Raw genomic sequence first — 57,671 nt, forward strand, 5'->3', positions numbered from 1 at the left:
ATCTTAAGGGGGGTTGTAGGGGGAGAATTATTTCAAAATACCCCACTATCCCCTTATAAAAAGAATTTGAAATATTTTTTAAAAGGAGTTTTAAAATGACAAAACAAAAAAGCCCGTTTTTAAAAATAAAAGTTTTAGTATCACAGAGCCTAAAATAGCGTAATAAAAAAGTTTAAAAATTCTAACGCTTTTTTAAAAGCAAGCCCTAAAACAGGCGATAGAGTGGTTTTTAATGGCTGTTTTTGCTAGGCGTTTTTAGCCAACCCCTTTAAATAAGGGTTGTTATTAAAGGGGCTTAAAGCTTCCACACGATTTCGGTAAAAATGTGGCTCCTGTCTTGATCGGTGGCGGGTTGGCTGTCTAATTTTGGCCCGTTCCACCCCATTTTATAGCCTTGATGCATCAACACATTATAGTATTCAAATTTAATGTCGGCTGAGAAATTTTTAGTGAATTTATAGCCCAAGTTAAGCGATAGGACTTGTTCGTTCGCCCTAGGTCCATAAGTCAAACGCCCCAATAAACCCCAAAGGAATTTCCTATGCACCCCACCGCCAAAGGCAAACACGGTAAAAGCGTTCGCGTCCATCATGTAAGACAAAGAGTTAAGGGTGTTTGCATAAACGGTGTTCGTCCAAAAGTCAAAGCCTAAGCGGTTACCATGGTAGCCTATCATCCAGTTAGCGTTCCCAAAGGATTTATAAATCCCAAAACCAAAATTGTATTCATTCCATTCAAACTTTTGTTTGATCATCAAGCTGTGCGCGTTCTTACCGGCTGGCATGCCAAATTGATAGGTGTCCCAAAATCTTTTAGCGTAAAAGGGATTAAGCACGGTAACATCGGTTTGAGAGCGAAACCCTAAGCCAATAAAAGTGGGGTTGCTATCATAAGTGATCGTAAAGTTAGGGTCGTATTCATTAAAGGGTGAAAAATAGACAAAAGGCTGAATGCTCCAACCCTTGTAGTTCCAAATGATGTAAAAGGCATGCACCCCAGGGTTTATGGTTTGCCCGTTTTTAAGGGTGTAGGTTTTGGGCGAATAGAAATTATAAAGCCACTCGTTATAGGCAAAACCACGACCAAAAGAGCTAAACCACCAGAATTTGAAATTCCCTAAGTTTAAGGTCATATCCAAGCCTTGGTTGTAACCACTCATATAATCCGCTGGGGACTCGTATCTCCCGCCCCTAATTTGAAAAATATCTTTGTAGTTGTAGCGCAAGTAAGCGTTATAAATCACATAGTTTCTGGTGTGAGCGGCATAACCTTTTGCGCAAGTGGAAGCCGCTAAAGCTTCTTGATTAGACAACTGCGTCATTTCAGCTTGAGTCATCTTATCGTATTGGCCTTGAGTCAAATTCCCTGTGGCTAACCCGCAACTAGCCCATGGTTTTTGCCCCACAAGACCGCCCCAATAGCCCACATAGTTCCAAGTCATAGCCCCATAGGTTTTCCCTGTAACTTCGTTAATAAAATCCTTAGTGGTATCATAAATTACAGCACCCCCCCAACCCCCAAGACTCCCGTCTAAATGGTGCCCGTTAGCCGTAGCGCTTTTGGGCAAGAGCTCCGTAAAATCCACTTGCATGTAAGCCATAATCGTCATAAAGGTTTCGGTAGGGTAAAGCCCTTTATTAGTGTTGATGGGTTTGTTATTGAAACCAACTTTAGAGAAACTTTCAGCACCCGCTTTAATTTTAGCGATTTTACCCAAATCAAATGCTTGGGCTTGAGAAGAGAATAAAAAAAGAAGCGTTGCGATATTTTTAGCAGATGCAACTTTATAGTTCATGTTTAACCCTTAGTATAAACAAAAAAATCTAAATAGAGTAGGCCAACACCATTTCAAAGAAAATTTTTTCTTACAGATCTTGAGAGTCTAATCAGTCTGTTCATCTTTCGTCCTTTTTGCTACGAAGTCCGACTTGCAAAGTTAATTCTTAACTAAGTCGTGCGTTAATACTAGCATAATATTATGGTTCTTTTTAATTTTGAGAATAAAATTTTTCTTTGTTAATCCAATACAGACACTCAAAGCCTTATTTCATCTCAATATGATTTAATTTTTTAATTTATTCATTCCTTAACACGCTTAAAGCGTCAATAGCAGAAGCTTTTTTAGACGGGTAATAAGAAGAAAGGGCTACGATAATCACAGAGCCTATTAGAGTGAGAATAAAATCCATTAAAGACAAATCTAAAGGCAAAGTGTTAATGCCATAGACATCCGCCGGGAGCGAGATGATAGGGAACACGCTTAAAAGATACATGCTTAAAAACGCTAAAACCACCCCAAGAATCACACCGCCCAAACCAATGATATTGCCCAAATAAAAAAAGGTTTTTTGGATTTCTTTTTGGCTGCTCCCCATGCTAAAGAGTAGGGCGATTTCTTTACGCCTGTTCATCACCACCATTAAAAGCGAACTGATAATATTCAAAGACGCCATTAAAATAATGAGCATGAGCACAATGAATAACGCTCTTTTTTCTAATTCCATCGCCGAGAAAAAATTCCCGTTTTGCTGCCACCACCCTTCAATGCCTATGCCATGATGGTTGATGGTTTTTAAAGCGTTGCGTAAAATTTCAATATCCTTCATGGGCGTTTTAGAATAGACATGCACCCCATCATAAAGCCCTAAAGGTAACCTCCTGATTGCGCTTATGGCTTGAAGGCTAGTATACATGTAGCTCATGTCGTAAGATTTTAGCCCTGAATCAAAATCGCCTTTGATAGTAAAGCGTTTCATGATAGGGGAGAGGGTTAGGCCTGTTGGCTCTAATTCAGTGAAAAACAAATCGGCTTTTTGATTGAGATCTAAATTCAAGCTATATCTCAAGCTTTTCCCCACGATCAAATTAAAAGGGTTTTTAAACAGATCGTTTGTATTGGTGTTTTTTAAAGCGTCGTTTAAAACTTCATTGATGCGCCTTTCTTTAGAAAAATCAACCCCAAACACCACGCCGCCATTCATGGAATGCGCGCTTTTGATTAGGCTTTGGGTTTGCAAATAGGGGCTAAAAAGCAAATTAGGGAACTTTTTTTCTAAAGCTTGAACCACTTCTTCGCTGATCCCATAAGGGCTTGTGGTATAGAGCGTTAAGGGGTAATTCATCACAAAAAGCTTTTTTTCAAATTCCTTACTCATGCCGTTCATGATCGCCATAGCCACAATTAAAACCATCACGCCAACCGCCACGCCAAAAAAAGCTAACAAAGCGGTGATGCTAATAAAAGGCTGGCTTTTATCAAAACGCAAATAACGCTTGATAAGGAAAAAAATCAACGATCTATTTGGCAAATAAGCCCTTTTTAGGCCCGCTTTTAGCGCAACAATCTTTATATTTTTTGCCGCTTTGACAAGGGCAAGGCTCGTTTCTTTTAGGGGTTTTAGAAAAAGCTTTCATGGCCACGTTCAAATCTTCATCTAAAGTTTCTTCATGGCGGTAAGTTACGCTCTCATGCTCTCTTTCTTCGCTAAAATTATCCAAATAACGCTCCGCATCGCTAGAATCTTGCTCATTTTCAAACTGGATCTTAGAAAAGGTTTTGATCGCTTCTATTTTAATGTCTTCAATGAATTCTAAGAAAAGGTTGTAACTCTCTTTTTTGTATTCTACAAGAGGGTCTTTTTGGTTATAGCCTCTTAAATTAATACCGGTTTTGAGATTATCCATCGTGTAAAGGTGCTCTCGCCATGCGTTGTCTAAAATCTGCAAATACACGATGCGCTCAATCCGGCTTCTTTGTTCGCTATCCAAAACTTTCATTTTGTTTTCATAATCGCTTTTTAATTTTTCTGCGACAAAATTTTCAATAGGAGCGGCTTTTTTTAAATCTTCTAATGCAACATGAGCGTTAAAATCTTCTTTTAAGACATTTTTAAGCCCTAAAAGTTCCTCTTCAGACAGGTTTTGATGGTCAAAGGCTTTGAGTTTAGAAAAGATTTGATTGAGTGCGTATTCTCTGTTTTCAGCGATTTTAGCGCCAATATCGTAATTAACATCTAATAATTCATCTCTAAATTTATACACGCTTTTTCGTTGCTCATTAGCCACATCATCGTATTCTAACAAATGCTTACGGCTTTCAAAATGCAAGTTTTCCACTTTTTTTTGCGCGTTTTCCACCGCTCTTGTAACAAGTTTTGATTCAATGTGTTCGCCGTCTTTAAGCCCTAATTTTTCCATCACCCCCTTAATCCTATCGCTCCCAAAAATGCGTAACAGATTGTCTTCTAAACTCAAATAAAATTGGCTTATTCCCGGATCGCCTTGGCGCCCGCTTCGCCCTCTTAATTGGTTGTCAATCCTGCGGCTCTCATGCCTTTCAGTGCCAATGATATACAGCCCTCCAAGCTCTTTAATCTCATCAGTGAGCTTAATATCAACGCCTCTGCCTGCCATGTTAGTCGCAATCGTAACCGCTCCTTTAAGCCCAGCGTCTTTAATGATTTCAGCTTCTTTGGTGTGCTGTTTGGCATTTAAAACGGTGTGAGGGATGCGTTCTTTTTTGAGTAAAGCGTGCAAGGTTTCACTCTTTTCAATGCTAGCCGTGCCAACTAGAACGGGCTGTCCCTTATCGTGTAATTCTTTAATTTTAAGGATCACGGCGTCAAATTTTTCTTTTTCACTCTTATAGATGAGATCGTTCAAATCTTTTCGTTTGATCGCTAGATTAGTAGGGATAGACACCACTTCTAAATTATAGATTTCTAAAAATTCTGTGGCTTCGGTTTGAGCTGTGCCTGTCATGCCTGAAAGTTTAGAAAACATCCTGAAATAATTTTGGAAGGTAATATCGGCTAAGGTTTGGCTCTCTTCTTTAATGCTCACGCCCTCTTTAGCCTCTAAAGCCTGGTGCAAGCCCTCACTAAAGCGCCTCCCCTCAGACAAGCGGCCGGTAAATTCATCTACAATCACCACTTCATTATTGGCTACAATATAATCTTTATCAATAAAAAAGAGGTAATTCGCTTTCAAAGCCTGGTCTAAATGGTGCGATAAGGCGGCGTTTTCAATCTTGTATAAATTATCCACACCAAAGAGGTTTTCGGCTTTTTTAATCCCCTCTTCAGTGATTAAAATCGCACGGTTTTTTTCATCTATGGTGAAATCGGTTTCCACTTGCATGCTTTTAGCGACTTCATCAGCCTTGTTGTAATTTTCCATGCGCCTATCCACAGGCCCTGAAATGATTAAAGGGGTTCTCGCTTCATCAATTAAAATGGAATCCACCTCATCAACAATAGCGAACGCATGCGATTTTTGCACTTTATGCTCTAAAGAATATTTCATGTTATCCCTTAGATAATCAAAACCAAATTCATTATTAGTGCCATAAACAATGTCTTTAGAATAAATTTCTAAGCGCTCATCATCATCTCGCACGCTTGCAGTGATCGTGCCTACGCTATAACCTAAGAAATGATACAACGGCTCCATTTCTTTAGAATCCCTATGGGCTAGGTAATCATTAACGGTTACCACATACACGCTCTCGCCCTTTAAAGCGTTCAAAGCCACCGCTAAAGTAGCGACTAAAGTTTTACCCTCCCCGGTTTTCATTTCAGCGATTTTGCCATCGTTTAAGACCATGCCCCCAATGAGCTGCACGTCAAAATGGCGCATCTTTAAGATCCTTTTACTCGCTTCTCTAGTGATAGCAAAACTTTCCGGTAAAACTTCTAAAAGGGTTTTTTCTTGCAAATCTTTTTCTGTGGATCGCACTCGTTTTTTTAACTCTTCAAAAGCGTTTTGCAGCTCATCATCGCTCATTTTTTCATAAGTAGGCTCTAAAGCATTGATAGTTAGGACTTGTTTTTTGTATTGTTTGATCCAGCGATCGTTTCTGGTGCCAATGATTTTTCCAATGATTGCTTTTATCATAGTAGTAATAACCTTATTAAGAGTGCTTCAATATTTTAATATAATAAAGCGTCAGTTTTTAATCCCATTTTAGCATGGATAAAATAAAAGTCTTGTAAAATAAAGGGTTTTATTAAAGATGAGAGATTGTTTTAAGGTTTGGATAATGAAAGCTTTTTTAAAGATTTTAATGGTTTTGATTTTTGTGAGCGTTGCTTACGCTAAAAACCCTTCAACGCTTTCTAAAGAAGAAGAGATTTTGCAGCATTTGCAAAGTTTTAGCGCGCATTTCAAGCAGGTTTTAAAAAATGAAAAGCCTTTAGTTTATTACGGGGTTTTAAAGGCTAAAGCCCCTAATTGGGCTTTATGGGTTTATGAAAAGCCTTTAAAAAAAGAAATTTACATGAACGATAAAGAAGTGGTAATTTATGAGCCTAATTTGTTTCAAGCGACCATCACGCCCTTAAAAGACAAGACGGATTTTTTCACCATTCTCAAGCGCTTGAAAAAGCAAGATGACGGCTCTTTTCAAACGACTATCAACAAAACCACTTATCGTTTGGTTTTTAAAGACGGCAAGCCTTTTTCGCTAGAATTTAAAGATGGAATGAACAATCTTGTAACGATCACTTTTTCTCAAGCAGAAATCAACCCCACCATTGCTGATGAAATCTTTGTTTTTAAGCCTAAAGATGAAAATATTGATATTGTACGCCAGTGATTTTTGATGATTCATTGCGTTTTGTTAGCAAAAGTTAGCTAAAATAGACAAGCTTTTGAAATCATGGGGCTGACTTGGATTTCGACAGATTTCTTGTCGCGCAGATAGCATGCCAAGTGCTGCTTGTAAAACAGCAACAAAAATAACTGTAAACAACACAGATTACGCTCCAGCTTACGCTAAAGCTGCGTGAGTTAATCTCCTTTTGGAGCTGGACTGATTAGAATTTCTAGCGTTTTAATCGCTCCATAACCTTAAGCTAGACGCTTTTAAAAGGTGGTTCGCCTTTTAAACTAAGAAACAAGAACTCTTGAAACTACCTCAAGGTTTTAGAAAGTTGGACCAGAGCTAGTTTTAAGGCTAAAAACTAACCAATTTTCTAAGCATTGTAGAAGTTTGTGTTTAGGACAAGATTTTTGGACTGGGGTTCGATTCCCCACAGCTCCACCATATTAAAAAGTATCATTTTTATAGCGTATTTAAGGAAAGTAAATGCAGAAGTTTTTCTCTCGTTTTAGAAGGTGGGCGTTGCCCTTTTATTTTGTGAGCGCTTTAGCAGCGATTGATATTGATGAAGTAACAGAAGCTCAAGCCAACAGCGTGAAATTAAGCGATCAGTTAGTGAGCCTGAGCGATAAGCTTTTAGAAAAAGCGGTGGATAGGGGGCACAATACCGATCACTTAAAAGATCTTAACGATTTGCATGAAAAAATCAAACATTTGCGCTTGATCTTAGAGCCTAAGCCTAAGGACAAAGAAAATAATCCTAACTTAAAAGATCATCAAGGCTCTGAAACGATTGAAATCGGCGAAACGATTAAAAAGGCTTTAGGCGAGCCGGTATTCCCCCAAGACGCTCTAGACGCCGCTTTGCAAATTGACAAACAGCTGGATTCTTTCAAGCAAGACAATTTGATTGATGTTAAGCCCTTAAAAGATGTTTTAGCCCAACTAGAAGCCGAATTGAGAAAAGCCATTAATTTCCAAAAACAATGGCTCAATTCCACTAAGCCCAATTGATAGGGGTTAAAAAAAGAATTTCAAACTCACGATGAGATTGCTCCTGTCTTGTGTGTTCGCTTTAAAGGCTTTATCAAAAGGACTAGTGAGATCATTAACCTTATAGCCGTTGTGCATGCTCACCGCATAGTATTGTAAATTCACATCAACGCTAGCAAAAGAACCCCATTTATAACCCAAGTGCAAGTCAATGGATCTTTCGCTCGCTCTGGTGGCGTAAGTGTATCGGCCTAAAATACCCCATAAAAATCCCCTATACACGCCCCCACCAAAGACATATCCGCTAACAGAGTCTGCGGTAACAGCGTTACTAAAAACCAAACCATAAACGCTGTTACTTCTTATGTCAAAAGGGATCGGGTTACCATACCAGCCAATCCTTGCGTTAGCGTTGCCAAAATTCTGGTAATAACCAAAGCCAAAGTTAAATTCGTTGCAGTCAAAGCGTTGGTGGATTAAAAGCGATGCACCCCATTCGCCAATCTTAGAGTTACGCCAAACCACATCGTATAAATCTTTAGCATAAACAGGGAAAATCGCATTGATAAGGGTTTGAGATCGTAACCCTAAACCTCTAAACTTCGGGTTGCTATCAATATGGATTTTAATCCCGGGCGCTTCGTAAGTTTTAGGTGAAAAATAAACAAAGGGCGTGGCTTGAACATGTTTGCTAGAAAAATAGAGTTGCGCGGCATGGATGCCATAATCAACTTCTTTTCTGCCGTCTTCAGTTACAATAGGGGCATACCAATCTCGTATCCATTGCCCCGCAGCTAAAGCCCTCCCAAAAGAGCTGAACCATTTTAACGCCACTTTAGAATGGATTTGATAATCCACTTCAAAGCCTTGCGTATAACCGCTCATAAAATCCATGTTAGAAAGGTAACGCCCTAGTTTGATGTGGAATTTATCGCCATAAGAATAGAACAAATAGGAATTATACAGCACATAATTACGAGTGTGAGCGTCAGATCCTATGCGGGAGTTTTTCCAAGGAGCGTTGCCTAAATACCCCCACCAACGCCCTATGAAGTAAAAAAGTTCTGAGCCATAGACTTGATGCGTAGCTTGATCGATGAGCGTTTTGGTAGAATCGTAAGCGAGCGCTCCTAAAATCCCGCCAACGCCTATTTTTAAGCTGTGTTTTTCTATGTTTTTAGGGAGCAGATTGGAATCCACTTGAAGCTTGATCGTGGCGGTTACAAAAGTGGCTGTAGGGAAAATCCCTTCTTTGGAATTGAGTTTGGAATGGTTAAACCCCACTTTAGAAAAGGATTCCGCTACCCCGCTGAACTTATAATCAAAAGCCAACAAAGGGCTTTGATTGTAAAGAATGGAAACAAACAATAAGGGTAATTTTTGAAATTTTAACACAGAATAACCTTTATTTAATTTTCGCTCGCATCATATTCCAATTTTATTAAAAAACCCATTAAAAATAAAAGTATTCAAATAATTATCTAAATATTATTCTTTTTTTGTTCCGCTTTCATTTTTTATCGGCTCAAAAGAATACCCTAAAGCCTGATAAATTTGATTGTGGTAACGGACTTGATTGTCTTCTAAACTTTCTTGAAAAGACTTTTTAAAATGCGGATCCAGTGTGTTTAAAAACACCTCTAGCCCGATCGCGCTGGAATAATTCACCCAATCATGCCTTAAATCGCTCTCTAATAAGGAAGCGTATTCTATAAGCGTTTCATCGCTATTTTGCAAGGCATTGACAATGAATAAATTCTTTCTGTCTTTAGGCTGGGTGAGTAAGAGTAGAGAGGGGTTGAAATTGATTTGTGTGGAAAGGATTTTAAAGGGCTTATATTCTAAAAGCCCTATTTGAGAAAGGATCAGGCCGCTTTTAGTGGTAGGGGTGTTTAAAATCAAGGTAGAATTTTTAAAAAACGCATCGTTTTTTCTAAAATTTTTAGAAAAACTCGTGGCTTGCTTGTAAGAAATATTTTCTTGGTGTTTGACTTCAATGCTTAAAGACTCCGTGATTTGCCTCAAGCGTTCGCCTATTAAGCCATCATCATCGTATTCAATCACGGGTGAATTAGGGCTAATAAAGGAAGTTAGCATGCTTAATTGCTCTTTATAGTCAATCCCCCCAAAATACAAGCGCTCGCTTAAAGAAGGCTCGGTATGATTTGCTAATTGCGCTTTATTCACCGTAGGCACATAAGTAGGGGTGCTGATGGTGGTGTTTTGGAGCAAATTTTCCACGCCCTCTTTAGTCAATAAGGCTATCACGAAAGGGAATTTTTCTTTTTCAATTTCTTTATAGGTTTGCTCTAATTTTTCAGGGCTTTCTTCATCGCTGTCAAAGACTTGGATATTGAAATCGTTGTTTCTGGTGTTCAAATACGCTAAAAGGGTGTTCATCACCGAAATCGCATAACGCCCCACCACCTTTTTAGGCAGTAAAATCGCTAATTCAATCTTAGGCTCATAGCTTTCTTTAGCTGGAGTTTGAGAAGCGATGGATACGGGGTTGAGTTTATTGAGTATGTCATGATAATAAGTTTTAAGGCTCTCATCTTGGTTGTTGTTATCGTATTGAGACACAAAAGAAAAGATTTGATTTTGCAACATCAAATCCTTCAAGCATTCCAAAGAGCAAGGCTCTGTCTTAATGATTTGTTGGTGCGCTGGGGGCAAAGGGGAAAACAGATAGCTTTTAGCGCTCAAACTTATCGTGCAAAAAGTGGAAACAATCAGCACAAGGCGTTTGAAAAATCTTTTTCTTAAGGCGTATGGCATTTTTTAATATCTTTTAAACTGAATTTCCTAAAATTTTATTATAGAATATTTAACAAGGGGACTGATTTTACCCCTACAACCCAACAAGAGAACTTTTTTCAAGGCGTGTGGGATCAAACGCGCTTTTGGACACTCAAACCCTGTAAAATCCCCATTACAAGGACACAGAGCGAAAACCAAACCCCCACCAACTTTAATTTTCAACCATTAAAGGATTGCATCATTGAATGGTGCATGCTTTCATGCTTTGATGATCCCCTAGCGCCAATTATAGATATAAGGCCTTAAGCTAATGCAATAATCTCTAGTGCTTAATATATCCTTACGCATGTCCCCTAATTGCCCAGACAACACTTCTTGCACTCTTCTTAAATTGTTGATCTCCGTGTTTTGCGCGCTGATTATTTTTTTCAAGTCCCTTATCTCTTTAATCAGATCCGCATTACTGATCGCCTTATTGGCTTGCGCTGGATCTGCGCTTAAAAAAGCCAACGCTACACACCAACTCACAACGATTTTTTTCATCACCACTCTCCTTTTTTATCCTCTTCCAACACTCAGCCATAGCTAAACAAAAGGGATCACCCCTTTTAATGGAAACAAAACTAGAGCCTGAAATTCTCCATTAAGTTAAAGTTCATGTAGCGATAGATCTTGTCTTTTTGGCTCTCTAGCTTTTCACTCACTAAATTCATGTATTCTTCTTTAGTGGGGATTCGCCCTAGTAAAGCGCACGCCGCCCCAAGCTCCGCGCTGCCTAAATACACTTTAGCCCCTCTACCCATACGATTATCAAAATTGCGCGTGGAAGTGGAAAAGACGACCGCATTATCCCTAACCCTCGCTTGATTGCCCATGCATAAGCTGCAACCTGGGACCTCAGTTCTTGCTCCGGCAGCTCCAAAAATCGCATAATAGCCCTCATTAATAAGCTCTTGTTCATCCATTTTACTGGGTGGCACTACCCAAAGGCGTGCTTGACTGGGAGGTGCGTTTTTAACGATTTCGCCAAAGGCTCTAAAATGCCCAATATTCGTCATGCAAGAGCCAATAAACACTTCATCAATAGAATGCGGTCTTTTGCCGGTCGTATCCGCTAAAACTTCGCTCAAAGTAGCGACATCATCAGGGTCATTAGGGCATGCCAAAATAGGCTCAGTGATTTCTGCCACATCAATTTCAATGACAGCGGCGTATTGAGCGTTACTATCTGGCTCTAACAATACCGGATTATCCACCCAAGCTTGCATCGCATCTCGGCGTTTTTTCAAATTCTCTTTATCTTCATAACCGCTTGCAATCATCTCATCAATAAGCTTGATATTGGATTTCAAGTATTCAATCATGGGCTCTTTATTCAAACGCACCACGCAAGCAGCCGCACTCCTTTCTGCGCTCGCATCGCTTAGTTCAAAAGCCTGCTCCATTTTAATATCAGGCAAGCCTTCAATCTCTAAAATACGCCCGTTAAAGACATTGATTTTACCCTTTTTCTCCACCGTGAGTAACCCTTTTTTAATGGCATAATAAGGGATCGCATTCACTAAATCCCTTAAGGTGATCCCAGGATTCATTTCCCCTTTAAAACGCACCAACACCGATTCTGGCATGTTCAAGGGCATCGTGCCTGTAACCGCTGCAAAAGCGACTAGCCCGCTCCCTGCCGGGAAACTAATGCCTAAGGGGAAACGGGTGTGGCTATCCCCCCCTGTGCCCAAAGTGTCAGGCAATCCCATGCGATTCAGCCATGTATGGATCACGCCATCGCCCGGATGCAACGCCACGCCGCCTCTTTGGGTGATAAAGCCAGGCAAGGTTGCATGCAAACTCACATCGCTAGGCTTTGGGTAAGCGGCGGTATGGCAAAAACTCTGCAACACAAAAGGCGCATCAAATTTCAAACTCGCTAATTCTTTAACCTCATCTCTAGTCATCGCCCCTGTGGTGTCTTGACTGCCCACGGTGGTAACCTTTGGCTCACAATAAGTCCCAGGTAAGATCCCTTTTACCCCACAAGCATGCCCTACAATTTTTTGGGCTAAAGTGTAGCCTTTAGCATCGCTTTTAGGAGCGGATGGCTTCTTAAACGCTTCAGATTCGCCTAGCCCTAAAAATTTACGCGCTTTATTCGTTAAACCTCTGCCAATGATTAAAGGGATACGCCCAGAAGCCCTAACTTCATCTAATAAAGTTTCAGGCTCTAGTTTAAAAGTGCTGACCACTTTATCGTTCAGCGTGATTTCGCCTTTATAAGGATAGATTTTAATCATATCGCCTTCTTTTAAATCCTTAACATCAGCCACAATAGGTAACGCCCCGCTATCTTCACAAGTCGCAAAGAAAATCGGAGCGATCACCCCCCCAATCACAATGCCCCCACTCCTTTTATTAGGCACAAAAGGAATGTCCTTACCAAAATGCCACATGATAGAGTTTGTCGCGCTTTTTCTGGAGCTTCCTGTGCCTACCACATCGCCCACATACGCTACAGGAACGCCTTTAGTTTTAATAGCTTCAATGCGTTGTTCGTAATTTTCAATCCGGTTTTTTAGCATGGCTTTGGCGTGTAAAGGAATATCGCTTCGTGTGAAAGCATCGCTCGCTGGGCTTAAATCATCGGTATTGGTTTCGCCATCAATCTTAAACACACACGCTTCAATGCATTCATTCAAAGGTTCTTTATTCAAAAACCATTCGGCATTCGCCCAAGACTCTAGCACTTCTTTAGCCAGAGCGTTAGTTTTGCTCATTGCAGCGATCTTATCAAACGATCCATAGACTAAAAGAGTGGTTTTTAAAGCTTTCGCGCTCTCTTTAGCGATGTTTTTGTCTTGACTCTCTAAGCCCATAATCAAAGGCTCTACATTATACCCTCCAAGCATCGTGCCTAAAAGAGTGGTCGCTTCTAAAGCGCTAATGCGTGTGCATTCTAGTTTTTTTTGAGACAATTGGGCTAAAAATTCCGCTTTCACTTTCGCCCCCTCATCAACCCCAGGACTCACTCTATGAATGAGTAATTCTTTAGCGAAAGCGGCGTTTGTAGGATCTTTTGTTAAAATCTCAACGACGGCTTGAACTTGTTTAGCGCTTAAGGGGAGCGGCGGGATACCCTCACTTTCTCTTTCTGAAACGCTTTTTTTGTAATCTTCTAAAAAATCTTTCATCATTTCTCCTTTTTAAATAGCATTATTGACTAATGCCCTAATCATTTGCCCCATGATAACAAAACTCTTTTTACTTTCAGTTAAGTTGTAAGAAACTTTAGCTACCATGCGATACAAAAAAGGATTTTAAGTGCGTTTTGGTAAAATTGATTATTTAAACATGCTTCCTTTTGATGTGTTTATCAAATCCTACCCCACCCCTTGTTCTTTCAAGCAATTTTTACGGCTTAAAAAAACCTACCCTTCCAAACTCAATGAGAGTTTTTTATTCAGGCGTATTGATGCAGGGTTTATTTCTTCTATCGCCGGCCATTCATTCGCTCTTCATTCTTATTCTTTAGGCATTGTGGCTTATAAAGAAGTTTTAAGCGTGCTGGTTGTGGATGCAAAAAACGCTTTTGATAAAGAGAGCGCTTCTTCAAACGCCCTCTCTCAAGTGTTAGGGTTAAAAGGCGAAGTGTTAATCGGCAATAAAGCGCTGCAGTTTTATTATTCCAACCCTAAAAAAGATTTTATAGATTTAGCCGCTCTTTGGTATGAAAAAAAACGCTTGCCGTTTGTTTTTGGGCGTTTGTGTTATTACCAAAACAAGGATTTTTACAAGCGCTTGTCTTTAGCTTTCAAACACCAAAAAACAAAAATCCCTTACTACATCCTTAAAGAAGCCACTTTAAAAACCAACTTAAAACGCCAAGACATTCTAAACTACTTGCAAAAAATTTACTACACTTTAGGCAAAAAAGAACAACTAGGCCTTAAAGCGTTCTATCGTGAATTGTTATTCAAACGCATTCAAAAACCCAAGCGTTTTTAGTGATTTGCTGAGAATGTAGGCTTAAAATTTAGAAAGGGTGTTTTTAAGCAAGATTAGGTTACAATCACAAGTTTTATTAAAATTTTATTAATTAATTAAGAAGGGATCATGCAAGCAAAGATAAAAAACAAACGGGTTTTGGTGAAATTTTCTGGGGAAGCGTTAGCTGGGGACAACCAGTTTGGGATTGACATTCATGTGTTAGATCACATCGCTAAAGAGATCAGAAGTTTAGTGGAAAACGATATTGAAGTGGGTATTGTGATTGGTGGAGGCAATATCATTAGGGGGGTTAGCGCGGCTCAAGGGGGGATTATCAGGCGCACCAGTGGGGATTATATGGGCATGTTAGCCACCGTGATTAATGCGGTAGCCATGCAAGAAGCTTTAGAGCATATCGGCTTAGACACAAGAGTGCAGAGCGCGATTGAAATCAAAGAGATTTGTGAAAGTTACATTTACAGAAAAGCGATCAGGCATTTAGAAAAGGGTAGGGTGGTGATTTTTGGCGCAGGCACGGGAAACCCGTTTTTCACTACGGATACGGCAGCCACTTTAAGAGCGATTGAAATCGGATCGGACTTAATCATTAAAGCGACTAAAGTGGATGGCATTTATGACAAAGACCCTAACAAATTCAAAGACGCTAAAAAATTAGACACTTTAAGCTATAACGACGCTTTGATAGGGGATATTGAAGTGATGGACGATACCGCTATTTCTTTAGCTAAAGACAATAAGCTCCCTATTGTGGTGTGTAACATGTTCAAAAAGGGGAATTTATTGCAAGTGATCAAGCACCAACAAGGCGTATTTTCTATGGTAAAATAAGCCCTTTAACATTGGATAGAACTCAAAATAAAAGGATCAGTTTGAAAAAAGAGAGAACAGAGAGTTTAGTCGCTCAAGCCTTAAAAAATATCGGAAACGACCGCTACATGCTAGATAATTTGGTTTTCGCTCGTGTGAAGCAATTAAACGCCGGAGCCAAAACTTTAGTGAATATGGACCCTAAACGCCATAAATTAGTGGATATTGCCATTAGAGAAATCGCTGAAGGGAAAATTGATATAGACAGGATAGATGAACGAAATTGATAAATCCGTTGATATCGGATTCTTACGGATTTTGGATGTTATCAAAAAAGTTACGACCCCAAAGGGTGGCATTGAAGTCTTAAGGACTTTAATTGATTTCACGCCCAAAATTGAAAACGCCCTAAATTTAGCAACCAAAAGCCATAAGGGGCAATACAGAAAAAGCGGCGAGCCTTATATTGTCCATCCTATTTGTGTGGCAAGCTTGGTAGCGTTTTGTGGGGGCGATGAGGCGATGGTGTGCGCTGCGCTTTTGCATGATGTGGTGGAAGACACGCCTTGTAAGATTGAAACGATTGAGCGAGAATTTGGGCAAGATGTGGCTAATTTAGTGGATGCGCTCACTAAAATCACTGAAATCAGGAAAGAAGAGTTAGGAGTGAGCTCTCAAGATCCCAGAATGGTGGTTTCAGCGCTCACTTTTAGAAAGATCCTTATTAGCGCGATACAAGATCCAAGAGCCTTAGTGGTAAAGATTAGCGACAGGTTGCACAACATGCTCACCTTAGACGCCTTGCCTCATGACAAGCAAGTGCGTATTTCTAAAGAGACTCTAGCGGTGTATGCCCCTATAGCGAGCCGATTGGGCATGTCTTCAATCAAAAATGAATTAGAAGACAAGAGCTTTTATTATATTTATCCGGAAGAATATAAAAATATCAAGGAATATTTGCACAAAAACAAGCAGTCTTTGCTCTTAAAACTCAACGCTTTTGCGAGCAAGTTAGAAAAAAAACTTTTTGATAGCGGGTTTAGCCATTCGGATTTTAAACTCGTTACAAGGGTGAAGCGCCCCTATTCTATCTATCTTAAGATGCAACGGAAGGGCGCGGTTAATATTGATGAAATTTTAGACTTGTTAGCCATTAGGATTTTATTGAAAAACCCGATTGATTGCTATAAGGTTTTAGGGATTATCCATTTGAATTTCAAACCCATTGTCTCTCGTTTTAAAGATTACATCGCTTTGCCCAAAGAAAATGGCTATAAGACAATACACACGACCATTTTTGATGAATCTTCTGTTTATGAAGTGCAGATCCGCACCTTTGATATGCACATGGGGGCGGAGTATGGTAATTCAGCCCACTGGAAGTATAAAGCCGGGGGCGTGGATCATGAAGATCACCATGAGGGCATGAGGTGGTTGCAAAATTTTAAATACCATGACAGCGATTTGAAAAACGACCCTAAGGAATTTTACGAACTCGCTAAGAACGATTTGTATCGTGAAGATATTGTCGTTTTTTCGCCTCATGGGGACACTTACACCTTACCGGTAGGAGCGATTGCTTTAGATTTTGCTTACATGGTGCATAGCGATTTGGGCGATAAAGCCACGGACGCTTATATCAATAGTAAAAAAGCCTTACTTAATCAAGAATTAAGAAGCGGAGATGTGGTTAAAATCATTAAAGGCGATAAAATAATACCTCGTTTCATTTGGATGGATCAGCTTAAAACTTCTAAGGCTAAAAACCATTTGCGCATCCAAAGAAGAAACCGCTTGAAAGAGATTGATACTAAGAGTATGGTAAATATTCTAACGACTTTTTTTGGGCGCTCTGTTTTTGAAGACGTGGATTTAAAAGATTATAAAAACTTTGAAGAAAAATTAACAGATTGTGGGGTGGAGATCACTTTAACAGAAGCGATGAAAAGTTTTGAAAATTTAGCCAAACTCACTGAAGAAATTGAAAATAAGGTGTTTTCTTTAAAAGAAGATGCGATTTTAGAATACCAAGAGATGAGTTTATGGACTCGAGGTTTGAGGTATTTGGGTTTTAAAACCAATGTTTTGAATTTTTTAACCCCAAACCGGCAGTGGCAGTGTAAGGAATTAGAACATTTTAGCGTTTGTTCCAGCAACGCTTTAGAAATCAAACAGGTGTTGTTGAATGATTGTTGTTACCCTAAATATGGCGATGAAATCATTGCGATTGTAACGGATTTGAAAGATCCAAAAGCGGTTGTGCACCATAAATTTTGCAAAAAAGCGATGGCGGAAGTGGATGCTAAAGCGCCTATGGTTTATATAGAATGGCACAAGCGGGATCGAACGATTTATAAAATGATGTTTTATTTAGGCGAAAAAAAGTCGGTTTTAGCAAGTTTATTGACTTTTTTAAACCGGAATGAATGCAATATTGTGGGCGTGTCTTACTTAGGCTATAAAGACAAGTATTCTAGCCATTGTGAAGTGAGTTTTGAAATAGCTACGGATAAGGCGGATTGGATCAGAGCCTTGATCAATCGCAAATATCAAGATAGGATTGTAGAATTATCCAGTCTGGATGACGCTTATGAATTATAATAAGCCCTAATTAAGGAATGAACATGGAACAAAAAATCGCTATCGCCTTAAAAGAGATCGCTAGAGGCACTAATGAAATCATTGGATCAGAATACATTGAAAAGCTGGTGAGGAAATATTATGAAACCAATGAACGCTTTATCGTTAAAGCCGGGTTTGATCCTACCGCTCCCGATTTGCATTTAGGGCATACGGTATTGATCCAAAAATTAGCTTTATTGCAGCAATATGGGGCTAGGGTTAAGTTTTTAATTGGGGATTTTACCGCTATGATAGGCGATCCTACAGGGAAAAATGAAACCAGAAAACCTTTAAACCGGGAGCAAGTCTTAGAAAACGCTAAAACTTATGAAGAGCAAATCTATAAAATTTTAGATCAAAAACACACTGAAGTGTGCTTTAATTCCACTTGGTTGGATGCTTTAGGCGCAAAGGGCATGATAGAATTGTGTGCGAAGTTTTCAGTCGCTAGAATGCTAGAAAGGGACGATTTTGCTAAACGCTATAAAGAAAACCGCCCCATTAGCATCGTGGAATTTTTATACCCTTTGTTGCAAGGCTATGATTCAGTGGCGATGGATGCGGATATTGAGCTTGGGGGCAATGATCAAAAGTTTAATTTGCTGGTGGGGCGTTTTTTGCAACGAGCTTACGGCTTGAATAAAGAGCAGTCTGTCATTACCATGCCTTTATTAGAGGGGCTTGATGGGGTGCAAAAAATGAGTAAAAGCTTGGGGAATTATGTGGGGATCACTGAAGAGCCTAATGCGATGTTTGGGAAGATCATGAGCGTGAGCGATGATCTCATGTGGCGATACTACACCCTTTTGAGCGCTAAGACTTTAGAAGAAATTGAAGACTTAAAACATGGTATTTTAAATCAGACCTTGCACCCTAAAGCCGTTAAAGAGGATCTCGCTGGTGAAATCGTGGCTCGTTATTATGATAATGATCAAGCATTCAAGGCTAAAGAGCAATTTTCTAAAGTGTTTAGCGCAAACCTTTTGCCTGAAATTTTATCAGAAAGCGATTTTGATGAGGGGGTTGGGATTTTAGATGTTTTAAAACAGATTGGCTTTTGCCCATCCACTTCACAAGCCAGGCGCGATATTCAAGGGGGAGGGGTAAAGATTAATCAAGAAGTGATAAAAGATGAGAGTTATCGTTTTGTTAAAGGAAATTATGTTATACAGCTTGGTAAGAAAAGATTTATGAAATTAAATATTAACTAATATTAAGGAAAGAGCTATGGTATCAACACTCAAACCGCTAAAAATCGGTAAGCACACCATAAAATTCCCTATCTTTCAAGGGGGAATGGGTGTGGGGATTAGCTGGGATGAACTAGCTGGAAATGTTGCCAAAGAAGGGGCTTTAGGAGTGATTTCAGCCGTAGGGACTGGTTATTATAAAAACATGCGTTTTGTAGAAAGGATTGTGGCTAAAAAACCCTTTGAAGCCTTGAATTTTTACTCCAAAAAAGCGTTGAATGAGATTTTTGCAAACGCTAGGAAGATTTGCGGGAACAACCCTTTAGGAGCGAATATTTTATACGCTATCAATGACTATGGCCGTGTTTTAAGGGACTCTTGTGAAGCAGGAGCGAACATCATTATTACAGGGGCTGGTTTGCCCACTAACATGCCTGAATTCGCTAAGGATTTTAGCGATGTGGCGCTCATCCCTATTATTTCTTCAGCGAAAGCTTTAAAAATCCTTTGTAAAAGATGGAGCGATCGCTATAAAAGAATCCCGGACGCATTCATTGTGGAAGGGCCTTTGAGTGGGGGGCATCAGGGTTTTAAATACGAAGATTGTTTCAAAGAAGAATTCCGATTAGAAAATTTAGTGCCTAAAGTCGTGGAAGCTTCTAAAGAATGGGGGAATATCCCTATTATTGCAGCTGGGGGGATTTGGGATAGGAAGGATATAGACACCATGTTGAGTCTTGGAGCGAGTGGGGTGCAGATGGCGACTCGTTTTTTAGGCACGAAAGAATGCGACGCTAAAGCGTATGCCGATCTTTTGCCCACGCTCAAAAAAGAAGATATTTTACTCATTAAATCGCCTGTAGGCTATCCGGCTAGGGCTATTAATACGGGGGTGATCAAGCGTATTGAAGAGGGTAATGCGCCTAAAATCGCATGCGTGAGCAATTGTGTAGCGCCTTGTAACAGAGGTGAAGAGGCTAAAAAGGTGGGCTATTGTATCGCTGATGGTTTGGGGCGCAGTTATTTAGGGAACAGAGAAGAGGGGCTTTATTTTACCGGGGCTAATGGCTATAGAGTGGATAAGATTATCAGCGTGCATGAATTGATTAAAGAGCTTACAGAGGGTTAATTTGTAGTGCTTGTGAGGTTAGGGGTTGTTGCATGTCTTTTGTGGTTGCATTTTGCTTGTGCTACAACCCTTAAAATTACCAACATTGTGCCTTTTGGCTCTAGCAGTGTTAAAATGGTGTTCAATCAAGAAATTAAGAAATTCAAAGAAGTTTCGCTCAAAAATTTCAAGAGCTATTTGGAATTAGAAGCCGTTTTAACCATTCCTAAAAAGCATTACCAATTTTCCAAACAATCTTTCATCACGATCGTGCAATTTAGCCCTAAGTTAGCGCGAGTGGTTATCGGCTATGCTCCTAAGATGACTTATGAGATTAAAATCCTTAAAGACAAGCTCTATGTTTCTATCGTGGAGAAAAAGCCCTTAACCAAGCACAAAATAGTGCCAAAACCACCCAAACACCATGCACTAAAACACCAGACACCAAAACCACCCAAACACCATGCGCTAAAACACCAGACACCAAAACCCACCCCTAAATCTATTAAAAAAGAGGCTAAAGAGGCTAAAGAAAAAACGCCCATTAAGCATGTGTATTCAAAACACGCGCACTCTCCATTGAACGAAAGGAGCGCTAAAAAAGAAATTCTTAAAAAAGAAATTCTTAAAAAAGAAATTCTTAAAAAAGAAATTCTTAAAAAAGAAGCAGAAAATGAGAGTAAGAACCAAATTTTTATAGCAGAAAAAAATGACGCTTTCATCAAAACCAAGCGCAAAAAACACAAAAAAATCGTTTTAGACGCTGGGCATGGGGGGAAAGATTGCGGGGCGATGAGCGCGAATTTAGTGTGTGAAAAAGACATTGTTTTAGAAGTGGTGAAGTTTTTACACAAAGAGCTTAAAAGAAGAGGCTATAGCGTTTTATTGACAAGGGATAAGGATATTTATATTGATTTAGTGGCTCGCACGGAATTAGCCAATAAAAAAAGCGCGGATTTATTCATCTCAGTACACGCCAATTCCATCCCCAAGCATTCCACCTCTAACGCTCATGGCATAGAAACTTATTTTTTATCTACCGCAAGGAGCGAAAGGGCTAGGAAAGTGGCTGAGCAAGAAAATAAAGACGATGTGAATTTGATGGATTATTTTTCTAAAAGTTTGCTTTTAAATTCATTAAACACGCAGCGATTGATTGTTTCTAACAAACTAGCGATTGATGTGCAATACGGCATGCTCCAAAGTATCCGCAAAAATTACCCTGATGTGGTGGATGGGGGCGTGAGAGAGGGGCCTTTTTGGGTGTTAGCCGGGGCTTTAATGCCTTCAATTTTAATAGAAATTGGTTATAATTCCCATGCGATAGAATCTAAACGCATCCAAAGCAAACCGTATCAAAAAATCTTGGCTAAGGGCATTGCTGATGGCATTGATAGTTTCTTCAGCAAGAATGATTAGGCAATGATTAGGTTGTAGATGAATTTTTATCAAAAAATATACACGCATAAAGTCGTTTTTTCTTCATTGTTTTTTTTGTTGTTTTTGTTCAATGCGGAAACTTTGTTGTTTTCGCATTTCAGCGATGATTTTTCGCAATTGTTTTTTTTGTTTGAAAACCATGTTTATGATTTCATTGTTAAATTGGATTACTTGGGGTTAATAGGCGTTTCTTTAATTTATCTGCTTGTGCTTATTCTAAAGCCTTTCACCCTCACGCGCCAAAAATGCGCTTGCGTAGGGATATTGTGCCTTTCTTTCTACGCTTGGAATTTTCCTGTTAAACATTCTTTAATGGTGCTTTATCTTTTCTATTTTGCGCTGTTAGCGACTTTATTGTGGCGTTTTTTAGGGGCTAGCATGAAGCAATCTTTCTTGCCCTCTATGAATATTTGCATCGTGTGGGTTTTTGCTTCTTCTTTACAGAGTTTTAGATTTTTAAGCGTGTCTGATTGCGTGGATTTTTCCCTTTTTACACTCGCTCTTATTTTATTGATACTGGTTTTAATCTATCACAAACGCCTTTTTGGGTTGTATGAATACGCTAACACGCTTATTTTGATCGTGGGGCTTAGCGTGGTGGTGCTGTGTTCTAACATGTTCATTCAAACTAAAGAATATTATGGCATGCGGTTGGGTTTTTACTTTTTAGGCTTGTTGGGGTGGCTTTTAGAATACATCCATAACACTTTAAGGCGTTTGGAGCATCAAATTTAAAGGCTTGGCCCTCATTAAATAGGGATAGCTAAAGTTTTTTGGTTGAGTATCCTTGATTGAGTGTCTTTTTGGGGCTTAAAAGCGGGTTTAAAAAATCTTAAAGAGGTTTGATGATCTTTTGTTTTTGGCGTTCTTGCTCTAATTTAGCCACTTGAGCGAAGACAATCGCTACCGCTTCAAACAATTCTTCTGGTATGGCGGCGTTTAATTTCACATCTCTATAAAGCTCTCTGGCGAGCGTTTTATTTTCTATAATTTCTATATCATGCTCTCTGGCGATGCCCTTAATCCTAATGGCTAAATAATCCGTGCCTTTAGCCACCACCACAGGCACAGGGTGTTCTTCATCAAATTTGAGAGCGACGGCATAATGGGTAGGGTTAGTTACCACAACATTGGCTTTAGGGATTTCTTGCATCATTTTATTCGTGGCGTTTTTTACCATCATCTGGCGGATTTTGGCTTTGATTTCTGGGTTTCCTTCTTGCTGTTTGTATTCGTCCTTAACTTCTTGTTTAGTCATTTTTAAAGAGTTGGTGTATTGGCGGCGTTTGATGACTAAATCCACAAAAGCCAAGACAAAAAATAAAAATAAAAGCGAAGAAATGAGTAATAACGCCTTGCTTTTAAACCACAACAACTGGCCTTGCAAATTCAAAAGAGCCGCATGGTTTAATTCCCCTAAAAACAAGGAAAAGATGAAAAACCCTAGGAAAAAAGCTAAAAAAACTTTTAAAGTGATCAAACTCCCATCAAGGAGCTTTTTTAAAGAAAAAAGGTTTTTAACGCCATTGATAGGGTTGATTTTAGAAAATTTAGGCTCAATGACTTTAGGGGCAAAGAGCCAGCCAAATTGCAAGACATTGGATAAAAACGCCACCACCACTAAAATGATTAAAATCGGTAAAAGCAATAAAAAAGTGTCTTTAGCCAGTTGGTTAAACAGCTCTTGAACGCTTTCTTTACTAAAATCTAGGGAAAAATCTTTCAACACATGGCGATACATTTCGCTAAAGCCATCCACCCACCATATAAAAAAAACAAAAATACTCATTAGCCCGGCTAATAACCCTAAAAACCCCACCACTTCCATGCTTTTAGGCACATTGCCTTCTTCTCTGGCTTTTTGGATTTTTTTCGCGCTAGGGAGTTCGGTTTTTTCTTCTTCAGCCATTTGATCCCTCTTTTAAAATTTGAACGGCTAATTCATAGTCTTTTAGGGTGTTTAGGTTTAAAAATTCTTCTTCTTGATCAAAATTGATAGCGATAGAAGAGGTATTTTTCACAAGATCGCTAAGGCGATAATTTTGTGTTTTAAGAGCGTAACTAAGAGCGTTAAGGGTGCTTTGATGCCACAGAGAAATTAAATAATGTTCTTTTGTAGGGCTTTTAGCATAGACTACGCTAAAGTTTTGAATCCCACAAAGAGTTTTAATGCTTTCAAAGGACACTAAAGGCGCATCTATGGCGATAAAAAAAATATAAGGGGTTTGCAGCGTTAAAAAAGCGTTATGAATGCCAAAAAGGGGTGAAAAAAGATCGCTCTCTTTTTCTAAAAGATAGGGAGCGTTTAGTTCATACGATTTCTTAGCGCTGATAATGACTTGTTTGAAAAGTTTTAAAAGGCGCAAGTATTGGTATTCTAAAAGACTAGGATACGATTTTAAAGGCATGAGAGCCTTATTGATTTGAATGTTATTGGTGATAAAACGAGAGCTTTTGCCCCCAGCTAATAAAACGCAAGGAATGTTATCAATGATAGGGTTTTTCAAAAGATCTATCCATGTTTATGTTGTTAAGTCGTTGTTTATTATGTTACACTAAAAGCTTAAATAAAGGGCATAAGGGATAAAGGGAGTGTTAGTAGATAGTTTTAATAGGGTTATTGATTATATTAGGGTGTCTGTAACCAAACAATGCAATTTCAGGTGTCAGTATTGCATGCCTGCTACGCCATTAAATTTTTTTGATGATGAAGAATTATTGCCTTTGGATAATGTTTTAGAATTTCTTAAAATCGCTATTGATGAGGGCGTTAAAAAAATTAGAATCACAGGTGGGGAGCCATTGTTACGCAAGGGTTTAGACGAATTTATCGCTAAATTGCACGCTTACAATAAGGAAGTAGCGTTAGTTTTAAGCACTAATGGTTTTTTACTCAAAAAAATGGCTAAGGATTTAAAAAATGCCGGGTTATCACGGGTGAATGTTTCATTGGATTCTTTAAAAAGCGATAGGGTTTTAAAAATCTCTCAAAAAGACGCTCTTAAAAATGCGCTAGAAGGGATTGAAGAGTCCTTAAAAGTGGGTTTAAAACTCAAATTAAACATGGTTGTGATAAAAAGCGTTAATGATGATGAAATCTTAGAGCTTTTAGAATACGCAAAAAAGAGAAGCATACAAATCCGCTACATTGAATTTATGGAAAACACGCATGCTAAAAGTTTGGTTAAAGGCTTGAAAGAGCGAGAAATTTTAGATTTGATCGCTCAAAAATATCAAATCATTGCGGCAGAAAAACCCAAACAAGGGTCTTCTAAAATCTACACGCTAGAAAATGGCTATCAATTTGGCATTATCGCTCCGCATAGCGATGATTTTTGCCAATCTTGCAATCGTATCCGCTTGGCTTCTGATGGCAAGATTTGCCCATGTTTATACTATCAAGACGCCATAGACGCTAAAGAAGCGATCATAAATAAAGATACAAAAATGATGAAAAGGCTTTTAAAACAATCTGTCATCAATAAACCAGAAAAAAACATGTGGAATGATAAAAACAGCGAAACTCCCACAAGGGCGTTTTACTACACAGGGGGGTAGGGAAAATATTTATTATTTTAAACCTTTTTATTAAAAATAAGGCGGTTTGTTTAGGATTTTTGGTTATAGTGGCTAGGATTGAACAATAAGGAGGTCTTTATGGAAAAAGTCCTAGCGTTTTTTATCCCTAGCTTTTTTATCCCTAGTCTTTCTGGGGGGGGGGTTACTTATAAGCCTACCCTAAACCTTTTAGAATCCCCAAAATCTCTCGCTTTTTTTAAATCTTTCTTTTTTGGAGTTGAATCATGAAAAAAGATCGAGAAAAAAACAAAAATACAGCAACATTACAGATTCAACCATCATGGGTTCAACTAGCGAAGAGAGTGCACTTTATGCTAGCGCTAATAGAGAGCATTTTTCTGTCTTGGATAGATTAGAAGAGATCTCAAAAAGGAAGATAAACCCTAACTATATTAAACAAAATATCAACCAACAGGCGGGGTATTCTGCTGAAATTAAAGAGCAAGCCCATGTTAATGTGCATAATATCCTTGCAAAAAAAGGGGAAAGGGTATGGCAGTATGATGATCTTTCTAGTGAGCGAAAGGCTCAGGTTAAAAAGCTTTACCCAAACCATGCCACGCCCAGTAAGAACCACGAAATCGTGGATTATATCAGTGTGGATGAAAAGGGGAATGTCATTCCTGGCACGGCTGTGCAGAGTAAATTTGTGGGCAGAAATGGTGAAGAGTGTTTTTAAAAAATTCTTATCTAAACCCTATAAAAAATACTTTGAAAACGGTGCGAAGATGAATGTCCCTAAGGATTATTATAGGGATATTCAAAAAGCCACTGATGCTGAAATCAAGAAATTAGAGTCTTAAATCGCTAAATAAAAGGGGCTTGGCGATTTTCAAAAAGCCGCTATTTTAGAGAAAGAACTCCAAAAATGCAAAACAATCAAATCCCATACAAGGCCTGCGAGCACCACTAAAGCAGAGGCGATTGAAGCCAGATTGAACCCAAATCTCTCCACTGCTAAAGATGTTACCAGAGTTTCGCATCAAGCAGGAATGAACGCCGCACAAACCGGTGCGTTGATAGGTGGTGGGGTCTCACTCGTAACGAATGTTTATGAATGTATCGCAAATGGCAAGGATCCTATGAAGGCGATCAAGCACACCGCTATTGATACCCTAAAGGGTGGAGCGCTTAGTTATGGCAGTGCATTTGCAAGCTCATCTTTGGGAGGTTTGATGCAAAGCAGCGCTAATAAGGTCATCCAAAGCCTTGGCAAGGGTTCATTGCCTGCTATGATTGTGGGTGCTGGTGTGGCAAATGCTACGGTTTTAACTCGCTATTTTTCTGGAAAGATTGATGAGGCAGAGATTCTTAAACAGCTTGGGAAAGCCAACACCACTCTTGTAAGTAGTGGGGTTATGGCAGTTGCTGGGCAAGCGCTCATCCCCATTCCTGTGGTTGGGATGCTAGTTGGGGCTTTGTGGGTGCGATCTTGAGTGAAACTTTTTTTAATACTTTTCTAAAGGCTCGTGAAGAGGCTAAATTAGCGCGCCAAAGGCGTATAGAGATTGAAAAAGAATGCCGTGAACTCATCAAGCTGTTAGAGATTTATCAAAATCAATTTAAGGAGGTGTTTGAGCGATATTTTCATGAAACTACCAAGTTTTTCAATCAGAGTTTTGATGAGCTTGAGCGTGCGCTTTATGCAGGCGATGCGGATTTGGCCATAGGAGTCAATAATAAGATTCAAGAAAGACTAGGTCAAAAGCCCTTGTTTAATAATACCCAAGAATTTTGGGAATTAATTACCAGTAATAAAGACATAAGAATGTAAAGGAGAAAACATGGAAAAAAATGATAGATATGAAATTGTAACCAATGTGATAGAGTCATTGGAAAATGGTGGTTCTTTCAATCAAAGAGATCGTGAGAAATTCATGCAAGTCGCTAGAACGCTTGGGATTGAAGATAGCGTTATTGAAGAAATGATTGATATTTATCAAACGCTCAGCCTTATCTACCGCCATGAAGATCTGATTAATGCAAGCGATTTGCCAAGAGAACAAAAGAAAGTCGTGTGCGCTGAGCTTCAAAAAAGCATTAATGAAAATCTAAAAGCTTTAGAAAATATCAAAAATAACATTTAAGGAGAAAACATGCCATTACTATTTATTTTAGCCGGAGTAGCCATAGCGGCAGCAGGATACGGAGTTAAAAAAGGGATTGATGCGCTCGATGCCGATTGCGAAGCTGATGAATTTATCAAAAAGGCAGAGAGTTTAAAAGAGGAAGCAATTAAAAAGGCTGAACCTGTGGAGTCTGATTGTAAAAATGCTCTTATGAGATTGGGTGAGAAAAAATTCCATGTCCAAAGTTATAGCATGTCAAGTTTTGTGAAAGAGTTCAATCAATTAAAAGGTCGTGAGTTTGTCGTCAAAGTTGCCGACATGCAAGATCTCTGCGAACAAGTCTCAAATGCACAAAATTCATTTAGCCAATTTAATACCAATGGTATGACTGATGAGAGTATTATAGAGAAAATGCTTATAGGCTATGGTAGCTTAGGTGTTTATAGTTTTATTACTGCTATGATGATGGGTGGAGAGCTTGTTACCGCTATTTTAGGGTTTTTTAGCACTTCTAAAATGGAAGAAAAGCTAGATGATGCCAAGGCTTATTACTCTCAAGTTGAAGCAGCCTCCAAAAAAGCGGATGTGATGATTGATAATCTCAGATCCGTTGAGAAAATGTCAGAGCTTTTCACTAGGCAAATCACAAAGTTTGATGCGCTGTTTTTCTCGCTTGCTCAAGATGCCATCGCTACGATGAAAAAGCATAACTACAATGTCTCTCGTTACAATCAAAAAGAAAAAGATCAACTCAGCGTTACCGTTTCAACCCTTATGACTTTGAGTGCTTTTTTGAAAGTCTCTATCATGGACGAAAGCCAAAAGCTCACTGAAAAAACAAAAAAACGCGCTCAATCTCATGCGAAAACAGATGGATAGCTTAGAAAATGGGAATTATAGCTTGGATGGTATCAGATTTAGGCAGGCACAGCTTGAAAATCTAAGAGACGATAAGACTTCTTAGGACTATAGAGCTTTCAAAGAGGAAAAAAGGGCGTGACATAGAGGGTATAAAGAAGCGAGCATGGAAGAATCAAAAAAGCGAACAACCCTTGATCGCTTCCCTTGCACCTCTTGCGGGCTTTGTTGCAAGAATATCACCGGGATTATTGAGCTTATTGGGTTTGATGCCGGCAATGGGGTGTGCAAGTTTTTGGATTCAGAAACCAATCTGTGCAAGATTTATGAATCGCGCCCGTTAATTTGCAGGGTTGATGAAGCGCACAAAAAGCTTTATCCCCACATCCCGCTGAAGGAGTTTTATACCAAAAACGCAGAGGTTTGTAACGCTTTGCAAGAAGCAAACCATATGGATATAAGTTTTAGGGTTATTATTACGGAATAGACTAAAAATAGCTCTATTTTCATTAAATATGAACACTCAAAGTAAATGGGTTTTAGTTATTCTATTTTATGATAAAACTCATTCTCTTAATGGGATAGGGGTATTTTGAAATAATCCCCCCTACAACCACCAACTAAAAACCCCTAATTCAAGAAGACCGCTTTTTAGAGCTATCACTTGACTAGCATCAAGCTCTTTACTATTGATTGTAAAAAATGCTAATAGCATTTTTAAATTTGATTATTGATATCCAATAAAAACAGACCCTATTTCACCAATGTGTTCTATGATTATAAACAATAATTGATTGAAGCATAAAAAATCTATAAATTTGACTTCTTACAAAAACTTTGCTATAATAGAGAAATATTACTCAACTAGGGCTTTATTTATTTCTGGTCCTAGTTATCCAAGTAAAAAGAACAGAATCATTAATCATACACAAAAAACGGCAATTTTTGTTGATTTTGAAAATTTGAGACTAGATGTTTTTGAAAAAATAGGAAAAGATAAAAAACTTTTTTTTGATTACAATAACAATCCACAAAAAGTTATAGATTTTTGTAATTTATGTGTTTTTGACAGTTATCATGAGAGAGATTTATTAAATCTATACAGAATATTCTTTTACACAGCAAAACCATTAGATAATCATAAGAAAAAGAAGGATATATTGAAATTCTTGTCAACACTAGAACACTTAAATCATACTGCCTTGAGACTCGGAAAGCTTGTTAAGCGTGGTGACGATGTGGTTCAAAAACAAGTAGATATGCTCCTTGGAATAGACATGTTAGAAATTTTCCTAAAACATTTTGTAGATAAAGTGGTTTTGATAGGATATGATTCTGATATGTCTCCGGCTTTAAATTGGCTAGAACAAATGGAATTCGAACAGAAATTATCCTTTTTGAAGATCTCAAGCGAAAAATAGAGCTTAGCCTTACTAAACATTGTGATTTTATCAAAAAAGTAAAAGTAGAAGATATATAATAAATTAGGCATTAAAAACAACAATATTAATAGGCACTCAGAATAAGGTTATAGGAGTTTAAAGCTCCTATCTTACTATATTAGTAATAGCTTCTATATTATTTTTGCAATGTTTTAATCTTGATTCTTCGAATAAATCTTTCAAAAGGTGCTTTATCATCGTCCTTATAGAAAATATTAAACTCATCATAAGGTTGCTTAACCATACTGTTTATGTTATACTCCATGTTCTTGGTATGGTTGTATTTTTTATTGTTCCACAAACACCGCATCAACCAAGTTTGCTATAAAGCGTTCTTCATCAAAAGCGATCAAATCGTCTTCTTTTTCGCCCATTCCTAAATAAAGAATGGGTAATTTCAACTCATACAGCACGCTTAAAATCGCTCCGCCTTTAGAAGTGCCATCAAGCTTAGTCATAATCACGCCGTCTAACGCCAAAGTCTCATGGAAAATTTTGGCTTGAGTGAGCCCAGAACTCCCTTGCGTGCCGTCTAAAATAAGGAATTTATAAAAGGGGGCGTCTTTTAAAACTTTAGAGCAGGTGCGCGCGATTTTAGAAAGCTCGTTTTTAAGGTTGGTCTGGTTGTGTAACCTCCCAGCGGTGTCTATAAAAACTTCATCTATATTTTTAGCGATCGCGCTTTCTATGGTGTTATAAGCTAGAGAGCTTGGATCGCTCCCTTCTTTGGCGCTAATGACTTGAATGTTAAGCTTTTCGCCCCATAATTGCAGCTGTTTGACTGCGGCCGCTCTAAAGGTATCGCCGGCCCCTAAAAGCACTTTTTTATGCTGTTTTAAAGAGAGCTTGGCGAGTTTGGCGATCGTTGTGGTTTTGCCCGCCCCATTAACCCCCACGATTAAATGCACTAAGGGTTTTGTGGTGATGGTTTTTAGGCGGGTTTTATCGTAATAGCTTTCCCCTCGCACGAAACGCAACAAAGCGACTTCTAATTGCTTGGGCGTAACTAAATCGCCTAAATGCTTTAACAAGCTCTCTATCAAATCGTATTGGATGTCAAAACTAATCAAAATTTCTTCTAATTCCTCTTTAGGAACGCTTTGGCGCTTTTTTTCTTTAACCTCTTCGCCCTTAATTTTATTGACAATTTTTTTGAAAAAATTAAACATAATTTTTAATCCTTTAAATTGGAAATATCAAATTGGAGCATTTCTATTGGCACGATCCCTTGATATATTTTAATCAATTGGTGTTTGTGGTATAAGAGCATGTTAAAAGAATGGTTTAAAGCGTCATACTTTAAATGATCAAAAAGAGCGGTGTCTTTAGGGTTTAAAATCACCAAATCAGCTTGAGAATGCGCGCTAAAGTCTTTGATTGCATCGCTTGAATAGGGTTGATTGAGTAAAATAAGCACTCTCAAACGATCTTTAAAAGTTTTTTTTAAGATGTTAAAGGTGGGAGAGTAATTTTTTAAAAAATCGTCTAAAGTGCTTAAAATCAATAGAGTAGGGGCGTTAGAATCCGGGCTGATATTTAGGGAATCTAAATCGCCTGTAATGGTGTATTCTTGGTTATTCAAATCCATAGCGGTGTAGGTTTTAGGGCTATCTTGTTGGGTGGTATTGTTTTGAGAATCTTGAGATTTTTGGGAATTTTTACAAGCGCTAAAACCCAACAAAACGATCAAAACCAGCGCGATAAAACGCAAAAAATAAGCCTTAATTCTCATTATAAACACATCCTTAAGAATAATAAAATGGTAACTAATAACCTAAAATTATACTATAATGTAAGTCTAAAATTTAAGGATTATAACCATTAAAACGATTTTTAGAGATTTTTGTAAAGAACGCTTGAAAAGGGCTAAACCAACCAAAGATAAAGCAGTCAGGGATAAATTGGCTTGCAAGCTTTTATTTTGGAAATTCAAAGATTATCAAAATATTTTATTGTATAGCCCATTAGGGCATGAGCTTGACATTAGGCCTTTGATTTTGAAGTTAAGACAAAAAAATAAGCGCGTGTGGTTGCCTAAAAGCATCAAAAAAAGTGCTGATTTTTCTAAAGAGGGTTTCACTATCGCTCCCTTTAGGTTGCCCTTAAGGCGTTTGGGGTGGTTTGATGAGCCGAGTTTGTCGCGCTATTATAAGCAAGAATTAGATTGTATTGTCGTGCCGATTTTAGGAATGGATACAAGCTTTAGGCGCGTGGGTTTTGGGCTAGGCATGTATGATAGGAGTTTGCCCCCATTATTCAAAAGACAACTAAAACGCCCCTTAATCGTGTTTGTGAGTAGGGAGTTAGCAATAGCTAATGGTGTTCTTACAGATGCCCATGACATTGAAGCGGATCTTTATATGAATGCTCGTATCGTTATGAAGAATAATAAAAGGAAACATTATGAGCATGGGGTTAATTTACATTTCATTAGAAGTCTTGGTAGCGTGTTTGATTACCGCTCTAGTCATGTATTATGTGATGAAAAAGATCTATTACGCTAGAGGGCAAGCCGCTTTAAAAAGCGCTTCAGCTAAAGCCAAATTAATGGAGTTTCAAGCGAAATCTTTTGTGGAAGCTGAAGAGATGCGCATGAAAAGCCAAGAATGCAAATTGCAACAGCAATATGAAAACAAGAACTTGCAACTCCAAACCCATTTTGATAAAAAAGAAGCGCATTTGAAGCATTTAGAAGCGCAGCACAAAGAATTTGTAAGAGATGAAAAACGCTATTTGGAAAAGGAAAAAAAAGAGCTTGAAAAAGAACGCCAAATTTTAGAACAAGAGAGGGAAAATTTCAAAAAACAGCGCGCTGTTTGTAAAGAAGCTCAAGCCAAAGCGCTAGATGCGATGCTCAATTACATGGCTTATACCAAAGATGAAATTAAAAACATGATTTTAGAGCAATTAGAAGAAGAATTAGAAGCCCAAAAAAGTGCCTTAATCAGGCGTTATGAAAAAGAAGCCAAAGAAGAGGGCAAGAAAAAATCGTATGCCATTTTAGCGGAAGCGACAGCCCGTTTTGCGGGTAATTATGCGACAGAGAATTTAACCACTCGTATCGCTTTGCCTTGCTCAGATTATGTTGGTCGTGTGATAGGCAAAGACGGGAAAAATATTGAAGCGTTTAAAAAGGTCAGCGGGGTGGATATAGAATTTAGCGAAGACAGCAGTGAATTGTGTTTGTCTAGTTTCAATCTTTATCGGCGTGAAGTAGCGAGCGAGACGCTTAAAATTTTAATAGAAGACGGCCGTATCCAGCCTAACAGGATTGAAGAGATCTATCATAGAGTCGCGCGCAACATGGAAAAAGAATTGCTTTCTGAAGGGGAGAGCGTGGTGTTAGAATTAGAGCTTGGGGCTATGGAAGATGAGCTTAAAATTTTAATAGGCAAAATGCGTTACCGTTCCAGTTTTGGGCAAAACGCCTTACAGCATTCTAAAGAAGTCGCTCTTTTAGCCGGCTTGATTGCAGAGCAGCTTGGGGGGGATAAAAAGCTCGCCAGAAGAGCCGGTATTTTGCATGATATTGGTAAAGCGCTCACCCAAGAGCTTGGGAGAGATCATGTGAATTTAGGGGTTGAGGTGTGCAAGCGCCATAAAGAAGACCCGGTGGTGATCAATGCGATTTATGCCCACCATGGGCATGAAGAGATTTTGAGCGTAGAGTGTGCGAGCGTGTGTGCAGCTGATGCGCTTTCAGCAGGGCGTCCTGGGGCTAGAAGAAAGAGCGATGAAGAATACGCCAAACGCATGCAAGTTTTAGAAGAGATCGCGCTAGAATTTGATGGGGTGGAAAAAGCGTATGCGATGGAGAGCGGGCGAGAACTAAGAGTGATTGTCAAATCCAACCAAGTCAGGGACAATCAAGTGCCTATTATTGCCAGAAAGATCGCTAAAAAGATAGAAGAGAGTGCTCAGTATGTGGGTGAAGTGGGCGTGCAAGTGGTGCGAGAAAATCGTTTCAAAACGACCGCTACGCTCAAGCAATGATCAAGCCTTTTTCCCGCACCTTTTCCAAATGCCTTTAGAAAAAACTTTATAGTAGATGAATGAGCGCAAAAAAGTTTCTGATGCGATCACTACAAAAATAAATTCCACCTTAAAATGATGAATTAAAAGCAAGTAAATGGGCATGATCCTTAGCCCCCATAAGCTTAGGGTGTTGATATATAGTGAAATTTTAGAAATGCCAGCCCCCCTAAAAACTCCATCTAGCACAAAATACCCAATTAAGGGGGCTTGAGAGAGGCCCACAGCGATCAAATAAGATCGCGCCACTTCTAAGACTTCTTCATCTTGAGAAAAAAGGCTCGCGAATTCTTTAGCGAATAAGACTAAGACAATCCCTAAAACTCCCATTAAACCCATAGAGATTTTTAAAATCAAATGCGCGTATTCTGTGGCGATCTTTGGCTTGTTCGCTCCTAAATTTTGCCCTGTTAAAACCATCGCTGCGATCATAAACCCAAATCCGGGCATGAACGAAAAGGTTTCAACCCTAATGCCTATTTGCATGCCCGCTAACACCTTATCCCCATAGCTCGCTACAAATTTGGATAAGAGGATTAAAGAAAACAAGCTCAATAAGCGCTCAAACCCGGCCGGCCAACCCACTCTAAACATGGTTTTTAAAAAAGAAAAATGAAAGGTTATTTTGAATTTTAAAGGGATTTTTTTGATTTGTATCCAAACGCCAAGCGCGAGTAATTCCCAATAAGAGACAACCACATTCGCTAAAGCCGAGCCAACAATACCCATTTCTTTAAAACCAAAATCCCCAAAAATCAAGGCTTGATTCAAGAAAATGCATGCGATGACCATGATGATTTTAACAATAAAGGGGGTTAGGGTGTCTGAAAAACTGGCGAGCGCTGAAACTAAAACATTTTTTAAAAAAATACTCGGTAGCGCGATAACTAAGACTTCTAAATAATCTTGCGTCAATTGGCGCGAAGGATCTTGTAATTGCATCCAATTTAAAAAAGGCTCAATCAAAAAATAAGAAACAAACAGCACGCCCAAACAGATCACAAACGCCCCTATAAAAATACTTGAAAAAGCGTGATTGATTTGAGCAAAGTCCCTAGCCCCCACAAGCCTAGAAAGAATGGCGTTAGTGCCGGTGTATAAAATCGTGTTGATGCCATAAAAAAGCATCAAAAATTGCAAGCCCACCCCTAAAGCCACAATGTGATGGTGCGAAATCTTACCCACAAAAAAAACCGAGAGCGCGACCACCAGCACATCTAAAAAAGCATTGACCCCAGAGGGTAAGGCTAAAGAAAAGATTTTCTTAACTTGATAGATTAGCCTAATAGTAACGCTCCAAGAACTCCAAAAACAATCAAAGGGAGATTATAGACTAAAAAAGTCGGCACGCATGTGTCATAGATATGATTGTGTTGGTTGTCTGCGTTAAGCCCGCAAGTGGGTCCCATGGTGCTATCGCTAGCCGGTGAGCCTGCATCGCCTAAGGCTGCGGCTATGCCGATGAGTAAAATTGTAGATTCTATGCTAAAACCTAATTTCGCGCATAAAGGGACATAAAACACAGCGATGATAGGAATCGTGCCAAAAGAAGTCCCTATCCCCATAGTGATAAAAAGCCCTACAACAAGCATCAAAAAAGCCCCTAAAAGCTTCCCTTGGATTATGCTTGTGATCGCATTCACTAAACCCTCTATCGCATGCACTTTTTGCAACACTTCTCCAAACCCGCTAGCCACTAACATCACAAAAGCGATAAACGCCATCATCTTCACGCTATCATCCATAAGCGAGTCTGTTTCTTTAAACTTAATGCCACGGCCTAATAAGATGATCGCTAACGCTAAAAAGGCGGCTAAAGGCATCGAATCGGTGGCTAATTGGATCACAAACGCCACGATAATCCCTATAAAAGTCAAGTAGTCATGGTAGTTTAATTGAAGCGAAGCGTAATTTTCTATATCAAAAGATTTTTCCTTGTAGCGCCTGGGTTTTTTGTATAGCGTTAATACAGCCACAAGCAGCCCAACAACCATCGCTAACCCCGCTATCCACATCACTCCTGTGATTTGCGCTATGGTAGAGCTAACGCCATTAGCTTTTAATTGCTCTAAAATGGTGGTTTGAAAGATCAAACCAAACCCTACAGGAAGCACCAAGTAGGGGGCTTGCAAGCCAAAGGTTAAAGCGCAAGCGACCGCTCTTCTATCCAGTTCTAGCCGATTCATTAAATGCAAAAGAGGGGGGATTAAAATAGGGATAAAAGCGATATGCACCGGCACTAAATTTTGCGAAAAACATGCGATGAAAGCGATCAAAAAGCAAAAAGTGGATCGCTTGTAATCCATCAAGCCTATTAATTTGCTCAAAGCGACTTTAATGAGGTTGCTTTTAGCGATCGCTACCGCCAAAGCCCCTAAAAGGATGTAGCTTAAAGCGATGTTTAAATTGCCTTTCATGCCGTCTATCATTACATTAAAACTCTCTGTGATTCCAAGCCCTCCCATAATCCCTGCTATGAGGGTCGCGCTAATCATAGAAAGCATGACATTGAGCCTTAAAAGGCTAAGAACGCACATGCAAATGATGGCCACAAAGGCAGGATTGCTCCATACAGAGCTATTTTCTAGCATTTTTGCTCCTTGTTAAAATGAAAATACCGCACAAAAATGATAGAATTTTTGCGCTTGTTTAGCACAAAAAATTACACCTACCATGTTCAATCCTTTCTAACCTTAAATTTTAAATTAATTGACTGATTAAATATAGCGTTTCAACAAATCGTTATAAAAATCAATGCGTCTGTCTCTTAGAAACGGCCACATTCGGCGCACTTCTTCGGTGCGTTCTAAATCAATTTCCGCATACAAAATCTCTTCTTTATCGCTCGCTTTAGCTAAAAATTCGCCCAAAGCCCCCACCACAAAACTAGAGCCAAAAAAAGTAATGCCCCCCTTAATCGTGCCGCTAGGATCTAATTCTGTGCCCACTCTGTTAGTCGCAATCAAAGGCAAGCCATTAGCGATCGCATGCCCTCTTTGAATCGTCTCCCATGCGTTTTGCTGGCGTTTTTTTTCTTCATTAGAGTCTTCTTCTAAAAACCCTATCGCACTAGGATAGATTAAAATTTCTGCCCCTTTTAAAGCCATGATCCTTGCTGCTTCAGGATACCACTGATCCCAGCACACCATAAGCCCTAATTTGCCCACGCTTGTAGTGATAGGCTCAAAGCCCAAATCTCCCGGCGTGAAATAAAATTTTTCATAAAACCCTGGATCATCAGGAATGTGCATCTTGCGATACACTCCAGCAATTGATCCATCTTTTTCAAACACCACAGCGCTATTGTGATACAACCCTTTAGCGCGCTTTTCAAACAAAGAAGCGACAAGCACCACTTGAAATTTTTGAGCTAAAGCGCTAAAAAAAGCCTTATCTTCTTCAAAATACTCGCCCAAATCAAAAAATTTAGGGTTTTCGCTCTGGCAAAAATAACTATAAGGGTTTAATTCTTGCAACACCACTAAATTGGTCTTAGGGTGTTTTTTTAGCGCTTGTTCAAGCAAGTTCGCTGTATGCTCTATGGTTTTTTTTCTAGAGCCGCAATAAGCATGCTGGAGAACGCTCGCACAAATCATTTTTCACTCTTCTTCATAATCAGAGTTATAGTCTTCATAATCATCATCATCATAGACATTCTTATAATCCCCATACTCTTCACCTTCTTTTTCAAAGCCCTCTAATTCTTCTTCTTCAAAATCTTCCAATTCATCTTCGTAATCTTTCATTCCACTTCCTTTCATTGTTGATAATACCTTATTTGATAATGTCTTGCACGACTTCACTCGCTATTTGCAAACCAAAACTCGCCGTAACCGTATTAAAACTCCCAAGCTCTATGCAATGCGGAATTTCAGGGCTAAAAACCACTTTAAAATCCCCTTTAAAACGGCGTTTTTTTAAAAAATCCCTAAATTTACGCCCGAATTTATCGCCATAGCTTTCCCACACGCTCCCCACTTGGATGTGTTTAGGGTTCAAGCGTTTCGCGCTCCCCATAGAGCTGATAAATTTCCCGTAAGCGAAATTCTGGCATTTTATCGCCAAGCTTGTTTTAATGGGCAAATCGTCCATGCAATCTAAAATGTAATCATAATCTCTAAAATTAAATGAATTTAAAAACGCTTCATCTATACGCAAATTCAAAGCTTGAATGCCCTTATAGAGATCTTGCAACACCAACACTTTAGATTCTCCTATCCTTTCTGAGCCAATCTGGCGGTTTTGATTGGTAACATCAAACACGTCTTTATCAATGATAGTGATTTGCCCTATCCCCACACGATACAAAGCGTCTAGCACAAAGCCCCCAACGCCCCCCACACCACAGATTAAAACCCTTTGTTGGCGGATTTTTTCAAAATCGTTTTTAAACAACCACCTTATGCGCGTGAATCTATCTATGGGTTCGGACAATCTTTAGCCTTCAATAAAAATAGTGCTTTTATTGTATCGTAGTTTAAAAAATCTAAGACAAAAATTTTTGAATCTTTTTAGCCTTATGCATTTGTGATTGCAGTTCTTCTTTTTCTTTTTCTAATAGTTCAATGCTTTGGGCTATCATTTCCTTAAGGCTTAAAAGTGTGTCTAAATCTAAGCTTTTTATTTGCTCTAAAGAAAGGCGCTCTATCAATGAAAAGGCTTGCTTAGAATCTTTTTTAACAAGAGCGATTTTAAAAGAATCTAATAACGCATTAGGCGAGTTCATCTGAATGGATTTCCCTCCAAGCTTCTAACAACCCCCTAGCCACATTCAACACCAAATCAATCTTACTCGCATCATTTTCCACATTGGCCTGCGTTAAAACTTTGATTTGATGGGTGTATAAGCCTGTAAGATACACCGCCACTTCCCCCCCTTTTTCATAATCTAAAATATTCAACAATTCCGTAAAAATATCCGTAACCCTATTAATATAATAAATCTTTTTTTCAATATCTTCATTTTCAATACAGCGTTTGGCTTGCGAGGAAAATCTCAAAATCCCTTCATAAAGCATTTCAATGAGTTTTGCCGGGGATTCCACACTCACTCGGTTATGCTGGTAGGCTTGATAAGCGTTAGCGTATTGCATAATATTCCTTTATCCTTTAAAATTGATAATTCTCTGTTTTTTAATTCTTTTTAGCCGCCGCTTGATCGATCATCATTTGCACGGAATTGAATTTTTGATTGGCTTTAGAGATTTGGCTATCATAAGCCGCAAAGCGTTCCGCCATGATGTTGTAGCGGGTTTTTAGAAGCTCTTGAGCGTTTTCTTTGTCTTTGGTCAGGCTTTTAGCGTCTCTGTCTAGGGAATCTTCATAAATTTTTAATTTAGCGTTCCCTCCATCTATGAGATTGGCGATGACTTGATTGAATTTAGAAAAAATGCCCTCTTGGTGGATTTCTCTGCCCCCCATATCCTTGCTATCGCTCCCATAGAAAAAATCTTGAGTCGCTTTAGGGTTAGAGTTTAGCGCACTTGATAATTTAGCTTCATCTAAACTCATCACGCCTTTATCGTCTAAACTAAGCCCGTATTTCATCAAGCTTTCTACCCCATTATCCGTATGCACGCTATAAGAAAACACGTTATTAAGAGAAGATCGAATCGCACGAATATCGCCCACGCCGTTAAAAATCCCAGCGATTTTAGTGTCAGCGTCATAACGAGTGTCTTCATCCAGTTTAGGGATAAGCTCATTATAGGCTTTGACAAATTCAGTAAGGCTGTCTATAATGGCTTGATTGTCCCTGCTCACGCTGATAATGGCAGGTTTATTAGGCTCTGTGGTTTGCTCTAAAGTGATATTAACCCCGCTAATCACATCATTGACTTCATTAGTGGGGCGTGTGATGCTCACCCCATTATAAGTGAATTCTGAATCGCTCGCTTTTTGCAAATTCTTAGACATAAAAAGCGTGTTTTGTGAAGCTTCATAAGATTGCACCATGCCAGCATTTAAACCCAAATCCTTCAAACTGGCCTTGCCTAAAGCGTCCTCGCCCTTAATCGTTAGCATTCCGGTTTTAGAATTGATCACAAGCTTGCCTTCGGCGTTCTTAAACGCACTCAAGCCTTCCTTAGCGTTGATCGCTTGAATGATAGCGTCTGTGTTTTCTTCACTGGTGTTGCTTTCTTTGGTTAAGGTGCTCAAATCCAATTTTTGGCCATTCAAGCTAATTACCCCTTCTAATTTACCCTCTTTTATCGTGCGAGAGCTTTTTAATAAATCGCTTTCTTGAGTGGTGGTTTGTAAAAACCCAAGCTCTTTAGCCTTACTCCCTTTAATTTCAATGTTTCCCCCACGCTTGTCATTAATGATTAAAGATTCCCCCCCATGAAGAGTGTCTATGGAAATATCCCCATTAGCGATCAAATCTTTAAAATTAGGGTCATTTTCTAAAGCCTGTTCTATCGCTTTTTGGATCGCTGTGTTTTTTTGTTTGATAGAAGCGCTTTCAGGGAGCTCTAGCATGATAGGGACTTCATGCATATTCCCATCAGCCCCCTTTAAATTCAAACTCAATTCGCTTTTTCCGTTTCCATCAACCCCCAAAGAAAGGGCGTTTTTGTTAGTGAGTGTGGATTGGAGGTGTGAGCCAAAATAGACTCGGTTGTCTTCGCCGGTGTTTTTGGTATTCACCATTAATTGGTAGGGGTCATTCCCTCCTGTTTTCATCACAATGCCCATCACTTCGCCATTGGTAGCGTCTGTGATGCTTTGAGCCACATCGCCTAAAGTCATTCCTGCTTTAATATCAACGGCGTAATCCTTGTTTTGCGTGTAAAACTTGAGCGTGGTATCCACTTGGCTAAAAATATCATCTCTTGAAGAAAATTTCGCCCCTAATTCGTTAATATCGCCTTGCGCTAAATTTTGCACATCCACCTTAATATCTTGGATAGGCACGCCAACCCCCACGCTCGCGCTCAACGCATCGCCTGTAACATTGCTTTTTCGGCTGATATAAGTGGAATAATCTGAAAGCGTTTTAACCGGGCCTTTTAGAGATGAAAGGAGCGTTTTAATTTCTACAAGGGCTTTTTGTTTTTCAACATTTTGCTCCATTTTCTTGTCTAGTGGGGCGATTAAAGCTTTTTCATCAGCGTCCTTAAGCTTGTCAATCACATCGTAATTCAAAACCTTACTGCCAAGCCCTAATGAGCTTAATGAACCTATTGCCATGTTTTACCTCTAATTTTTAGCCTCTTTTATCAAAGATAATGCCTATCACATCGCGCATTCTTTGCATAAGCTCCACAGCTTCTTTAGAGGGTATTTCTCTTATCACCTTATCCCCATTAGCGTCTTTGACTGAAACCACTAACCCTTTGATCGTATCGTTATAACTAAAATTAATATCCGTGCCAATGCGTTTCATTTCTTCATTCAGACGCTCGCTCAATAATTCTAGCTTGGGTTTGTATTGATCAGGGTCTATCGTTGTCTTAGATTCATCAATAGTGCTTTCTATAGTGTTTATAGTGTTTGTGCGACTGATCTCTTTTGTGGGGGTTGTTTGAACGCTTGTGTGAGATGTGGGAATCCCAATCCCTTGAACTTCATTGACCATAAAAACCTCCAAATTTTTCCATGCCTACAAGTATAATGATTTCTTTGTTTGCATAAGCTCTTTAGCCAATATCGGCAATAAAAATGATTTGTTTAATTGCGCGCAATGAGTTCTAAGGGGTTGATGTGTTTTTCTTTCATGGTAACTTCAAAGCCCAGGCGTTGATCAATGCGCCCTAAAACATAGCCTTTTTGGATCCGCATACCGCTTTTAATGGTGGGGGCGATTTTATCCAGTTGAGAATAAATCGTGCGGATGCCGTTTTTATGCTCAATGATAACGACTTTTTTAAGCATGTTGATTTCTTTAGCGAACACGATTTTCCCATCTAAAACATTACGCACCAAAGCGTTTGGGGTTTTTGACACCAGCGTAATAGACTCGCTAAAAATTTTCAAATTATAAACCGGATCAATATAGGGACCAAATTTTTGCACCACTTCATAATCGTTCAAAGGAGCGATCGTTTTTGGCCCGTTATAGCTCGTGGTGTTGATATTTTGATAAGAGCTCGCCACTTGTTTGACTTCTAAGGCTTGAGAAGATTTTTTCAAACTGACCCTCTCTTCATTTTCTCTATTTTGTTTGATGATATTCAAGCGTTTTAAAAGAGCGTTCAAGTTCTGGCGCTCTTTTTCTAAAAGGGTTAGTCGTTGGTTATAGATCGCATAGTCTTTTTGCATGCTCAAAATGAGTTTATTTTGTTCGGTTTGCAAGGATTTTAAGGTTACTTCACGAGTTTTTTGCTCATCTATGACAGATGAGATTTTTTGAATGCTGCTTTTGACTTTTAAAGCTTGCACGTTGAGATCTCTTTCTTCTTGGCTTAGTTGCGACATTTTAGACAGGGTGCTTTGGTGCAAGTTTTCAAACGCTACTTGTAAAATCACATCATTAGAAGAGGCTAAATTCTGCCCCTTTAGGGCTTGTGAAAAAAGAAAATCCTCTAAAAGCGTATCAAACACCCTCTTTTGTAAAGACGATCGCTGTTTTTGCAAATGATCTAAAGACTTGCGGTAGTTAGTTAGGACTTTTTCTTGCACCAAACTTTCGTTACGATTTTTTTCAAGACTCTTTTTTAAGGCGGCCATTTGGCGCTCCATCTCCGCTTTTTGAAGCTCTTTAGAGCGGATCGCTTCGCCTAAAGAACTCAAACGGCTGTTCAATTGGTTTTTTTCTTCATGGGTTTTTTTCAAAAGGGTTTCTTTATGTTGAATATCTTTAGCAATATCGCTCACTTTTTGCGTGTTAGCTGATAGTAAGGTGGCTAACAAAAACACCCCTAATTTATACATGTCTAGTCCTCCAAACTACAAGTAAAACAGAAACAAATGAGATTACAAGGCTAAAAAGCAGTCCCCATAAAAAATGGTTTAAAACAAACGAACCTCCTATAATACCCAAAGTATCCATCGTTTTTTCAAAACCTTTTTGCGAAGTGGTATAGAGCATGAGCATGGGGGCTAAAAAACTAGCGATTAGAGAATCCATTAAAGCTATTTTATACAAAAACCCGTTTTTAAAAGATACTGAAGCCCCTAATAAATCCATGATCTCTAATCTTTCATGGTATTGATAGATCCAGATGCGGACTTGTTTAAACATCAATAAAACCGATAAGACAAAGACCACTAACGCAAAGATATAGACCGCTGCTTTAATAAAACTCAAGAGATCATACACTTGCATGTAGGTTTTGGCAAAGACTTCAACTTTTTGAACGCCAGGGATTTTGAGCAATTTTTCTTTAATGTTTTCTAAACGCTCTTGAGTGGGGAATGTGGAAAGTTGTAAAGAATAAAAAAAGGGTAAATTTTTTTTTAATTCCTTAAGCCCGTCTGTACCTAAAGTTTTTTGAAGAGGTTCTAAAGAATAATTGGGATCAATTTCTTTTAACGCTATGATTTCGTTAAAATTTTGACGCAACAATTCCAAGCTTAATTTTTGTGCGCTGGCCAACACGACTGAATAATCTTCAATCAATTTTTTTTCTTTCTGTTCGATCGCTTGATTGATAAATAACACGCACTCCAAGCTAAACAATAACGCTACTAGGGGAATGATAAAGGCTAAATGTTTTTTAAGAGTATTCATAAACTTCCCCATCTTCTATGTAAAATTTTCGGTGATAAGCGCTAAAATTTTTAGGGAATTTGTGCGTAACCACCACGATCGTAGCGTTTAATTGCGTGTTCATGCCCCTTAATAAGCTCCAGATTTTATCGCTAGAATAATCATCTAAATTCCCGGTAGGCTCATCGGCTAAAATGAGTTCAGGGCAGTTCGCCATAGCCCTAGCCATAGCCACTCGCTGTTGTTCGCCCCCGCTGAGCTCTTTGGGGTAGCGGTTAGCCTTATGGCGTAAATCAATATGCCCTAAAAGTTTTTCTAGCTGCAAGCGGCATTCTTCTTTTTTGATTCCGCAAATAATCATCGGCAGTTTGATGTTTTGCTCAATCGTGTAATCTTGGATCAATTTATAATCTTGGAAAACCACGCCAATATTTTTACGCAAATCTAAAATCGTTGCTTTTGAAGCGTTGTTCATGTTGATATTGCAAACTTCTAATTTACCGCTAAAAAGTTTTAAATCCCCATAAAACGATCGCAAAAGCGTGCTTTTACCGCTCCCGCTAGGCCCTGAAATGAACACAAAGTCCTTGCGTTTGATGCGCAAATTAGCATGCTTGATAACCGGTTCGTTTTGCTGGTATTGTAAGCATAGATTGTTCGCTGCGATGATCACACTCATCCAATTCCCTTTTGGCTTAGGATATTTTGAAGCAAAAGATGCGCTTTGTGGTTGTTTAAGGTTTTTAAGGGGCTTTTATTGAGGTAAAAAATCTGGTTTTCTGTCAGTAAAACAAACAAACGCACAGGCCAATCAAAATCCCCCATACTCAATTCCACTAAAAAATCCCCCTTATCCTCATAAATATTGCAAACATGCACAAAATACCCCTCTTGGATGGTTTTGGGGGTTTTTAAAATCGTTTTAACGCTCTTTTTACTCATTGTTATTGTATCAAAAGAAAAATCAAATGCATGGTTATCAAAAGGGGTTTCATCCAATTCTAAAGAATAAATTCTTAAATCATAAATATCTTTTTTGAGTTTATTCCAACGCGCTTCATACTTGCTGACCACCGGGATTTGAGCGTTTTTTTTGATTTCTATCTCGCATTGAAAGTTTTTTAGGGCTAATTTTAGGCTGTCTTCAAAATAAAGGCTATCATCGGTGCGTAATTCCAAAAACCCTCTAGGCTTTAAAACCCTTAAAGCTTCGTTTAAAAACTTTTCGCTTAGCACCCGGCGGTGTTTTTTCTCATTCCATGGCACAGGGAAATGCACAAAAATTTTTTCGCACTTATAATTTGGCATGCTCTCTAAAACCAAACGGCCATCGCCTTGCAAGATGCACAGATTTTTTAAATCCAACAATTCAATTTGCTTTAACGCTTGCGCGATAGAGGGGGTGTGAATCTCTATCCCTAAGCATGTTTTAGTGGGGTTGTTTTTAGCTAATTCTATCAAATGCCTCCCGCTCCCAAAACCAATTTCGGCTAAAATAGGGGCTTGATTGTTTTGGATAAAGTCTTCAAAAGCCTCTAAATCAAGGGTTTTTTTTTGGCTCGCATGTTTAGAATTTTCTTGCAAATTATGCGAAATGACCTCAAAAGATTGCGAATAAATCCTTAAAGCTTGTTTTAAAATTTCTCGTTTTAAGGGCGTTGCTTTTTCGCTTTTGATTAAAAAATCACCCGCTCGCCGGATTTTTTGCAATAAAAAAATATGATCCTTAAAACTCGCATACACACAGCTTTTAGTGGGGTGTTTTAAGCTTAAAAATTCCTTATGAAAACAAAAATCCCCTGCAATTAAGGGGTATTCTAAAGGCTTGGAATCCAGCTTGGCTAAAAAATGGGGCATTAAAACCCTTTTAGCGCTCTAAAAATAAGCGCACTTCTTTGCTGGGGTGCGACTCTAATCCATCCTTATCCACGCTCACCACTTGATAGCGGTAAGCCACGCCCACTTTCATGTCTTTATCCACGAATTGGTTTTTGGTGATATTCCCAAAGCGCAAAGGGGTTTTAGAATTGGCTTCAAAACGATACACCGCATAGGTGGCTATTTTAGCGCTTGGGTTATTTTCCCATTGGATAAAGGCTGAAGAATCTTGAATAGTCCCTTTAGTGATGATAGGGGCTTCAGGCCTGTCAGCGGTCTCACCCATTGCAGGCTCTTTGGGTAATGCCCCTTCAAGATGCGTTTTATCAAGGGCAACGACTTTATAATAACGAGTGAGGTTGTCTTTTTCTATTTTATCCACATAGGAAGTGTTGGTGGTTTGAGCGATGAATTTGTATTTATCGTTGCGGTTATTGGAAGCGTAAATGCGATAAGCTATCACATCTTCTTGGGTGGATTTGTCCCAACTCAATTCAATGTGTCGTGTGAGGTTTTGGCTCACTCTAACATTAGTGATTTCTTTGGGTAAGTCTTTGGTTTTCCCCTCCACTATGACGCTGGGTCTAGACTTATCCCCCATGAAATTTTCAGCAATGACTCGGTAGCGGTATTTTGTCCCATCTTCTAGATCTTTATCAAAATACTCCACAAACAAGCGGTTTTTCACAGCCCCTACATTCAAAAATTTGCCGTCTTTATTCTGCCTTTGAATGATGTATTTAGAAACGCTAGGGTTAGGGTGCGGGCTCCAAAAGACTTTCACGCTTTTAGGGTATTCAAGGCTTGCAAAAACGCTTTCTACAGGATTGATAAAAGAGGTTTTTACTAAAATAGGATCTGAAAGTTTAGAGATTTTATCGCCCTTGTAAGTGGCGATCTGGTAAGTGTAAGAACTCTCTGTTTCTAGCCCCTCATCATAATAATGGGTCGCATAAGGGTTTTTAATCGTGGCGATTCTTTTAAGCTTGGAGTCTTTTTTCAAACGATACAAAATAAACCCATCAATATCATAAGTATCAGCGATTTTAGGCCATTCAAAACCCACTGAACTCACATCGTTAATGGTTTTAATAGAATGGACTACCGGAAGCTTTGTGTCTGTATTTTCTTGATTATTAAGGGCTGAAAAAGTATGATTCCTGGTAGAAGAACACCCTATAAAAACCGCTAATACCACACTACTTTGCAATAAAAGCGTGAAGTATTTTTTCTTCATCCAAGACCTCATCTAAATTCTCCTTATCAAAAACTTTTTTAAGATATTCTAACATATCCTTTAATAGGGGAACTTTAAAGCGCAGTTTCTGCTCGCTTCTAGGGTGTTTGAACTCTATCAAATAGGCATGCAGCATGATTCTTATGTCTTCTTTAGAAAGCGCCCCATTAAGCCCGTAAAGATTATCGCCTATGATGTGTCTGTTCAAATATTCTAAATGCGCTCTGATCTGGTGCGTACGCCCAGTGAACAATTTAGCCCCTATCAAATTAAGATTATTTTGAGAAGTCAGCAAGCTAGTAAATTCGCTTTTAGAATAGCGGCTTTTTTCTTTTTTAGCCGCTTTGAGCGCTATCATTTTTAAGCGGTTATTGGGGTTTCTTGTCAAATAGCATTCCACGCTCATTTTTTCTTCTTTTAGGGGCGTTGAAAGTAAGGCGATATAATAGCGCCCCATTGTTTTAGTTTTGAGCTGCTCGCTCAAATGAACATGGGTAAAATTGTTTTTAGCGATGACAATCCCTCCGCTCGTATCCTTATCCAAACGATGCACAATCCCATAGCGCTCTTTTAAGCCTAGATTAGAAAGCTCGTAATTTTGAGATTTTAACCAATCCACTAAAGTAGGCTCTTTCACGCTTGGGGCTTTATGGACGACTAGATTAGGGGGCTTATTCAACACCAATAAATCTTCATCTTCAAAAATGACTTCTATTTCTAAATCAAGCTCTTTTTTTAAGGGTTTGGGCGCGATTTTGGGCGTTAAAAGCGTGATTGTATTGCCCTCTTTTAAAGCTAGCCCCCCTTTTTTCACCTCCTTTTTTTGACAAAACACTAACCCCTCTTTAATCAAATTCAATACCTGATTTTTAGAAATTTGCAATTCTTTGGCTAAAAATTCATCAATGCGTTTGTGATTAGTTGGGGCGATGAAAACTTTTTGCATTCAAACTCTTTTTTGCATTTTTAAAAACCATTATTCTACTCAAAACCTTAAAAAAATCCTATTTCATTATTTGAATACGCTATAATCGGTGCGACAACATTTCGTGGCTCAAATCATTTTAAAAAAGGGGTTCTAATGGAACATAATGGGCATGATAAACTGAACGGCATTTTGCGTGGTTTTTTAGGCGACTCATTCACGCTTGATGGGAAAGAGGGAGGATTGAACATGAGCAAGATGCTTGAACACATCAAAAAAGAAAAACCAATCATGAATATTTTGCTTATGGGGGCTACTGGGGTGGGTAAAAGCTCGCTCATTAACGCTCTATTTGGTAAAGAAGTAGCTAAAGCAGGCGTAGGAAAGCCTATCACTCAGCATCTTGAAAAATACATTGATAAAGAAAAAGGCTTGATTTTGTGGGACACTAAAGGCATTGAAGATAAAGATTACCACGACACCATGCAAAGCATTAAAAAAGAAATGGAAGATTCTTTTAAAACGCTTGATGAAAAAGAAGCCATTGATGTGGCGTATTTGTGCGTTAAGGAGACTTCTGGTAGGATTCAAGAGAGAGAGAGAGTTATTAAGCGTTGCTAAAAGTTGGAATATCCCAACGATTTTCGTTTTCACACACACTCAAGCCGAAGCCGGCGATGCGTTTGTCCAAGAATCTAAAGCGATCATAGATGAAGAATGGGGGTGTGAAGTGCCCAACCGCTAAAGACGATTGGGCTTCCTAGGCTGATGTTGCCCGTAGGGAGAGTTTGGTTCTCACTCTGTGTCCCTATAGTAGGGATTTTACAGAGTTTGAGCTCCAACGCATTCCCTACAGGTCTCACACATCATATCTCCAAAGGCGTAACTTTGCACACTTCCTGCGCTAGATACGAATGTATGGGGATATGATACCATGAATTGGTAGCATTCATCCCAAACACTAAAGATATTTGGGATTTCTGCTTTTGGTGGTTAAAGGTTTTGTCAGAACCTATGTGAGGGTTAATTCGGTTAAATATTTATCTGATGATGATAAAGAAATCCCTATTAAAGGTTTGGAAGAATTGGTAGATGAAACGAAAAAATGCCTTTCAGACGCTATGAGAAACCATTTTTTGCGTGTTCAAAAAATTAAGATTCAAGAAAGAAAACAGGCTATGATAGCTAAAAGTAAAAAAATTATTCATGTTGCATCAGGCCTTGCAGGAGCGGCTGGGGCTAGTCCCATACCTTTTAGCGATGCGTTCGCTATTGCGCCCATTCAAGCAGGAATGATCTATAAAAATGAATGACGCTTTTGGAATGGATTTGGATAAATCTGTGGGCGCGAGTTTGGTCGCAGGATTGTTAAGCGTAACCGCTGTCGCGCAAGTGGGGAGAACGCTCGTTAATGGTTTCCTTAAATTCATTCCTGTTGTGGGGAGTGTTGCAGGGAGCGCGACCGCTGTGGCTATCACAGGAGGCATTGGGTTTGCTTATTTGAAAGTGCTAGAAAAGTGCTTTAATGATGAGACGGGCGAGGTCAATTTGCCTGGTGAAGTTGGCATGATAACTTCTCTCTTTAAGGAGAATTATCTCAACTTGGATACAATCAAAAAATTAAAACCATAAGATTAGGGGTTATGAAAAACGCATGGCATTAGACAAAAGGATTTGGATGCATTTTGATCTTTTGCCTTTTGTGTTTATCATCCCCTTGTTGGTGGTTTCTTTTGTATTGATTTTTGAGAGCAGCGCGGTTTTGAGCTTGAAGCAAGGGGTTTATTATGCGATAGGGTTTCTTCTCTTTTGGATCGTGTTTTTTATCCCTTTCAGGAAGCTCGATCGGTGGCTCTTTGTGTTTTATTGGGCGTGCGTTATTTTATTAGCGTTAGTGGATTTTATGGGGTCTAGCAAGCTTGGGGCGCAACGATGGCTAGTCATTCCTTTCACTTCTATCACTTTACAGCCCAGCGAACCCGTGAAAATCGCTATCCTCTTGTTATTGGCGCATTTGATTAAAATCAACCCGCCTCCTTTTAAGGGCTATGATTGGGGCATGTTTTTAAAGCTTAGTTTTTACATTTGCTTACCGGCGGCTTTGATTTTGAAACAGCCTGATTTAGGCACGGCTCTTATTGTTTTAATCATGGGTTTTGGGATTTTATTGATCGTGGGTTTAAGGACTAGGGTGTGGCTCCCTCTTTTAATCGCTTTAATAGTGGCTTCGCCTATCGCTTATCATTTTTTGCATGATTACCAAAAAAAGCGCATCGCAGACTTCCTTTCTGAAAAGCCTAATTACCATGTCATGCAATCCATTATCGCTATAGGATCGGGCGGGTTTTTAGGCAAATCTAAAGAAGCCTGCACCCAAACCAAATTCAAATTCTTGCCTATCGCAACGAGCGATTTTATCTTCGCCTATTTCGTGGAGCGTTTCGGGTTTTTAGGGGCTATGTTGCTTTTTGCGATTTATATAGGCTTGAGTTTGCATTTATTTTTTTATCTGTTTGAGAGCAACAGCGATTGGTTTTTAAAGATTGTAGCCCTTGGGATTTCTATTTTAATCTTTGTTTATTCCAGCGTGAATATCGCCATGACTTTAGGGTTAGCCCCTGTGGTAGGGATTCCCTTGCCTTTATTCAGCTATGGGGGGAGCAGTTTTATCACTTTTATGATCCTGTTTGCAATCCTAGAAAACCTGCTTGCTTTTCGCTATATTTTTGGATACAATAGCAAACCATCCTTTGGGAATTTTGGATTCTTAGCTCAGCTGGTCAGAGCGCTCGGCTCATAACCGATTGGTCGTAGGTTCAAGTCCTACAGAATCCACCACTCCCGCTTTTTTTATTCTCCTTTTTAAGTGAAAAGCGATTGGACGCTTTCGTTATGATAAATCCTTCTGATCACTTCCGCAAATAAGGGCGTTACGCTTAAGGTGGTGATTTTATCGCATTTTTGAACTAAAGGGATAGAGTTAGTTACCACCACTTCATCTAACGCGCTTTCTTTAATGTGCTTGATCGCATTCCCGCTCAAAACCGCATGCGTGCCTAACGCCATGACAGAAGTCGCCCCTTGCTCTTTTAAAGCCAAAGCGGCTTTACAGATCGTGCCTGCGGTATCAATCATGTCATCCACTAAAATCACATCGCGTTCCTTGGCTGAGCCGATAATATTCATCACTTCGCTTTCATTAGCTTTTTCACGGCGCTTATCCACGATGATTAAATCTAAGCCCATTTGATTGGCAAAATACCTAGCTCTTGTAACCCCACCCACATCAGGGCTAGCGATTATAGGGTTTTTTAACGCTTTAGAGCGGATATAGTCTCTAAAGACGATAGATCCGTATAAATTATCCACCGGCACATCAAAAAAGCCTTGGATTTGCCCGGCATGCAAATCCATCGTAATGATCCTTTCAATCCCCACTTCTTGCATCAAGTTAGCGACCATTTTAGCCGTGATAGGCACTCGTGGAGCCGCTTTTCTGTCTTGTCTGGCATAGCCAAAATACGGCAACACCGCTGTGATAGAATTGGCCGAACTGCGCCTTAAAGCATCTACCATGACTAACAATTCCATTAAATTGTCATTGACAGGCACGCAAGTGGGCTGGATGATAAAAATATCCTTACCGCGCACCGATTCGCTGATTTGGATATTGATTTCGCCATCGCTGAATTTCCCGATCACCGCTTTGGATAAGGGAACGCCTAAATGCTTTGACACTTCTTTGCCAAAGGCAGGGTGAGCGCTCCCTGAAAAAATCTTAAAACCACGCATCTTTGCCTTAAACCCACGCGCCTTCATCGCTGACACTCCTTAAAATGAATTGAAATCAATTGTAACACACCCAAATTAAAAGCGTTTGTTTTCAACTAAGCTCCTTTTCTAATAGGTTTTTTAACGCAAGATAGGTTTCATTAATATCCATCCCGCACACCCTGGTTTGAGCGATAACGCTCATAAAATTGCTATCGCCTAAAAACCTAGGTACTAAATGCACGTGCAAATGCTCAGGGATCCCTGCTCCGGCGTTTCTGTGCAAATTCAAACCTAAATTGATCCCTTGAGCGCCATAAGCATACAACGCTTTTAACACTTTAGGCACTAAAGCATTCATGTTCAGCCAAATGTTAAGATCTAAAAGTTCAACGCTCGCTTGATGCGCATGAGGAATAATCAACAAATGCCCCGGGTTATAAGGGTAGGCATTCATCACCACAAAGAGATCGCTATTTCTATAAAGCACTCTGTTTTCTAGATCTTTTGTGGGGTTTTGAGAAATTTCACAAAAGACACAACTTTTATTTTTCTCTTTCAAATAACTTTCGCGCCAAGGGGCGTATAAATGTTGCATGTTCATTTCCTAAATGTAATTAGGGGCGTCATTAGCGAATAAAATCAAATCGCCTTGAATCGTGGTGGCTTGTAAGATATTTTCCAATTGTGCCTTATCCTTGAGTAAGATTTTTTGGGGGGTTTTCAATTGGGAAGCAATCGTTTTGGAATTCAACTCCCCTGTGATGATAGCGACATCAAAAACCTCGTCTATTTTTTGCGCTAAAGTTTCATTACTTTCTGTATTGCTTTCCACTAATCCCGGTGTTACGATGACTTTACGCCCTTTGTGCAAACTCGCTAAACGAATGCCCTCTAACATGCCCTTTAAATTCCCGTTAAAGCTATCGTCTATGATGATTTTTTGATTCACTTCCAAAAGTTGCAAACGATGGGCAATAGGGTTGAGTTCCAAAACAAGCCGTTTGATCCTTTCTATCTCTAAGCCCAAATGCTTAGCGATTAAAATGGCTGAAGCGATATTATAAGCGTTGAATTTGCCTAAAACCTTTGTTTCAAAGCTTTCCCAAACGCTGTCTATAAGCATTTCAAAAGAAGTGCCTTTTAAAGTGGATTGGATGTTTTTAACCAGGCTAGAAACATCTATTAAGGGGCTATCTTTAGGGGCATAAGGCTTGATTTTTTCTACAGAGTAACAAAAGGCTTTTTCTAAGCGTTTGGAATCCAATAATTCCGCTTTAGTCTCGCAAATATTTTCTAAAGTTTTAAAATATTCTAAATGCTGTTCGCCCACTTCTGCGATCACGGCAAGGTGCGGTTCAATAAGGCGGGTGATTTCTTTAATATCGCCCTTGTTCCTTGCCCCGGCTTCAGCGATATAGATTTCACTCTTATCGTCTAAATTCTGGTTAATATCATTCGCAAGCCCTAAAAGGGTATTGACGCTTTTGGGGCTTGCATGCGTATTGAATGTGGTTTGTAAGATTTGAAGCAAGAAATTTTTGGTGCTGGTTTTCCCAAAACTTCCGGTAATGGCGATGACTTTTAAATTTTTTAAAGAAGCGATTTTATCTTTAGCGGTTTGCAAATACTGCCTAGATAGGACTTTTTCAAAGATTAAAGAAGTGCTTAAAACGAATATAAATAAACACAAATAGCCAAGCGCGAGCGAAATCCCATTCAAAGGGACTAGTTCTGTATTTAAGATTTCATGCAAGATTAAAAAGAGTAATAAGAAAATAAAAAAGCGCTTCACCCTTGGCGTGAAAACTAAAGGCTTGTCGTTGCGTTTGGCCCAGATAATGAGCATGGGCATTTGAATAACGCCGCAAAAGAAATCAAAAACAAACGGCATTTTGAAAGCATGCGATAGGATAAACACCCCTAAAGGCAATAAAAAATAAATCCCATGCCAACGCATTTTGTGGTGCTTGGTTAAGATCCTAAATACGCTGTAATGATACCATTGCAATAAAGTCATTATATAATAGCCAAGCCCTGTTATAAAGAGCCAACGAAACGCTAAATTCAGCCAACTAAGACTTTGCATGATGATAATTCTCCACTAGTTTTTCAATCTCTTTTGCTTGGTTTAAAAAAAAGAAATGATCCCCTTCTAACACGAATAATGCGCTTCTTTTCAATAAGGTTTGCATTTTTTGAGCGGAGCTTAAGGGGGTTGCTTTATCATCTTTACCCCAAAATAATAAAACTTCTTTCTCGCATCGTTTGAAATGATCGCTAAAGTCTTCGCTAATTACTTTTTTAAAGGTTTCATACATGACTTGATTAAGCCCCATAGCGTCCTTACTCCTCAAAAACCCTAAATTCAAGCCTAATTTTTTAAAGATTTTAGCTAAAAGGATTTTACAACGCACTTTTAAGGGTTTTGGCTCTAAAATCCCGGCGCTGCTCAATAAAACCATCCGTTCGTTTTCACACAAGATCGCTACTTTCCCTCCAAAGCTATGCCCAAAAACGACATGCGCTTTTTTACCCACGCTTTTTAAGAACAAATTGATGATATTAGCATAATCTTTAGTTTCTAAGACTTTTTCATCGTTGGGGCTTTGATTGAAACCGGGCAAATCCACATACAAATGGTTGTAATTTAAAAAACAGTCTTGAAACGCTTGTTGCATGATTTCTTTAGAACTCCCCCAGCCATGCAAAAACAAGGCGTTTAAAGGGCTATGGTTATCTATAAAAGTGTAGGAAATGTCAAAAACGCTATCCAAATAAGCGATACTGCGTTTGGCCATTACTTATTCTTTTGGATTTGCAACAAATAAGAGTTTTTGATTTGGATTTTAGGGGTTTTGGGTAACGATTGCGCTAAATTTTCTAGCGTTGTTTTAAAATCATCAAACAAATAATTGGCCAAACTGCCAGGAATGGGGTTGATCTCATTAAGATACACTTCATTTTCTATGACAAAAAAATCGCAACGAATGATCGCACCATCAAACAAATCGTTATAGAGTTTTTTAAAATTTTCTTTCAATTGTTCTTCTAGGGCGTTAGAAAGATTCGCTTTAGGGGCTTTATTGCGTGAAAAATCCAAATATTTTTGTTTGAAATCTAAAAATTCCTGTTTGTTAGGCTCTTCAACATAGGAAAAACAAAAATCCTTTTTGATTTTACAGCCGGCCAAGTTGTATTCTTTCACTCCTTGAATGAAAGGCTCTATTAAGACCTCTTTAGAATATTCAAACGCACCGTCTAAAGCGTAAATCAATTCTTTTTCTTCTTTCACCACGCTCACCCCTAAAGAACTCCCGGCGTTATTAGGCTTGATTATGAAAGGGAAATTAAAGTTCATCAAATTTAGGGCGTTAGCGCGGTTTTTTTCATTCAAAAGAACGCAATCTAAAGTCTTTACCCCTAAGTCTTTGGCGTAAAGCTTGGTTAAATATTTATTATAACTCAACACGCTCGCTTCAACCCTAGGGCCTATAAAAGCGATACGATAAAATTCTAACAAGCTCGCTAATTTCCCGTCTTCGCCATCGCCCCCATGCACGAGATTGATCACTAAAGGCAATTCTATCGTTTTAGCACCTAAAAACGAGTTTTTGAGCAAACCATTGCGCGTAAGGATTAGGGGGGGTAATTTTTTTTCTTTGATTTGAGCGAAGTATTTTGAATGCATGTTGGATTCTTCAATCAAATAAAAATAGTGGTTTTCATCTAAAAAAATAAAATATTTAATCCTATCTTTTAACACTCCTTTAAGCGCAATCGCGCTCACAATGCTGATTTCATGCTCAAAACTCGCCCCACCAAATAAAACGCAAAACTCCACGATCAAACTCCCTAAAAACGACTGCAATAAAGTCTATCTATATTTACCTAAAAAAAGGCTTTTGAATTTTCTTAAATTAAAGTTTAATGTTAAAAAATCCCAAAATATGGATGACTAATAACACGCTCAATCCGGCTAAAACACCCGCTAAAGCGTCATCAGCCACCACCCCTAAACCTCCTTTAACTTCTTTGTCTATCTTGCCAATGAGTGAGGGCTTAGTAATATCATAGATCCTAAAAAAGATAAAACTCAAAACCACACCCGCTAACGATAACCCACTAATCGCCATCGCTAGCCACATGCCCACTAATTCGTCTATCACAATGTAAGAGCTGTCATGAATCTTACTTTCTTCTTCTTCTTTGTCTATTTGAGCGATAGCGATAAGCCCAACAAAAATCGCCCCTAAAAACAAAGTGTTAGCCGAAAAAATTAAAATAGGTAAGCCCAGTAACAACGCTACTAAACTCCCTATCGTTCCAGGAGCTTTTTTAGAATACCCGCTAAAAAAAAGGGTTAAAAAACACGTGCGAAGACTAAATTTATCCAATCATTGCCTTAAATTCTTTTTAAATCATGGCATTTTAGCATTTTATTTGCATTAAAAAGCGATTTTCTTAAACAATAAGGCTTAATTTTAAGCGCGTTTTAGTATGATACCTTTTAAATTCTCTCAAAAATTAAAGGTTAATTTTAATGTTGCTTTTCACTCCAGGCCCTGTAGCCATTAGCGAAGAGATGCGTTCAAGCTTTTCTCAGCCAATGCCCCACCACCGCACTAAAGATTTTGAAAAGATTTTCCAAAGCGTGCGAGAAAATTTGAAAAAAATGACCGGTCTAGAAGAAGTTTTGCTTTTAAGCAGCAGCGGGACGGGGGCTATGGAAGCGAGTGTGCTTTCCTTGTGTCAAAAAGAGTTGCTTTTTGTTAATGCGGGCAAGTTTGGCGAAAGGTTTGGCAAGATCGCTAAAGCCCATTCTATCAAAGCCCATGAACTAGTCTATGAATGGGACACGCCCGCTCAAGTAGATGGAGTATTAAACGCGCTTAAAGCCAACCCTAACATTGATGCGTTTTGCATTCAAGCATGCGAGTCCAGTGGGGGGTTACGACACCCTGTAGAAAAAATCGCTCAAGCCATTAAAGAAACTAACCCGAATGTTTTTGTGATTGTAGATGCGATCACCGCTTTAGGGGTTGAGCCTTTGGAAATAACGCATGTTGATGCGCTCATTGGAGGGAGTCAAAAAGCGTTCATGCTGCCTCCTGCGATGAGCTTAATCGCATTGAGCCAGAAGGCGATTGAACGCATAGAAGAACGCAATGTGGGGTTTTATTTCAATTTGAAGAGCGAATTGAAAAACCAAAAAAACAACACCACAAGCTACACCGCTCCTATTTTACATACTTTAGGGTTGCAGCGCTATTTTGAATTGGTGCAGAATTTAGGGGGCTTTGAAGCGCTCTATCAAGAGACTAAACGAACTGCTTTAGCCACCCAAAAAGCCGTTTTAGCGCTCGGTTTAAAGATTTTCCCTAAAAGCCCGAGCTTGAGCATGACAACGATTGTTAGCGAGCATGCCAAAGAATTAAAAAACCTTTTGAAAGAAAAATACCAGGTGCAATTTGCGGGCGGTCAAGAGCCTTATAAAGACGCGCTCATTCGCATCAACCACATGGGGATCATTCCTGTTTATAAAAGCGCTTACGCCTTAAACGCCCTAGAATTAGCCTTAAACGATTTGGATTTAAGGGAATTTGACGGCACGGCGAACGCAACCTTTTTGAAACAATATTATGAAACTTAAGGATCACAATGCATTATTCTTATGAAGCCTTTTTGAAAGACAGCCTGGAATTAGCTAAACAAGTGGAGCGAATTTGTGGTGTCCCAGAAGCCCTTGTGTGCGTGATGCGAGGGGGCATGACTTTAGCGCATTTTTTGAGTTTGCACTGGGATTTAAGGGAAGTTTATGGCATCAATGCGATTTCTTATGACACCACCAAGCAACAAAACGCCCTAAAAATTGAAAATATCCCCACGATCAAAGATCATTTAAAAACCATTTTAGTGGTAGATGAAATCGTAGATAGCGGTAATTCTTTGGAAGCGGTGCTTAAAGTGTTGCAAGAAAAACACCCTAATAAAAAGTTTTATAGCGCGAGTTTGTTCCAAAAAACAAGCGCGAAATACAAAGCCGATGCGTTTTTAAAAGACGCTCCTGAATGGATTGATTTCTTTTGGGAAGTGGATTTGAAAAATTTAAAAAGCCATTAACATGCAAGTTAAAGAAAACAAACAACTTTGCTTAATCTCATTAGGTTGCTCTAAAAATCTGGTGGATTCAGAAGTGATGTTAGGCAAGCTTTATAACTACACGCTCACTAATGACGCTAAAAAAGCCGATGTGATTTTGATCAACACTTGCGGGTTTATTGAAAGCGCCAAACAAGAGAGCATCCAAACCATTCTCAACGCCGCTAAAGACAAAAAAGAGGGGGCGATTTTGATTGCGAGCGGGTGCTTGAGCGAGCGCTATAAAGATGAAATCAAAGAGCTGATCCCTGAAGTGGATATTTTTACTGGCGTGGGGGATTATGACAAGATTGATATTTTGATCGCTAAAAAACAAAACCAATTCAGCGAGCAGGTGTTTTTAAGCGAGCATTATAACGCGCGCATCATCACGGGATCGAGCGTGCATGCTTACATTAAAATTTCTGAGGGCTGTAACCAAAAATGCTCTTTTTGCGCTATCCCTAGCTTTAAAGGGAAATTGCAAAGCAGGGAATTAGACTCCATTTTAAAAGAAGTGGAGGATTTGGCTCTTAAGGGCTATAAGGATATGACTTTTATCGCTCA

General features: G+C 39.1%; 54 protein-coding genes, 1 tRNA gene, 1 other RNA gene and 3 pseudogenes (1 of these 59 running past the window's edge). 27 read left to right on the forward strand and 32 right to left on the reverse strand.

The genetic code is table 11. The annotated features are described in order from the left end of the window. Positions 1 to 295: 295 nt before the first annotated feature. The 3 genes from hofF to secA form a co-directional block, all read right to left on the reverse strand. Positions 296 to 1,795: an outer membrane beta-barrel protein HofF gene (gene hofF / locus CXY28_RS02760; RefSeq protein ID WP_100979382.1), complete on the reverse strand. Its 1,500-nt coding sequence runs from the start codon at positions 1,793 to 1,795 to the stop codon at positions 296 to 298. A 280-nt stretch (positions 1,796 to 2,075) separates the two neighbouring features. Then, positions 2,076 to 3,308: an ABC transporter permease gene (locus tag CXY28_RS02765; RefSeq protein WP_100979383.1), complete on the reverse strand. Its 1,233-nt coding sequence runs from the start codon at positions 3,306 to 3,308 to the stop codon at positions 2,076 to 2,078. Further along, on the reverse strand, positions 3,298 to 5,895 hold the full coding sequence (gene secA, locus CXY28_RS02770; protein WP_100979384.1) for a preprotein translocase subunit SecA: 2,598 nt from the start codon (positions 5,893 to 5,895) through the stop codon (positions 3,298 to 3,300). The genes CXY28_RS02765 and secA overlap by 11 nt, the downstream gene beginning before the upstream one ends. Before the next feature lie 145 nt (positions 5,896 to 6,040). On the opposite strand from secA, the gene lolA reads away from it, so the two are divergent. The 3 genes from lolA (at position 6,041) to CXY28_RS02785 (ending at position 7,615) form a co-directional block, all read left to right on the forward strand. Then, on the forward strand, positions 6,041 to 6,595 hold the full coding sequence (gene lolA, locus CXY28_RS02775) for a LolA-like outer membrane lipoprotein chaperone (protein ID WP_100979385.1): 555 nt from the start codon (positions 6,041 to 6,043) through the stop codon (positions 6,593 to 6,595). Between the two features lie 65 nt (positions 6,596 to 6,660). Beyond that, positions 6,661 to 7,045, forward strand: a transfer-messenger RNA (tmRNA) gene (ssrA, locus tag CXY28_RS02780). Between the two features lie 42 nt (positions 7,046 to 7,087). Continuing rightward, on the forward strand, positions 7,088 to 7,615 hold the full coding sequence (locus CXY28_RS02785; protein WP_015644470.1) for a hypothetical protein: 528 nt from the start codon (positions 7,088 to 7,090) through the stop codon (positions 7,613 to 7,615). Positions 7,616 to 7,621: 6 nt separating this feature from the next. On the opposite strand, the gene hofE is transcribed toward CXY28_RS02785, so the two are convergent. The 4 genes from hofE to acnB form a co-directional block, all read right to left on the reverse strand. Further along, entirely contained in the window at positions 7,622 to 8,989 is a 1,368-nt protein-coding gene (gene hofE / locus CXY28_RS02790) for an outer membrane beta-barrel protein HofE (RefSeq protein ID WP_100979386.1), read from the reverse strand. A 93-nt stretch (positions 8,990 to 9,082) separates the two neighbouring features. Then, on the reverse strand, positions 9,083 to 10,372 hold the full coding sequence (locus tag CXY28_RS02795) for a hypothetical protein (protein WP_100979387.1): 1,290 nt from the start codon (positions 10,370 to 10,372) through the stop codon (positions 9,083 to 9,085). Positions 10,373 to 10,630: 258 nt separating this feature from the next. Next, the gene (locus CXY28_RS02805; RefSeq protein WP_162973839.1) at positions 10,631 to 10,897 is read right to left on the reverse strand and encodes a hypothetical protein; all 267 of its coding nucleotides are present in this window, start codon (positions 10,895 to 10,897) and stop codon (positions 10,631 to 10,633) included. Between the two features lie 80 nt (positions 10,898 to 10,977). Further along, positions 10,978 to 13,536: a bifunctional aconitate hydratase 2/2-methylisocitrate dehydratase gene (gene acnB, locus CXY28_RS02810; RefSeq protein ID WP_198542593.1), complete on the reverse strand. Its 2,559-nt coding sequence runs from the start codon at positions 13,534 to 13,536 to the stop codon at positions 10,978 to 10,980. Between the two features lie 130 nt (positions 13,537 to 13,666). On the opposite strand from acnB, the gene CXY28_RS02815 reads away from it, so the two are divergent. The 8 genes from CXY28_RS02815 to CXY28_RS02850 all read left to right on the forward strand — a co-directional run bounded on the left by CXY28_RS02815 (position 13,667) and on the right by CXY28_RS02850 (position 22,255). Beyond that, positions 13,667 to 14,350 carry an MqnA/MqnD/SBP family protein gene (locus tag CXY28_RS02815; RefSeq protein WP_100979390.1) on the forward strand — a complete coding sequence of 228 codons (684 nt, stop codon included), beginning with the start codon at positions 13,667 to 13,669 and terminating at the stop codon, positions 14,348 to 14,350. A gap of 108 nt (positions 14,351 to 14,458) precedes the next feature. Beyond that, positions 14,459 to 15,181, forward strand: a complete 723-nt coding sequence (gene pyrH / locus CXY28_RS02820) for a UMP kinase (RefSeq protein ID WP_001148063.1) — start codon at positions 14,459 to 14,461, stop codon at positions 15,179 to 15,181. Between the two features lie 41 nt (positions 15,182 to 15,222). Then, positions 15,223 to 15,447: a DNA-directed RNA polymerase subunit omega gene (locus CXY28_RS02825; protein ID WP_000712202.1), complete on the forward strand. Its 225-nt coding sequence runs from the start codon at positions 15,223 to 15,225 to the stop codon at positions 15,445 to 15,447. Next, positions 15,434 to 17,761, forward strand: coding sequence for a RelA/SpoT family protein (locus CXY28_RS02830; protein ID WP_100979391.1), 2,328 nt, complete (start codon positions 15,434 to 15,436; stop codon positions 17,759 to 17,761). Before CXY28_RS02825 ends, CXY28_RS02830 begins: the two co-directional genes overlap by 14 nt. 23 nt (positions 17,762 to 17,784) lie before the next feature. Further along, a complete protein-coding gene (gene tyrS, locus CXY28_RS02835) occupies positions 17,785 to 18,993 on the forward strand; it encodes a tyrosine--tRNA ligase (protein ID WP_100979392.1) in 1,209 nt (402 codons plus the stop codon). Between the two features lie 16 nt (positions 18,994 to 19,009). Then, positions 19,010 to 20,101, forward strand: coding sequence for a decanoate oxidase/trans-2-decenoyl-[acyl-carrier protein] isomerase FabX (gene fabX, locus CXY28_RS02840; protein WP_000255243.1), 1,092 nt, complete (start codon positions 19,010 to 19,012; stop codon positions 20,099 to 20,101). Positions 20,102 to 20,107: 6 nt separating this feature from the next. After that, positions 20,108 to 21,499 carry an N-acetylmuramoyl-L-alanine amidase family protein gene (locus CXY28_RS02845; protein ID WP_100979393.1) on the forward strand — a complete coding sequence of 464 codons (1,392 nt, stop codon included), beginning with the start codon at positions 20,108 to 20,110 and terminating at the stop codon, positions 21,497 to 21,499. A gap of 18 nt (positions 21,500 to 21,517) precedes the next feature. Next, positions 21,518 to 22,255 (forward strand): hypothetical protein, encoded by a 738-nt coding sequence (locus CXY28_RS02850; protein ID WP_100979394.1) that lies wholly within the window; start codon positions 21,518 to 21,520, stop codon positions 22,253 to 22,255. Positions 22,256 to 22,352: 97 nt separating this feature from the next. Here CXY28_RS02850 and flhB read toward each other — a convergent pair whose 3' ends face one another. Both flhB and mobA read right to left on the reverse strand, forming a co-directional pair. Next, positions 22,353 to 23,429: a flagellar biosynthesis protein FlhB gene (flhB, locus tag CXY28_RS02855; RefSeq protein WP_100979395.1), complete on the reverse strand. Its 1,077-nt coding sequence runs from the start codon at positions 23,427 to 23,429 to the stop codon at positions 22,353 to 22,355. Continuing rightward, positions 23,422 to 24,027 (reverse strand): molybdenum cofactor guanylyltransferase MobA, encoded by a 606-nt coding sequence (mobA, locus tag CXY28_RS02860; protein ID WP_100979396.1) that lies wholly within the window; start codon positions 24,025 to 24,027, stop codon positions 23,422 to 23,424. The genes flhB and mobA overlap by 8 nt, the downstream gene beginning before the upstream one ends. Positions 24,028 to 24,112: 85 nt before the next feature. On the opposite strand from mobA, the gene moaA reads away from it, so the two are divergent. From moaA to CXY28_RS02895, 7 genes and pseudogenes are all read left to right on the forward strand, one after another. Further along, entirely contained in the window at positions 24,113 to 25,078 is a 966-nt protein-coding gene (gene moaA, locus CXY28_RS02865; RefSeq protein ID WP_100979397.1) for a GTP 3',8-cyclase MoaA, read from the forward strand. Positions 25,079 to 25,177: 99 nt separating this feature from the next. Beyond that, positions 25,178 to 25,327, forward strand: a complete 150-nt coding sequence (locus CXY28_RS08660; protein WP_198515003.1) for a hypothetical protein — start codon at positions 25,178 to 25,180, stop codon at positions 25,325 to 25,327. Continuing rightward, a pseudogene (locus tag CXY28_RS02875) lies at positions 25,324 to 26,873 on the forward strand (hypothetical protein). Before CXY28_RS08660 ends, CXY28_RS02875 begins: the two are co-directional and overlap by 4 nt. Positions 26,874 to 26,883: 10 nt before the next feature. Next, positions 26,884 to 27,186, forward strand: coding sequence for a hypothetical protein (locus CXY28_RS02880; RefSeq protein WP_015644454.1), 303 nt, complete (start codon positions 26,884 to 26,886; stop codon positions 27,184 to 27,186). A 9-nt stretch (positions 27,187 to 27,195) separates the two neighbouring features. Further along, positions 27,196 to 28,132, forward strand: a pseudogene (locus CXY28_RS02885) (sortase). 60 nt (positions 28,133 to 28,192) lie between these two features. Next, complete coding sequence (locus CXY28_RS02890; protein WP_015644451.1) at positions 28,193 to 28,513, forward strand: YkgJ family cysteine cluster protein; 321 nt, start codon at positions 28,193 to 28,195, stop codon at positions 28,511 to 28,513. A gap of 307 nt (positions 28,514 to 28,820) precedes the next feature. Next, entirely contained in the window at positions 28,821 to 29,447 is a 627-nt protein-coding gene (locus CXY28_RS02895; protein ID WP_229763307.1) for an NYN domain-containing protein, read from the forward strand. Between the two features lie 308 nt (positions 29,448 to 29,755). Here the strand turns inward: CXY28_RS02895 and ftsY are convergent, their stop codons facing one another. Then, positions 29,756 to 30,637, reverse strand: a complete 882-nt coding sequence (gene ftsY, locus CXY28_RS02900) for a signal recognition particle-docking protein FtsY (protein WP_100979398.1) — start codon at positions 30,635 to 30,637, stop codon at positions 29,756 to 29,758. Between the two features lie 5 nt (positions 30,638 to 30,642). Continuing rightward, complete coding sequence (locus CXY28_RS02905; RefSeq protein WP_100979399.1) at positions 30,643 to 31,200, reverse strand: hypothetical protein; 558 nt, start codon at positions 31,198 to 31,200, stop codon at positions 30,643 to 30,645. 97 nt (positions 31,201 to 31,297) lie between these two features. On the opposite strand from CXY28_RS02905, the gene CXY28_RS02910 reads away from it, so the two are divergent. After that, positions 31,298 to 31,972 (forward strand): 5-formyltetrahydrofolate cyclo-ligase, encoded by a 675-nt coding sequence (locus CXY28_RS02910; protein ID WP_100979400.1) that lies wholly within the window; start codon positions 31,298 to 31,300, stop codon positions 31,970 to 31,972. After that, positions 31,950 to 33,461 (forward strand): ribonuclease Y, encoded by a 1,512-nt coding sequence (rny, locus tag CXY28_RS02915; protein WP_232779976.1) that lies wholly within the window; start codon positions 31,950 to 31,952, stop codon positions 33,459 to 33,461. The genes CXY28_RS02910 and rny overlap by 23 nt, the downstream gene beginning before the upstream one ends. Here the strand turns inward: rny and CXY28_RS02920 are convergent, their stop codons facing one another. The 15 genes from CXY28_RS02920 to CXY28_RS02990 all read right to left on the reverse strand — a co-directional run bounded on the left by CXY28_RS02920 (position 33,462) and on the right by CXY28_RS02990 (position 47,213). Further along, on the reverse strand, positions 33,462 to 34,778 hold the full coding sequence (locus tag CXY28_RS02920; RefSeq protein ID WP_269799813.1) for an MATE family efflux transporter: 1,317 nt from the start codon (positions 34,776 to 34,778) through the stop codon (positions 33,462 to 33,464). Continuing rightward, complete coding sequence (locus CXY28_RS02925) at positions 34,778 to 36,091, reverse strand: Na+/H+ antiporter family protein (protein ID WP_100979403.1); 1,314 nt, start codon at positions 36,089 to 36,091, stop codon at positions 34,778 to 34,780. Before CXY28_RS02925 ends, CXY28_RS02920 begins: the two co-directional genes overlap by 1 nt. A 126-nt stretch (positions 36,092 to 36,217) precedes the next feature. Next, positions 36,218 to 37,096: a carbon-nitrogen hydrolase gene (locus CXY28_RS02930; RefSeq protein ID WP_100979404.1), complete on the reverse strand. Its 879-nt coding sequence runs from the start codon at positions 37,094 to 37,096 to the stop codon at positions 36,218 to 36,220. 3 nt (positions 37,097 to 37,099) lie between these two features. Then, the gene (locus tag CXY28_RS02935) at positions 37,100 to 37,246 is read right to left on the reverse strand and encodes a hypothetical protein (RefSeq protein WP_100979405.1); all 147 of its coding nucleotides are present in this window, start codon (positions 37,244 to 37,246) and stop codon (positions 37,100 to 37,102) included. A 28-nt stretch (positions 37,247 to 37,274) separates the two neighbouring features. Then, the gene (locus CXY28_RS02940; protein WP_198542594.1) at positions 37,275 to 37,934 is read right to left on the reverse strand and encodes a tRNA threonylcarbamoyladenosine dehydratase; all 660 of its coding nucleotides are present in this window, start codon (positions 37,932 to 37,934) and stop codon (positions 37,275 to 37,277) included. A gap of 52 nt (positions 37,935 to 37,986) precedes the next feature. After that, positions 37,987 to 38,226: a hypothetical protein gene (locus CXY28_RS02945; RefSeq protein ID WP_001087903.1), complete on the reverse strand. Its 240-nt coding sequence runs from the start codon at positions 38,224 to 38,226 to the stop codon at positions 37,987 to 37,989. After that, complete coding sequence (gene fliS, locus CXY28_RS02950; RefSeq protein WP_001199081.1) at positions 38,213 to 38,593, reverse strand: flagellar export chaperone FliS; 381 nt, start codon at positions 38,591 to 38,593, stop codon at positions 38,213 to 38,215. The genes CXY28_RS02945 and fliS overlap by 14 nt, the downstream gene beginning before the upstream one ends. A gap of 40 nt (positions 38,594 to 38,633) precedes the next feature. Continuing rightward, on the reverse strand, positions 38,634 to 40,691 hold the full coding sequence (gene fliD, locus CXY28_RS02955; protein ID WP_198542595.1) for a flagellar filament capping protein FliD: 2,058 nt from the start codon (positions 40,689 to 40,691) through the stop codon (positions 38,634 to 38,636). A gap of 16 nt (positions 40,692 to 40,707) precedes the next feature. Further along, the gene (locus tag CXY28_RS02960; protein WP_100979406.1) at positions 40,708 to 41,079 is read right to left on the reverse strand and encodes a FlaG family protein; all 372 of its coding nucleotides are present in this window, start codon (positions 41,077 to 41,079) and stop codon (positions 40,708 to 40,710) included. A 92-nt stretch (positions 41,080 to 41,171) separates the two neighbouring features. Continuing rightward, entirely contained in the window at positions 41,172 to 42,374 is a 1,203-nt protein-coding gene (locus CXY28_RS02965; RefSeq protein WP_100979407.1) for a murein hydrolase activator EnvC family protein, read from the reverse strand. After that, positions 42,367 to 43,173 (reverse strand): FtsX-like permease family protein, encoded by an 807-nt coding sequence (locus CXY28_RS02970; RefSeq protein WP_100979408.1) that lies wholly within the window; start codon positions 43,171 to 43,173, stop codon positions 42,367 to 42,369. Before CXY28_RS02970 ends, CXY28_RS02965 begins: the two co-directional genes overlap by 8 nt. Then, positions 43,160 to 43,831 carry an ABC transporter ATP-binding protein gene (locus CXY28_RS02975; protein WP_100979409.1) on the reverse strand — a complete coding sequence of 224 codons (672 nt, stop codon included), beginning with the start codon at positions 43,829 to 43,831 and terminating at the stop codon, positions 43,160 to 43,162. The genes CXY28_RS02970 and CXY28_RS02975 overlap by 14 nt, the downstream gene beginning before the upstream one ends. Further along, positions 43,828 to 45,009, reverse strand: coding sequence for a tRNA (guanosine(46)-N7)-methyltransferase TrmB (trmB, locus tag CXY28_RS02980; RefSeq protein WP_100979410.1), 1,182 nt, complete (start codon positions 45,007 to 45,009; stop codon positions 43,828 to 43,830). The genes CXY28_RS02975 and trmB overlap by 4 nt, the downstream gene beginning before the upstream one ends. Positions 45,010 to 45,019: 10 nt before the next feature. Then, positions 45,020 to 46,267, reverse strand: coding sequence for a fibronectin type III domain-containing protein (locus tag CXY28_RS02985; RefSeq protein ID WP_198542597.1), 1,248 nt, complete (start codon positions 46,265 to 46,267; stop codon positions 45,020 to 45,022). Then, positions 46,230 to 47,213, reverse strand: coding sequence for an RluA family pseudouridine synthase (locus CXY28_RS02990; RefSeq protein WP_100979412.1), 984 nt, complete (start codon positions 47,211 to 47,213; stop codon positions 46,230 to 46,232). Before CXY28_RS02990 ends, CXY28_RS02985 begins: the two co-directional genes overlap by 38 nt. Positions 47,214 to 47,348: 135 nt before the next feature. Between CXY28_RS02990 and CXY28_RS02995 the strand changes: the two genes are divergently transcribed. The 4 genes and pseudogenes from CXY28_RS02995 (at position 47,349) to CXY28_RS03015 (ending at position 50,030) form a co-directional block, all read left to right on the forward strand. Then, entirely contained in the window at positions 47,349 to 47,813 is a 465-nt protein-coding gene (locus CXY28_RS02995) for a GTPase (RefSeq protein WP_100979413.1), read from the forward strand. A gap of 374 nt (positions 47,814 to 48,187) precedes the next feature. Further along, positions 48,188 to 48,824 (forward strand): annotated as a pseudogene (locus tag CXY28_RS03005) (YcjF family protein); the annotation flags it as partial. Between the two features lie 22 nt (positions 48,825 to 48,846). Next, positions 48,847 to 49,992: an FtsW/RodA/SpoVE family cell cycle protein gene (locus CXY28_RS03010; protein WP_100977766.1), complete on the forward strand. Its 1,146-nt coding sequence runs from the start codon at positions 48,847 to 48,849 to the stop codon at positions 49,990 to 49,992. Then, positions 49,954 to 50,030 (forward strand) — tRNA-Ile (locus CXY28_RS03015). Before CXY28_RS03010 ends, CXY28_RS03015 begins: the two co-directional genes overlap by 39 nt. A 24-nt stretch (positions 50,031 to 50,054) precedes the next feature. On the opposite strand, the gene CXY28_RS03020 is transcribed toward CXY28_RS03015, so the two are convergent. From CXY28_RS03020 to CXY28_RS03045, 6 genes are all read right to left on the reverse strand, one after another. Then, the gene (locus tag CXY28_RS03020) at positions 50,055 to 51,011 is read right to left on the reverse strand and encodes a ribose-phosphate pyrophosphokinase (protein ID WP_100979415.1); all 957 of its coding nucleotides are present in this window, start codon (positions 51,009 to 51,011) and stop codon (positions 50,055 to 50,057) included. Between the two features lie 64 nt (positions 51,012 to 51,075). Then, positions 51,076 to 51,561 (reverse strand): HIT family protein, encoded by a 486-nt coding sequence (locus CXY28_RS03025; RefSeq protein ID WP_100963508.1) that lies wholly within the window; start codon positions 51,559 to 51,561, stop codon positions 51,076 to 51,078. 9 nt (positions 51,562 to 51,570) lie between these two features. Further along, positions 51,571 to 53,052 carry a Mur ligase family protein gene (locus CXY28_RS03030; RefSeq protein WP_100979416.1) on the reverse strand — a complete coding sequence of 494 codons (1,482 nt, stop codon included), beginning with the start codon at positions 53,050 to 53,052 and terminating at the stop codon, positions 51,571 to 51,573. Continuing rightward, on the reverse strand, positions 53,039 to 53,764 hold the full coding sequence (gene estV, locus CXY28_RS03035; RefSeq protein ID WP_100979417.1) for a lipase EstV: 726 nt from the start codon (positions 53,762 to 53,764) through the stop codon (positions 53,039 to 53,041). Before estV ends, CXY28_RS03030 begins: the two co-directional genes overlap by 14 nt. After that, positions 53,764 to 54,807 (reverse strand): D-alanine--D-alanine ligase, encoded by a 1,044-nt coding sequence (locus CXY28_RS03040; RefSeq protein ID WP_100979418.1) that lies wholly within the window; start codon positions 54,805 to 54,807, stop codon positions 53,764 to 53,766. The genes estV and CXY28_RS03040 overlap by 1 nt, the downstream gene beginning before the upstream one ends. 76 nt (positions 54,808 to 54,883) lie before the next feature. After that, positions 54,884 to 55,360, reverse strand: coding sequence for a phosphatidylglycerophosphatase A family protein (locus CXY28_RS03045; RefSeq protein WP_100979419.1), 477 nt, complete (start codon positions 55,358 to 55,360; stop codon positions 54,884 to 54,886). Between the two features lie 146 nt (positions 55,361 to 55,506). On the opposite strand from CXY28_RS03045, the gene CXY28_RS03050 reads away from it, so the two are divergent. The 3 genes in view from CXY28_RS03050 to rimO are tightly spaced (at most 8 nt apart) and all read left to right on the forward strand, a layout consistent with a single transcriptional unit that may run on beyond the window. Continuing rightward, positions 55,507 to 56,616: a pyridoxal-phosphate-dependent aminotransferase family protein gene (locus CXY28_RS03050; RefSeq protein ID WP_100979420.1), complete on the forward strand. Its 1,110-nt coding sequence runs from the start codon at positions 55,507 to 55,509 to the stop codon at positions 56,614 to 56,616. 8 nt (positions 56,617 to 56,624) lie between these two features. After that, complete coding sequence (locus tag CXY28_RS03055; protein ID WP_050826430.1) at positions 56,625 to 57,086, forward strand: phosphoribosyltransferase; 462 nt, start codon at positions 56,625 to 56,627, stop codon at positions 57,084 to 57,086. Between the two features lies 1 nt (position 57,087). Beyond that, a protein-coding gene (gene rimO, locus CXY28_RS03060; protein ID WP_100979421.1) for a 30S ribosomal protein S12 methylthiotransferase RimO crosses the window boundary here: on the forward strand, positions 57,088 to 57,671 show its 5' end (the start). The gene runs 736 nt beyond the window's last position; 584 of the gene's 1,320 nt are visible here — the first part of the coding sequence; the start codon lies at positions 57,088 to 57,090; the stop codon falls past the right edge of the window.

Origin of the sequence: Helicobacter pylori (assembly GCF_002832345.1) — a bacterium.
Classification (GTDB): domain Bacteria; phylum Campylobacterota; class Campylobacteria; order Campylobacterales; family Helicobacteraceae; genus Helicobacter; species Helicobacter pylori_CP.

Coding starts and splice junctions, on each gene's coding strand:
- CXY28_RS03055 (WP_050826430.1), top strand. CDS start 56,625: ATGCATTATTCTTATGAAGCCTTTTTGAAAGACAGCCTGGAATTAGCT.
- CXY28_RS02970 (WP_100979408.1), bottom strand. CDS start 43,173: ATGAATACTCTTAAAAAACATTTAGCCTTTATCATTCCCCTAGTAGCG.
- CXY28_RS02830 (WP_100979391.1), top strand. CDS start 15,434: ATGAACGAAATTGATAAATCCGTTGATATCGGATTCTTACGGATTTTG.
- CXY28_RS02985 (WP_198542597.1), bottom strand. CDS start 46,267: ATGAAGAAAAAATACTTCACGCTTTTATTGCAAAGTAGTGTGGTATTA.
- CXY28_RS02805 (WP_162973839.1), bottom strand. CDS start 10,897: ATGAAAAAAATCGTTGTGAGTTGGTGTGTAGCGTTGGCTTTTTTAAGC.
- CXY28_RS02905 (WP_100979399.1), bottom strand. CDS start 31,200: ATGAGAATTAAGGCTTATTTTTTGCGTTTTATCGCGCTGGTTTTGATC.
- CXY28_RS03050 (WP_100979420.1), top strand. CDS start 55,507: ATGTTGCTTTTCACTCCAGGCCCTGTAGCCATTAGCGAAGAGATGCGT.
- CXY28_RS02925 (WP_100979403.1), bottom strand. CDS start 36,091: ATGCTAGAAAATAGCTCTGTATGGAGCAATCCTGCCTTTGTGGCCATC.
- CXY28_RS02795 (WP_100979387.1), bottom strand. CDS start 10,372: ATGCCATACGCCTTAAGAAAAAGATTTTTCAAACGCCTTGTGCTGATT.
- estV (WP_100979417.1), bottom strand. CDS start 53,764: ATGGCCAAACGCAGTATCGCTTATTTGGATAGCGTTTTTGACATTTCC.
- CXY28_RS02995 (WP_100979413.1), top strand. CDS start 47,349: ATGGAACATAATGGGCATGATAAACTGAACGGCATTTTGCGTGGTTTT.
- fliD (WP_198542595.1), bottom strand. CDS start 40,691: ATGGCAATAGGTTCATTAAGCTCATTAGGGCTTGGCAGTAAGGTTTTG.
- CXY28_RS02990 (WP_100979412.1), bottom strand. CDS start 47,213: ATGCAAAAAGTTTTCATCGCCCCAACTAATCACAAACGCATTGATGAA.
- CXY28_RS02785 (WP_015644470.1), top strand. CDS start 7,088: ATGCAGAAGTTTTTCTCTCGTTTTAGAAGGTGGGCGTTGCCCTTTTAT.
- CXY28_RS02890 (WP_015644451.1), top strand. CDS start 28,193: ATGGAAGAATCAAAAAAGCGAACAACCCTTGATCGCTTCCCTTGCACC.
- CXY28_RS03025 (WP_100963508.1), bottom strand. CDS start 51,561: ATGCAACATTTATACGCCCCTTGGCGCGAAAGTTATTTGAAAGAGAAA.
- trmB (WP_100979410.1), bottom strand. CDS start 45,009: ATGCCCCATTTTTTAGCCAAGCTGGATTCCAAGCCTTTAGAATACCCC.
- hofF (WP_100979382.1), bottom strand. CDS start 1,795: ATGAACTATAAAGTTGCATCTGCTAAAAATATCGCAACGCTTCTTTTT.
- CXY28_RS03010 (WP_100977766.1), top strand. CDS start 48,847: ATGGCATTAGACAAAAGGATTTGGATGCATTTTGATCTTTTGCCTTTT.
- CXY28_RS02975 (WP_100979409.1), bottom strand. CDS start 43,831: ATGAGTGTGATCATCGCAGCGAACAATCTATGCTTACAATACCAGCAA.
- ftsY (WP_100979398.1), bottom strand. CDS start 30,637: ATGTTTAATTTTTTCAAAAAAATTGTCAATAAAATTAAGGGCGAAGAG.
- CXY28_RS02930 (WP_100979404.1), bottom strand. CDS start 37,096: ATGATTTGTGCGAGCGTTCTCCAGCATGCTTATTGCGGCTCTAGAAAA.
- acnB (WP_198542593.1), bottom strand. CDS start 13,536: ATGAAAGATTTTTTAGAAGATTACAAAAAAAGCGTTTCAGAAAGAGAA.
- lolA (WP_100979385.1), top strand. CDS start 6,041: ATGAAAGCTTTTTTAAAGATTTTAATGGTTTTGATTTTTGTGAGCGTT.
- rny (WP_232779976.1), top strand. CDS start 31,950: ATGAAAAAGATCTATTACGCTAGAGGGCAAGCCGCTTTAAAAAGCGCT.
- flhB (WP_100979395.1), bottom strand. CDS start 23,429: ATGGCTGAAGAAGAAAAAACCGAACTCCCTAGCGCGAAAAAAATCCAA.
- CXY28_RS03020 (WP_100979415.1), bottom strand. CDS start 51,011: ATGAAGGCGCGTGGGTTTAAGGCAAAGATGCGTGGTTTTAAGATTTTT.
- CXY28_RS03030 (WP_100979416.1), bottom strand. CDS start 53,052: ATGCAAAGTCTTAGTTGGCTGAATTTAGCGTTTCGTTGGCTCTTTATA.
- tyrS (WP_100979392.1), top strand. CDS start 17,785: ATGGAACAAAAAATCGCTATCGCCTTAAAAGAGATCGCTAGAGGCACT.
- CXY28_RS02935 (WP_100979405.1), bottom strand. CDS start 37,246: ATGAAAGATTACGAAGATGAATTGGAAGATTTTGAAGAAGAAGAATTA.
- CXY28_RS08660 (WP_198515003.1), top strand. CDS start 25,178: ATGGAAAAAGTCCTAGCGTTTTTTATCCCTAGCTTTTTTATCCCTAGT.
- CXY28_RS02850 (WP_100979394.1), top strand. CDS start 21,518: ATGAATTTTTATCAAAAAATATACACGCATAAAGTCGTTTTTTCTTCA.
- secA (WP_100979384.1), bottom strand. CDS start 5,895: ATGATAAAAGCAATCATTGGAAAAATCATTGGCACCAGAAACGATCGC.
- CXY28_RS02880 (WP_015644454.1), top strand. CDS start 26,884: ATGGAAAAAAATGATAGATATGAAATTGTAACCAATGTGATAGAGTCA.
- fliS (WP_001199081.1), bottom strand. CDS start 38,593: ATGCAATACGCTAACGCTTATCAAGCCTACCAGCATAACCGAGTGAGT.
- CXY28_RS02960 (WP_100979406.1), bottom strand. CDS start 41,079: ATGGTCAATGAAGTTCAAGGGATTGGGATTCCCACATCTCACACAAGC.
- CXY28_RS02965 (WP_100979407.1), bottom strand. CDS start 42,374: ATGTATAAATTAGGGGTGTTTTTGTTAGCCACCTTACTATCAGCTAAC.
- CXY28_RS02945 (WP_001087903.1), bottom strand. CDS start 38,226: ATGAACTCGCCTAATGCGTTATTAGATTCTTTTAAAATCGCTCTTGTT.
- pyrH (WP_001148063.1), top strand. CDS start 14,459: ATGCAAGCAAAGATAAAAAACAAACGGGTTTTGGTGAAATTTTCTGGG.
- fabX (WP_000255243.1), top strand. CDS start 19,010: ATGGTATCAACACTCAAACCGCTAAAAATCGGTAAGCACACCATAAAA.